62 protein-coding genes (2 of these 62 running past the window's edge) are annotated in these 54,251 nt (G+C 68.8%); 47 read left to right on the plus strand and 15 right to left on the minus strand.

Going from position 1 to position 54,251, the window contains the following annotated elements:
• The 13 genes from R0232_RS02605 to R0232_RS02665 form a co-directional block, all read left to right on the plus strand.
• A protein-coding gene (locus R0232_RS02605) for a hypothetical protein (protein WP_431511153.1) crosses the window boundary here: on the plus strand, positions 1-1,000 show its 3' portion. Its footprint begins 566 nt before the window's first position; the window shows 1,000 of its 1,566 coding nt (coding positions 567-1,566); the start codon falls outside the window, past its left edge; it ends in the stop codon at positions 998-1,000.
• Between the two features lie 14 nt (positions 1,001-1,014).
• Positions 1,015-1,548, plus strand: coding sequence for a hypothetical protein (locus R0232_RS02610; protein WP_431511154.1), 534 nt, complete (start codon positions 1,015-1,017; stop codon positions 1,546-1,548).
• Between the two features lie 246 nt (positions 1,549-1,794).
• Positions 1,795-2,475, plus strand: a complete 681-nt coding sequence (rplC, locus tag R0232_RS02615) for a 50S ribosomal protein L3 (RefSeq protein ID WP_057596145.1) — start codon at positions 1,795-1,797, stop codon at positions 2,473-2,475.
• A complete protein-coding gene (gene rplD / locus R0232_RS02620) occupies positions 2,475-3,095 on the plus strand; it encodes a 50S ribosomal protein L4 (protein ID WP_093218836.1) in 621 nt (206 codons plus the stop codon). Before rplC ends, rplD begins: the two co-directional genes overlap by 1 nt.
• Positions 3,092-3,427 carry a 50S ribosomal protein L23 gene (gene rplW / locus R0232_RS02625; RefSeq protein WP_057596149.1) on the plus strand — a complete coding sequence of 112 codons (336 nt, stop codon included), beginning with the start codon at positions 3,092-3,094 and terminating at the stop codon, positions 3,425-3,427. The genes rplD and rplW overlap by 4 nt, the downstream gene beginning before the upstream one ends.
• A gap of 2 nt (positions 3,428-3,429) precedes the next feature.
• Complete coding sequence (rplB, locus tag R0232_RS02630; protein ID WP_057596151.1) at positions 3,430-4,254, plus strand: 50S ribosomal protein L2; 825 nt, start codon at positions 3,430-3,432, stop codon at positions 4,252-4,254.
• Positions 4,255-4,264: 10 nt separating this feature from the next.
• Positions 4,265-4,543: a 30S ribosomal protein S19 gene (gene rpsS / locus R0232_RS02635; protein ID WP_007838132.1), complete on the plus strand. Its 279-nt coding sequence runs from the start codon at positions 4,265-4,267 to the stop codon at positions 4,541-4,543.
• A gap of 9 nt (positions 4,544-4,552) precedes the next feature.
• Positions 4,553-4,885, plus strand: a complete 333-nt coding sequence (gene rplV / locus R0232_RS02640) for a 50S ribosomal protein L22 (protein ID WP_007838134.1) — start codon at positions 4,553-4,555, stop codon at positions 4,883-4,885.
• Between the two features lie 15 nt (positions 4,886-4,900).
• Positions 4,901-5,812 (plus strand): 30S ribosomal protein S3, encoded by a 912-nt coding sequence (rpsC, locus tag R0232_RS02645; RefSeq protein WP_057596153.1) that lies wholly within the window; start codon positions 4,901-4,903, stop codon positions 5,810-5,812.
• Between the two features lie 66 nt (positions 5,813-5,878).
• On the plus strand, positions 5,879-6,295 hold the full coding sequence (gene rplP, locus R0232_RS02650) for a 50S ribosomal protein L16 (protein ID WP_057596155.1): 417 nt from the start codon (positions 5,879-5,881) through the stop codon (positions 6,293-6,295).
• Between the two features lie 13 nt (positions 6,296-6,308).
• The gene (gene rpmC, locus R0232_RS02655) at positions 6,309-6,560 is read left to right on the plus strand and encodes a 50S ribosomal protein L29 (protein WP_371268850.1); all 252 of its coding nucleotides are present in this window, start codon (positions 6,309-6,311) and stop codon (positions 6,558-6,560) included.
• Between the two features lie 9 nt (positions 6,561-6,569).
• Positions 6,570-6,839: a 30S ribosomal protein S17 gene (gene rpsQ / locus R0232_RS02660; protein WP_015867662.1), complete on the plus strand. Its 270-nt coding sequence runs from the start codon at positions 6,570-6,572 to the stop codon at positions 6,837-6,839.
• A gap of 97 nt (positions 6,840-6,936) precedes the next feature.
• A complete protein-coding gene (locus R0232_RS02665) occupies positions 6,937-7,443 on the plus strand; it encodes a peroxiredoxin (RefSeq protein ID WP_431511155.1) in 507 nt (168 codons plus the stop codon).
• Positions 7,444-7,489: 46 nt separating this feature from the next.
• Here R0232_RS02665 and R0232_RS02670 read toward each other — a convergent pair whose 3' ends face one another.
• Positions 7,490-8,077 carry a GNAT family N-acetyltransferase gene (locus R0232_RS02670; protein WP_208510580.1) on the minus strand — a complete coding sequence of 196 codons (588 nt, stop codon included), beginning with the start codon at positions 8,075-8,077 and terminating at the stop codon, positions 7,490-7,492.
• On the minus strand, positions 8,074-8,781 hold the full coding sequence (locus R0232_RS02675; RefSeq protein ID WP_208510581.1) for a cytochrome b/b6 domain-containing protein: 708 nt from the start codon (positions 8,779-8,781) through the stop codon (positions 8,074-8,076). The genes R0232_RS02670 and R0232_RS02675 overlap by 4 nt, the downstream gene beginning before the upstream one ends.
• A gap of 168 nt (positions 8,782-8,949) precedes the next feature.
• Here R0232_RS02675 and R0232_RS02680 point away from each other — a divergent pair, with 168 nt between their 5' ends.
• Entirely contained in the window at positions 8,950-9,396 is a 447-nt protein-coding gene (locus tag R0232_RS02680) for a c-type cytochrome (RefSeq protein ID WP_208510582.1), read from the plus strand.
• Positions 9,397-9,471: 75 nt separating this feature from the next.
• Here the strand turns inward: R0232_RS02680 and R0232_RS02685 are convergent, their stop codons facing one another.
• The gene (locus tag R0232_RS02685) at positions 9,472-9,969 is read right to left on the minus strand and encodes a TlpA family protein disulfide reductase (protein WP_208510583.1); all 498 of its coding nucleotides are present in this window, start codon (positions 9,967-9,969) and stop codon (positions 9,472-9,474) included.
• A gap of 103 nt (positions 9,970-10,072) precedes the next feature.
• On the opposite strand from R0232_RS02685, the gene R0232_RS02690 reads away from it, so the two are divergent.
• From R0232_RS02690 to R0232_RS02770, 17 genes are all read left to right on the plus strand, one after another.
• Positions 10,073-10,636, plus strand: a complete 564-nt coding sequence (locus tag R0232_RS02690) for a hypothetical protein (RefSeq protein WP_208510584.1) — start codon at positions 10,073-10,075, stop codon at positions 10,634-10,636.
• A gap of 43 nt (positions 10,637-10,679) precedes the next feature.
• Positions 10,680-11,933 (plus strand): MFS transporter, encoded by a 1,254-nt coding sequence (locus R0232_RS02695; protein ID WP_208510585.1) that lies wholly within the window; start codon positions 10,680-10,682, stop codon positions 11,931-11,933.
• Positions 11,930-12,385, plus strand: coding sequence for a PTS sugar transporter subunit IIA (locus tag R0232_RS02700; protein ID WP_203203928.1), 456 nt, complete (start codon positions 11,930-11,932; stop codon positions 12,383-12,385). Before R0232_RS02695 ends, R0232_RS02700 begins: the two co-directional genes overlap by 4 nt.
• Positions 12,354-12,623: an HPr family phosphocarrier protein gene (locus R0232_RS02705; RefSeq protein WP_057596164.1), complete on the plus strand. Its 270-nt coding sequence runs from the start codon at positions 12,354-12,356 to the stop codon at positions 12,621-12,623. Before R0232_RS02700 ends, R0232_RS02705 begins: the two co-directional genes overlap by 32 nt.
• Before the next feature lie 103 nt (positions 12,624-12,726).
• Positions 12,727-14,523 carry a phosphoenolpyruvate--protein phosphotransferase gene (gene ptsP / locus R0232_RS02710; protein ID WP_208510586.1) on the plus strand — a complete coding sequence of 599 codons (1,797 nt, stop codon included), beginning with the start codon at positions 12,727-12,729 and terminating at the stop codon, positions 14,521-14,523.
• Positions 14,524-14,648: 125 nt separating this feature from the next.
• Positions 14,649-15,017: a DUF4148 domain-containing protein gene (locus tag R0232_RS02715; RefSeq protein ID WP_431511156.1), complete on the plus strand. Its 369-nt coding sequence runs from the start codon at positions 14,649-14,651 to the stop codon at positions 15,015-15,017.
• 177 nt (positions 15,018-15,194) lie between these two features.
• Positions 15,195-15,659, plus strand: a complete 465-nt coding sequence (locus R0232_RS02720; RefSeq protein ID WP_208510588.1) for a Spy/CpxP family protein refolding chaperone — start codon at positions 15,195-15,197, stop codon at positions 15,657-15,659.
• Between the two features lie 83 nt (positions 15,660-15,742).
• Positions 15,743-16,216: a DUF4260 domain-containing protein gene (locus tag R0232_RS02725; protein WP_431511157.1), complete on the plus strand. Its 474-nt coding sequence runs from the start codon at positions 15,743-15,745 to the stop codon at positions 16,214-16,216.
• Positions 16,210-16,608 carry a hypothetical protein gene (locus R0232_RS02730; protein WP_093350242.1) on the plus strand — a complete coding sequence of 133 codons (399 nt, stop codon included), beginning with the start codon at positions 16,210-16,212 and terminating at the stop codon, positions 16,606-16,608. The genes R0232_RS02725 and R0232_RS02730 overlap by 7 nt, the downstream gene beginning before the upstream one ends.
• 38 nt (positions 16,609-16,646) lie before the next feature.
• Positions 16,647-17,342 (plus strand): response regulator transcription factor, encoded by a 696-nt coding sequence (locus R0232_RS02735; protein ID WP_208510590.1) that lies wholly within the window; start codon positions 16,647-16,649, stop codon positions 17,340-17,342.
• Positions 17,339-18,745, plus strand: a complete 1,407-nt coding sequence (locus R0232_RS02740) for a HAMP domain-containing sensor histidine kinase (RefSeq protein ID WP_431511158.1) — start codon at positions 17,339-17,341, stop codon at positions 18,743-18,745. Before R0232_RS02735 ends, R0232_RS02740 begins: the two co-directional genes overlap by 4 nt.
• A 119-nt stretch (positions 18,746-18,864) precedes the next feature.
• On the plus strand, positions 18,865-19,914 hold the full coding sequence (locus R0232_RS02745) for an NADP-dependent oxidoreductase (RefSeq protein WP_431511159.1): 1,050 nt from the start codon (positions 18,865-18,867) through the stop codon (positions 19,912-19,914).
• Positions 19,915-20,113: 199 nt separating this feature from the next.
• Complete coding sequence (locus R0232_RS02750) at positions 20,114-20,650, plus strand: fimbrial protein (RefSeq protein ID WP_208510593.1); 537 nt, start codon at positions 20,114-20,116, stop codon at positions 20,648-20,650.
• A 207-nt stretch (positions 20,651-20,857) separates the two neighbouring features.
• Positions 20,858-21,628: a fimbrial biogenesis chaperone gene (locus R0232_RS02755; protein ID WP_431511160.1), complete on the plus strand. Its 771-nt coding sequence runs from the start codon at positions 20,858-20,860 to the stop codon at positions 21,626-21,628.
• A gap of 19 nt (positions 21,629-21,647) precedes the next feature.
• Entirely contained in the window at positions 21,648-24,446 is a 2,799-nt protein-coding gene (locus R0232_RS02760) for a fimbria/pilus outer membrane usher protein (RefSeq protein ID WP_431511161.1), read from the plus strand.
• Positions 24,443-25,501, plus strand: a complete 1,059-nt coding sequence (locus tag R0232_RS02765; RefSeq protein WP_431511162.1) for a fimbrial protein — start codon at positions 24,443-24,445, stop codon at positions 25,499-25,501. Before R0232_RS02760 ends, R0232_RS02765 begins: the two co-directional genes overlap by 4 nt.
• A 91-nt stretch (positions 25,502-25,592) precedes the next feature.
• Positions 25,593-26,867: a hypothetical protein gene (locus R0232_RS02770; protein WP_431511163.1), complete on the plus strand. Its 1,275-nt coding sequence runs from the start codon at positions 25,593-25,595 to the stop codon at positions 26,865-26,867.
• Positions 26,868-26,915: 48 nt separating this feature from the next.
• Here R0232_RS02770 and R0232_RS02775 read toward each other — a convergent pair whose 3' ends face one another.
• The 12 genes from R0232_RS02775 to R0232_RS02830 form a co-directional block, all read right to left on the minus strand.
• A complete protein-coding gene (locus tag R0232_RS02775) occupies positions 26,916-27,239 on the minus strand; it encodes a hypothetical protein (protein ID WP_093350265.1) in 324 nt (107 codons plus the stop codon).
• Between the two features lie 117 nt (positions 27,240-27,356).
• Complete coding sequence (locus R0232_RS02780) at positions 27,357-28,508, minus strand: SLC13 family permease (protein ID WP_431511164.1); 1,152 nt, start codon at positions 28,506-28,508, stop codon at positions 27,357-27,359.
• Positions 28,505-29,746 (minus strand): MFS transporter, encoded by a 1,242-nt coding sequence (locus tag R0232_RS02785; RefSeq protein WP_431511165.1) that lies wholly within the window; start codon positions 29,744-29,746, stop codon positions 28,505-28,507. Before R0232_RS02785 ends, R0232_RS02780 begins: the two co-directional genes overlap by 4 nt.
• 19 nt (positions 29,747-29,765) lie before the next feature.
• Complete coding sequence (locus R0232_RS02790) at positions 29,766-30,509, minus strand: hypothetical protein (protein WP_431511166.1); 744 nt, start codon at positions 30,507-30,509, stop codon at positions 29,766-29,768.
• A 147-nt stretch (positions 30,510-30,656) separates the two neighbouring features.
• Entirely contained in the window at positions 30,657-32,015 is a 1,359-nt protein-coding gene (locus R0232_RS02795) for a sigma-54-dependent transcriptional regulator (RefSeq protein WP_431511167.1), read from the minus strand.
• Entirely contained in the window at positions 32,000-33,460 is a 1,461-nt protein-coding gene (locus R0232_RS02800; protein ID WP_431511168.1) for a sensor histidine kinase, read from the minus strand. The genes R0232_RS02795 and R0232_RS02800 overlap by 16 nt, the downstream gene beginning before the upstream one ends.
• Positions 33,461-33,497: 37 nt before the next feature.
• Positions 33,498-35,030 carry a class I adenylate-forming enzyme family protein gene (locus R0232_RS02805; protein WP_431511169.1) on the minus strand — a complete coding sequence of 511 codons (1,533 nt, stop codon included), beginning with the start codon at positions 35,028-35,030 and terminating at the stop codon, positions 33,498-33,500.
• 180 nt (positions 35,031-35,210) lie between these two features.
• Complete coding sequence (gene lipA / locus R0232_RS02810) at positions 35,211-36,194, minus strand: lipoyl synthase (RefSeq protein ID WP_093350284.1); 984 nt, start codon at positions 36,192-36,194, stop codon at positions 35,211-35,213.
• Between the two features lie 11 nt (positions 36,195-36,205).
• Positions 36,206-36,901 (minus strand): lipoyl(octanoyl) transferase LipB, encoded by a 696-nt coding sequence (gene lipB / locus R0232_RS02815; protein WP_431511170.1) that lies wholly within the window; start codon positions 36,899-36,901, stop codon positions 36,206-36,208.
• On the minus strand, positions 36,898-38,130 hold the full coding sequence (locus tag R0232_RS02820) for an MBL fold metallo-hydrolase (RefSeq protein ID WP_431511171.1): 1,233 nt from the start codon (positions 38,128-38,130) through the stop codon (positions 36,898-36,900). Before R0232_RS02820 ends, lipB begins: the two co-directional genes overlap by 4 nt.
• Positions 38,131-38,143: 13 nt before the next feature.
• Positions 38,144-38,470: a YbeD family protein gene (locus R0232_RS02825; RefSeq protein WP_093350292.1), complete on the minus strand. Its 327-nt coding sequence runs from the start codon at positions 38,468-38,470 to the stop codon at positions 38,144-38,146.
• On the minus strand, positions 38,467-39,363 hold the full coding sequence (locus R0232_RS02830; RefSeq protein ID WP_431511172.1) for a D-amino acid aminotransferase: 897 nt from the start codon (positions 39,361-39,363) through the stop codon (positions 38,467-38,469). Before R0232_RS02830 ends, R0232_RS02825 begins: the two co-directional genes overlap by 4 nt.
• Positions 39,364-39,489: 126 nt before the next feature.
• On the opposite strand from R0232_RS02830, the gene R0232_RS02835 reads away from it, so the two are divergent.
• From R0232_RS02835 to R0232_RS02910, 16 genes are all read left to right on the plus strand, one after another.
• On the plus strand, positions 39,490-39,963 hold the full coding sequence (locus tag R0232_RS02835; RefSeq protein ID WP_208507695.1) for an ATP synthase subunit I: 474 nt from the start codon (positions 39,490-39,492) through the stop codon (positions 39,961-39,963).
• A 23-nt stretch (positions 39,964-39,986) separates the two neighbouring features.
• On the plus strand, positions 39,987-40,883 hold the full coding sequence (gene atpB / locus R0232_RS02840; RefSeq protein ID WP_431511173.1) for a F0F1 ATP synthase subunit A: 897 nt from the start codon (positions 39,987-39,989) through the stop codon (positions 40,881-40,883).
• A gap of 61 nt (positions 40,884-40,944) precedes the next feature.
• Positions 40,945-41,208 carry a F0F1 ATP synthase subunit C gene (atpE, locus tag R0232_RS02845; RefSeq protein WP_057593982.1) on the plus strand — a complete coding sequence of 88 codons (264 nt, stop codon included), beginning with the start codon at positions 40,945-40,947 and terminating at the stop codon, positions 41,206-41,208.
• A 34-nt stretch (positions 41,209-41,242) separates the two neighbouring features.
• Complete coding sequence (locus R0232_RS02850) at positions 41,243-41,713, plus strand: F0F1 ATP synthase subunit B (protein WP_093350307.1); 471 nt, start codon at positions 41,243-41,245, stop codon at positions 41,711-41,713.
• A gap of 7 nt (positions 41,714-41,720) precedes the next feature.
• Positions 41,721-42,251 carry a F0F1 ATP synthase subunit delta gene (locus R0232_RS02855; protein WP_431511174.1) on the plus strand — a complete coding sequence of 177 codons (531 nt, stop codon included), beginning with the start codon at positions 41,721-41,723 and terminating at the stop codon, positions 42,249-42,251.
• 50 nt (positions 42,252-42,301) lie between these two features.
• Positions 42,302-43,855, plus strand: coding sequence for a F0F1 ATP synthase subunit alpha (gene atpA / locus R0232_RS02860; RefSeq protein ID WP_093350313.1), 1,554 nt, complete (start codon positions 42,302-42,304; stop codon positions 43,853-43,855).
• A 21-nt stretch (positions 43,856-43,876) separates the two neighbouring features.
• A complete protein-coding gene (gene atpG, locus R0232_RS02865) occupies positions 43,877-44,752 on the plus strand; it encodes a F0F1 ATP synthase subunit gamma (protein WP_057593978.1) in 876 nt (291 codons plus the stop codon).
• An 89-nt stretch (positions 44,753-44,841) separates the two neighbouring features.
• On the plus strand, positions 44,842-45,249 hold the full coding sequence (locus R0232_RS02870) for a hypothetical protein (RefSeq protein ID WP_093350315.1): 408 nt from the start codon (positions 44,842-44,844) through the stop codon (positions 45,247-45,249).
• Between the two features lie 153 nt (positions 45,250-45,402).
• Positions 45,403-46,803, plus strand: coding sequence for a F0F1 ATP synthase subunit beta (gene atpD, locus R0232_RS02875; protein WP_093350318.1), 1,401 nt, complete (start codon positions 45,403-45,405; stop codon positions 46,801-46,803).
• A gap of 12 nt (positions 46,804-46,815) precedes the next feature.
• Complete coding sequence (locus tag R0232_RS02880) at positions 46,816-47,235, plus strand: F0F1 ATP synthase subunit epsilon (RefSeq protein ID WP_057593975.1); 420 nt, start codon at positions 46,816-46,818, stop codon at positions 47,233-47,235.
• Positions 47,236-47,488: 253 nt separating this feature from the next.
• Positions 47,489-48,658 carry an ROK family protein gene (locus R0232_RS02885; RefSeq protein WP_057593974.1) on the plus strand — a complete coding sequence of 390 codons (1,170 nt, stop codon included), beginning with the start codon at positions 47,489-47,491 and terminating at the stop codon, positions 48,656-48,658.
• Positions 48,655-50,172: a sugar ABC transporter ATP-binding protein gene (locus R0232_RS02890; protein WP_209546171.1), complete on the plus strand. Its 1,518-nt coding sequence runs from the start codon at positions 48,655-48,657 to the stop codon at positions 50,170-50,172. The genes R0232_RS02885 and R0232_RS02890 overlap by 4 nt, the downstream gene beginning before the upstream one ends.
• A 23-nt stretch (positions 50,173-50,195) precedes the next feature.
• Positions 50,196-51,206, plus strand: a complete 1,011-nt coding sequence (locus R0232_RS02895; RefSeq protein WP_057593972.1) for an ABC transporter permease — start codon at positions 50,196-50,198, stop codon at positions 51,204-51,206.
• A gap of 67 nt (positions 51,207-51,273) precedes the next feature.
• Positions 51,274-52,236: a substrate-binding domain-containing protein gene (locus tag R0232_RS02900; RefSeq protein WP_057593971.1), complete on the plus strand. Its 963-nt coding sequence runs from the start codon at positions 51,274-51,276 to the stop codon at positions 52,234-52,236.
• An 83-nt stretch (positions 52,237-52,319) separates the two neighbouring features.
• Positions 52,320-53,483: a Gfo/Idh/MocA family protein gene (locus R0232_RS02905; protein ID WP_431511175.1), complete on the plus strand. Its 1,164-nt coding sequence runs from the start codon at positions 52,320-52,322 to the stop codon at positions 53,481-53,483.
• A 138-nt stretch (positions 53,484-53,621) separates the two neighbouring features.
• Positions 53,622-54,251, plus strand: partial view of a hypothetical protein gene (locus tag R0232_RS02910; RefSeq protein WP_431511176.1) — the 5' portion only. The gene runs 111 nt beyond the window's last position; the window shows 630 of its 741 coding nt (coding positions 1-630); the start codon lies at positions 53,622-53,624; its stop codon lies off the right edge, out of view.

A 54,251-nucleotide genomic window follows, 5' to 3' on the forward strand; every position in this document is an offset into this window, starting at 1 on the left:
GTCGGTGGCGCCGGCGACGGCCTTTCCACCGCTGAAGGTGTTCTGGAGCCCGAACAACGTGCCGAGCGCCGGCAGCCTCGCGCTCGGGCAGATCGGTAACACCTTCTTCGCCAACCGCAGCACCGGCCGCGAAATCTACGTGCTCGGCAAGGAGAACGTGGACACGGACGAGTTCGATGCGCCGGTGATCGCGCACGAGTGGGGGCACTACTACCAGTCCTCGTTCAGCCGGGACGATTCGGTCGGCGGGGCGCATGACCTGAGCGACCGTCTCGATCGCCGCGTGGCCTTCTCCGAAGGCTGGGGCAATGGCTGGTCGGGCATCGCGCTCGGCCGCAGCAACTACGTCGATTCCCGCGGCGAAGGGCAGGTCGCTTCCGACGTCAGCGTGTCGGTCAACCTGACCGTGGGGCCGTCCAGCAATCCAGGCTGGTTCCGCGAGCGCTCGATCCACTCGATCTTCTGGAATCTCAACCAGCAGGTGGGCTTCAAGCCGATCCACGATGCGATGACCAGCGCGCAGTTCAGGGGCGGTGCCGCCGTGACCTCGATCCATCCGTTCGCCGCGGCCTTCAATGCCGTGGCGCCCGGCAGTGCCTCGGCCCTGGCGGGCCTGCTGAGCGCGCAGAACATCAGCGCCGGCAGCAACGATCCCTTCGGCGAAGCCGAAACCAACAACGGCAATGTGCCGGCGGCGCTGCCCATGTACGGCAGCGCGACGGTGGGGGTGCTCACCACCGCGTGCGTCACGAACGCCGCGGGTGGCGGCAACAAGCTGGGCAACTATGCCTACCTGCGCTTCGTGGCGCCCACGACGCGTGAGTACCAGGTATCGGTGGCATCGGGTGCGCCGACGGTGAACCCCGACTTCGCCGTGTTCCGCGCCGGGCAGATCCCCCGCTCGGGCAGCAAGGTCAGCCTCCTGGCCGGCGAGTACGTGCTGGCCGTCACCGATCTCAACAGTTCGGGCGCGAACTGCATCAGCGTCGCGATCCAGTAAGGGGAATGATGGCCATGACGATTCGCTCGAACACACGGACCGCCGTCGCGGCGCTCTCGCTGATGGCGTTGACGACCTGGGCGATGGCCGACGGCGTGCCGGACTCGCGCGTGCCCAAGCGCGCGCAGCACAAGGCGGCGCCGGCGCCCATGACCACGGCCGTGCAGAAATCCAACGATTCGGGTGTCGTGGTGCAGTACCGCGTCGATGGCACCTCGCAGGCGGGCCGCGCCACGTCGGTCGTGCTGCAGTTCGACGCGGTCACCGATCCGCAGGGCGCGTCGGTGCGCTTCACCGCGGATCCCGGCCTGACGCTGCGAAACGGCAATCCGCTGACGCTGCCCGCCGGCCAGCGCTCCACCGCGACCGTCTCGGTCATCGGCGAGTCGGACGGGCTGCGCTACCTGAACGTGTTCGTGAGCCAGGGCGGCGCGAGCAGCGCCATCTCGATCCCGATCCAGACCGGGACGGCGCCCCTGATGAAGTCGCAGGGCGACGTCCAGACCACCAAGGAAGGCGACAGCATCATCACGATGCCCGCCAAATAGGCAGAAAACGGCCCCGCGGGCCGTTGCAACCGCCCCGAAAGGGGCCCTTTTCCAGCGCTTGCGCCCCGCCCATACCGCGGGCTATAATCGCTGGCTCTGCCCTTGTTGCGTCCGGAAGGTACGTGCAGGTCGGAGATTTATCAACCTTCCCCCGTTGCCGCGAGTCGGTCATACGACTTCGGTCAAACGCTGTCGCCAATTGAAGTGGCAGCGGCGGGAGAAGCTTCCATTTTTTGGAGAAAACACATGAGTCTGAGCAACTCCCTCGGGTTGCTGGGCCGCAAGGTGGGGATGATGCGTCTCTTCACCGATGACGGGGATGCAGTTCCTGTCACGGTGGTGGATGTGTCGAACAACCGCGTGACCCAGATCAAGTCGCAAGAGACCGATGGCTACGTCGCACTGCAAGTGACGTTCGGTTCGCGCAAAGCATCGCGCGTGACCAAGCCGGAAGCCGGCCACCTCGCCAAGGCGGGTGTCGAAGCTGGCGAAATCATCCAGGAATTCCGCGTCACCGCAGATACCGCAGGTCAGCACCAGGCTGGCGGCGTGATCGCGGCCGGCAGCGTGTTCTCCGTGGGCCAGAAGGTGGACGTGCAAGGCACCTCCATCGGCAAGGGCTACGCCGGCACGATCAAGCGCCACAACATGAGCTCGCAGCGCGCGTCGCACGGTAACAGCCGTTCGCACAACGTGCCCGGCTCGATCGGCATGGCACAAGACCCCGGTCGCGTGTTCCCCGGCAAGCGCATGACGGGCCACCTCGGCGACGTCACCCGCACGACGCAGAACCTCTCGGTGTTCCGCATCGACGAAGCGCGTCAGCTGTTGCTCATCAAGGGCGCGATCCCGGGTTCGAAGGGTGGCTTCGTCACCGTGCGTCCCGCCGTCAAGGCCAAGCCGCAAGCGGCTGAAGGAGCGAAGTAATGGAACTCGAACTCCTGAACGAGCAAGGTCAGGCCGCGTCGAAGTACGACGCCCCCGAAACCGTGTTCGGCCGTGACTACAACGAAGACCTGGTGCACCAGATCGTCGTCGCATTCCAGGCCAACGCCCGCCAAGGCACGCGCGCCCAGAAGGACCGCGAACAGGTCAAGCACTCGACCAAGAAGCCTTTCAAGCAAAAGGGAACGGGCCGCGCCCGTGCCGGTATGACGTCCTCGCCGCTGTGGCGCGGGGGTGGCCGGATCTTCCCGAACATGCCTGACGAAAACTTCTCGCAGAAGATCAACAAGAAGATGTACCGCGCCGGCATGGCCGCCATCTTCTCGCAGCTCGCTCGCGAAGGCCGTCTGGCCGTGGTGGATTCGCTGACCGTGGATTCGCCCAAGACGAAGCCGCTGGCAGCCCGTTTCAAGGCAATGAATCTCGAGTCCGTGCTCGTGATCGCCGAAGAAGTCGACGAAAACCTGTACCTTGCCTCGCGCAATCTGGTCAACATCCTCGTGGTCGAACCCCGTTACGCCGATCCGGTGTCGCTGGTTCACTACAAGAAGGTGCTGGTCACCAAGGGTGCCGTCGACAAGCTCAAGGAGATGTTCGCATGAGCCGCGTGAACCCCACCCCTGCTCAACGTCAGTTCGACGAAGGCCGTCTCATGAACGTGCTGGTCGCCCCGATCGTGTCCGAAAAGGCCACGATGGTCGGCGAGAAGTCGAACGCTGTCACTTTCAAGGTGTTGCAAGACGCCACCAAGCCCGAGATCAAGGCCGCCGTCGAACTGATGTTCAAGGTCGAAGTCAAGGGCGTGTCGGTTGCCAACATCAAGGGCAAGACCAAGCGCTTCGGCAAGTCCGTCGGCCGCCGCGACCACGTTCGCAAGGCCTACGTCACGCTGAAGGCCGGTCAAGAGCTCAACCTCGTCGGGGAAGGCGCTTAATCATGGCCGTCATCAAGATGAAACCCACTTCGCCGGGCCAACGCGGCGCGGTGAAGATTTCGCGTGACCACCTGTACAAGGGTGCTCCGCTCGCATCCCTGCTGGAACCCCAGTTCCAGAAGGCCGGCCGCAACAACAACGGCCACATCACGACCCGTCACAAGGGCGGCGGTCACAAGCACCACTACCGCGTGGTGGACTTCCGTCGCAACAAGGACGGCATCCCGGCGAAGGTCGAGCGCATCGAGTACGACCCGAACCGCACCGCCCACATCGCGCTGGTCTGCTACGCCGACGGCGAGCGCCGCTACATCATCGCCCCGCGCGGTCTGGAAGCCGGTGCAACGCTGCTGTCGGGTTCGGAAGCTCCGATCCGCGCCGGCAACACGCTGCCGATCCGCAACATTCCGGTGGGTTCGACGATCCACTGCATCGAACTGCAGCCCGGCAAGGGCGCGCAGATCGCCCGCTCGGCCGGTACCTCGGCCACGCTGCTGGCCCGTGAAGGCGTCTACGCCCAGGTCCGCATGCGTTCGGGCGAAGTCCGCCGCATTCACATCGAATGCCGCGCGACCATCGGTGAAGTGGCCAACGAAGAACACAGCCTGCGCCAGCTCGGCAAGGCCGGTGTGAAGCGTTGGATGGGTATCCGCCCGACCGTTCGCGGCGTGGTGATGAACCCGGTCGACCACCCGCACGGTGGTGGCGAAGGCAAGACCGGCGAAGGCCGTCACCCTGTCGACCCGTGGGGCAACCTGACCAAGGGTTACCGTACCCGTAACAACAAGCGCACGCAGGTCTTCATCGTGTCGCGCCGCAAGAAGTAAGGGATAGCAAATGACTCGCTCTCTCAAAAAGGGTCCGTTTGTTGACCATCACCTCGTTGCCAAGGCCGACAAGGCCGTGACGACGAAGGACAAGAAGCCGATCAAGACCTGGTCGCGCCGCTCGATGGTCCTGCCCGAGTTCATCGGCCTGACCATTGCCGTGCACAACGGCAAGCAGCACGTGCCTGTCTACATCACCGACCAGATGGTCGGCCACAAGCTCGGCGAATTTGCGCTCACGCGCACGTTCAAGGGGCACCCCGCGGACAAGAAAGTCCAGAAGAAGTAAGGAACGACCATGTCTGAAACACGTGCAGTCCTCCGCGGTGTCCGCCTCTCGGTCGACAAGGGCCGTCTGGTCGCCGACCTGATCCGCGGCAAGAAGGTCGATCAAGCGCTCAACGTTCTGCAATTCACGCAGAAGAAGGCCGCTGTGATCATCAAGAAGGTGCTCGAGTCGGCCATCGCCAACGCGGAGCACAACGACGGTGCCGACATCGACGAGCTGAAGGTCAAGACCATCTACGTCGAACAGGGCGCCACGCTCAAGCGCTTCACGGCGCGCGCCAAGGGTCGCGGCAATCGCATCAGCAAGCCCACGTGCCATGTGTACGTGACGGTTGGCAACTAAGAGCCTGGAAGAAATATGGGACAGAAAATCCATCCGACCGGCTTCCGTCTGGCGGTTACCCGTAACTGGTCCAGCCGCTGGTATGCCAGCGACCGCGATTTCGCGGGCATGCTGGCCGAAGACATCAAGGTTCGCGAATACCTGAAGAAGAAGCTGAAGAACGCTTCGGTGTCGCGCGTCCTGATCGAGCGTCCCGCCAAGAACGCCCGCATCACGATCTACTCGGCTCGTCCGGGCGTCGTGATCGGCAAGAAGGGCGAAGACATCGAGAACCTCAAGCGCGAACTGGGCCGCCAGCTCGGCGTGCCGGTGGCAGTGAACATCGAAGAAGTGCGCAAGCCCGAAATCGATGCCCAGCTGATCGCCGACAGCATCACGCAGCAGCTCGAAAAGCGGATCATGTTCCGCCGCGCCATGAAGCGCGCCATGCAGAACGCCATGCGTCTGGGTGCCCAAGGCATCAAGATCATGTCGGCTGGCCGCCTGAACGGCATCGAAATCGCTCGTACCGAGTGGTACCGCGAAGGTCGCGTGCCGCTTCACACGCTGCGCGCCGACATCGACTACGGCACCTCGGAAGCCAAGACCACCTACGGCGTCATCGGCGTCAAGGTGTGGGTCTACAAGGGCGACACCCTGGGCCGCAACGACCTGCCCGCCGTCGAGACCCCGCGTCCCGAGGAAGAGCGTCGTCCGCGTGGTCCGCGCCGTGATGGCCGCCCTGGTGGCGACCGTCCGGGTGGTGACCGCCGCGGCGGCCCGCGTGCCGGTGCCCGTGGCCCGATCGGTGGCAACACCGCTCCCGCCGACGGCAGCGACAAGCCCGCAGAAGCAACCGGCGGTGCCGGTGCAGACTCGAAACCCGCCGTTAAGCGCGTCCGCAAAGCCGCGCCCGCTGCAGCAGCGGACGGTGCCAAGACCGAGTAATCGGTCTCAGCCCCGGGTGTGCATTCGCACAGGAAGCCCGGGGCAGTCCTCACGGAGTAACAAGACATGCTGCAACCTGCACGCAGAAAGTTCCGCAAGGAACAAAAGGGCCGCAACACCGGCGTCGCCACCCGGGGCAACTCGGTGGCCTTCGGTGACTTCGGTCTGAAATGCACCGACCGCGGCCGCCTCACGGCGCGCCAGATCGAAGCCGCTCGCCGCGCGATTTCGCGTCACGTGAAGCGCGGTGGCCGTATCTGGATCCGCGTGTTCCCCGACAAGCCGATCTCGACCAAGCCCGCAGAAGTGCGGATGGGTAACGGCAAGGGCAACCCCGAGTACTACGTCGCCGAGATCCAGCCCGGCAAGATCGTGTTCGAGATCGTCGGCGTGCCCGAAGAACTCGCCCGCGAAGCCTTCCGCCTGGCCGCTGCCAAGCTGCCGCTGCGCACGACGTTCGTCTCGCGCCAGCTCGGCGCCTGAGAGGAGAACATCCATGGCAACACGTAAGAAGAAAGAAGCCGCGGCTCCGGCCAAGGTGAGCAAGGCAACAGCACTGCGCGAGAAGGACGTCGCCGGTCTGCAAGCCGAAATCAAGGATCTGCAGAAGGCCCATTTCGGCCTGCGCATGCAGAAAGCCACGCAGCAGCTGTCGAACACCTCGACGTTGCGCGTGACGCGTCGCGACATCGCGCGCGCCAAGACCGTTCTTGCTCAAAAGCAGCAAGAAACCCAAGCCGCCAAGTAAGGAGTGAACATGACGGAAGCTAAAAAATCCCTCAAGCGCACCTTGATCGGCAAGGTGGTCAGCGACAAGCGTGCCAAGACCGTGACCGTGCTGGTCGAGCGCCGTGTGAAGCACGAGCTCTACGGCAAGATCGTGGCGAAGACGAGCAAGTACCACGCCCATGACGAAAAGGGCGAGTACAAGCTGGGCGACACCATCGAGATCACGGAAAGCCGTCCGATCTCGAAGACCAAGAACTGGGTCGTGACCCGTCTGGTCGAGAAGGCCGTCCTGGTCTGATCCCCCTCGGGTCCGCCGGCTCCGCAAGGCAGCCGGCAGTCCATCGCGAAACGGCCCACAATGTGGGCCGTTTTTCTTTTTCCAGGAGCACTTTCAAATGATCAAAGTCGGCGACACCCTTCCCTCGGCCACCCTGCAGGAGTACTCGGAAGTCGAGGGCGAAGGCTGCAGCATCGGCCCGAATCCCGTCGACGTGACCAAGGCAACGGCTGGCAAGACCATTGCGCTGTTCGCGCTGCCGGGCGCCTTCACGCCCACCTGCTCGGCCAAGCACGTGCCGGGCTACGTGCAGCACTTCGACGACTTCAAGGCCGCGGGCGTGGACGAGATCTGGTGCGTGAGCGTGAACGACGCCTTCGTGATGGGCGCCTGGGCGCGCGACCAGAAGACCGGCGCCAAGGTGCGCATGCTGGCCGACGGCAGCGCCGATTTCGCCAAGGCCACGGGCCTCACGCTGGACCTCACGGGCCGCGGCATGGGCCTGCGCAGCAACCGCTACTCGATGCTCGTGAAGGACGGCAAGGTCGCGACGCTCAACGTCGAGGCACCGGGCAAGTTCGAAGTCAGCAACGCCGAAACGCTGCTGGCGCAAGCCAAGGGCTGAGCGGCAGGTCCAACGAGAACGGTCCGCCTCGCGGACCGTTCCTCGCCTACAGGTCCACCTTCAGGTAGTGCGCCCCCGCGATGGGGTTGTGATAGAAGGGCGGCACCTCGGCGAAGCCCAGGTCCTCGTAGAGGGCACGCGCCGACTCCATCTCGTCGAGCGTGTCGAGCAGCACGCAGCCGTAGCCCGCGCCACGCGCCGCGTCGAGGATCGCCTCGGCGAGCTGGCGGCCCAGCCCCAGGCCGCGAAAGCCCGGGCGCACGTACAGGCGCTTCATCTCCGCCGCATTCACGTAGTCCGCGCTGTCGAGCGGCCGCAGCGCGCAGCAGCCGGCCACGTGCGCGATCCGCCCATCGGCGCGCACCAGCGTGGGCGTGGCGCGGCCAGCCTCGTCCTTGACGTGCGCCGGATCGACCAGCGCCAGCAGCAGCGTGCCGCGCGGCTCGACGTATTCGCCCGGCAGCGCGGCCAGTTCCTGGTCGAAATTCTGGAAGTCGAGATCGATGCCCAGCGAGGCGGCGTAGTCGCGAAAGATGAGGCGCGCGGCCTCGAGTTCGTGGGCCTCGTCGGGCGTGAGCAGCACGACGGCCGGCGTGTCCGACAGCGGCAGGGGGCGTGAGACGGATGAGCTCATGCGCGCAACGACGAAACCCAGTACGCGACGCCCGCGCACAGCAGCGCGAGCACCAGCGCGAGGCCGCGCGACGCGGCGTCGTCGCGGCTGCCGGCGACGGGCGCGGCACGGTCGGCGGCGGCGATGTCCTTGTCGCCCGAGAGCATCGGAGCGACCAGCCGGTGGCGCTTCACCAGCACGTAGAACAGCACCGCGAGCACGTGCAGGCTCGCGAGCGCGATCACGATCCACTTGCCCTGCGTGCTGTGCCAGCCCGTGGCCAGGCTCACGAGATCGCCCGAGACGAAGCGCGTGAGCGGCCCCGCGGCCGAGATCTCGTCGTCGGCCACGAGGCCGGTCGCCACCTGCAGCGCCAGGATCGCGAGCACCGCGAACACCGACAGCGCGCCCAGCGGCGTGTGGCCGATCAGGTGATCGGGATGGGCGCGGCCGCGCAGGTAGGCGAAGAGCGAGCCCGGCGCATAGACGAAGGCCGCGAAGCGCGACCAGCGCCCGCCGACGAAGCCCCAGAGCAGCCGGAACAGCAGCAGCGCGAGCACCGTGTAGCCGAGGCGGAAATGCCATTCCATGACGCCGCCGAGGCCGGTGGCGATCAGCCCGATCACGGCGGCGGCCAGGGCCCAGTGGAACAGCCGGGTCGGCAGGTCCCAGACGCGTGTTCGGGTGGCCTGGCGGGACGCCGCGGCCGCGGGGGAGTCGGTCATCGAAGGTGGGGGGAGCGCATGGCTGCGGAAGGCGCAGATTAGCAAAGTCCGAGCCGCCCGTTCCATCGGGTTGTTGCTATGCGCGCCGACCGGCCTGCCCCTACACTGCCGCGCAGGTGCCGCGCCCGACGGCATCACCCACGATTCCCACATGTCAGAAGGACCACGATGATCCGACTCGCCACCTTCGCGCTGGCCGCCGCCTGCGCCGCCACCACCCTGCCGGCCGCGGCCCAGTTCGCGAAGCCTGAAGACGCCATCAAGTACCGCCAGAGCGCGCTGTTCGTCATGTCGCAGCACTTCGGCCGCCTGGGCGCCATGGCCAATGGCCGCGCGCCCTACGACGCGGCCGCCGCCGCGGCCAACGCCGAGGTGGTGGCCGACATGGCGAAGCTGCCCTGGGCCGGCTTCGGCGCCGGCACCGAGGGCGGCAAGGCCAAGCCCGAGGTCTGGAAGGAAGCGCCCAAGTTCAAGGAACACCAGGACAAGCTGATCGCCGAGACCGGCAAGCTGCTGGTGGCCGCCAAGGCCGGCAACATCGATGCGCTCAAGGCCCAGTTCGGCCCGACCGCCGCGAGCTGCAAGGCCTGCCACGACACCTTCCGCGACCGCTGATCCGCCATTGCTTGCCCCAACAAAAAAGGCGCTGTCCGGTCACGGGCAGCGCCTTTTTGATGGGTGGGGGAGGGCTCAGGCCTCGGCCAGCAGCTTCTCGATCAGCTTGTGCAGCTCGGCGAAATCGGGCTCGCCCACGTAGCGCTTGACGATCTGGCCCTGCTTGTTCACGAGGTAGGTGGTCGGCGTGAGCTTCACGTCGCCCCAGGCCTGCGCCACGCTGCCGGTGTTGTCGATCGCCACCTTGAACGGCAGCTTGCGGGTTTCGGCGAAATTGACGACGTAGCTCGGCGGGTCGTAGCTCATGGCCACCGCCAGCGTGTCGTAGCCGCGCGCCTTGTACTTGTCGTAGGTGGCGATCACCTTGGGCATCTCGCCGACGCAGGTCACGCAGCTCGTGGCCCAGAAGTTGACCAGCGTGACCTTGCCCTTGAGGTCCTCGGTGCTCTTCCTGGTGCCGTCGAGCAGCACGAAGGTCGAGGCGGGCGCCGCGGTGGTGCCCGAGCCGAGGTACACCCCCACGCCGGTGGCCAGGGCGACGGCAACGGCGGCTGCGATAACGTACTTTTTCATGGCTGCTGACTGAGTGGGGCGGCGCGATTCTAGTTCCGCACGTTCGAACGTGCTGGCGCGCGCGACAGTCCCCGTGGAACGGCGGATCGATAATCCGGTCCCCATGCCGCAGCCCACCTCCCGTCTTCGCCGTCGCGCGCGCGCCTCCTGCGCCGCCGCCGCGGTCCTCGTCCTCGCGGCCTGCAGCCCGACCTTCAACTGGCGCGAAGTCCCGGTGGCCGAGGCCGGCCTGGTCGCGCTGCTGCCCTGCAAGGCCGACCGCGCCACCCGCGCGCAGCCGCTGGGCGCCGAATCGGTGCAGGTCGACATGGCCGGTTGCGAGGCCGGCGGCGCCACCTTCGCGATCGCGCATGCCACCGCCGCCGACGCCGCCCAGGCCGAGAGCTGGCTGCGTGCCTGGCAGCTCGCCACGCGCGAGCAGCTGCAGGGCGCGGCCACCACCGAGGCGCCGGCCACGGTGCCGCGTGCCGCCGCCACGCCCGCGCCGCTGCGGCTCGATGCGCCGGCCACGCCCACGGGCCAGCCGCTGCAGGTGCTGTGGTTCGCCCAGACCGAGACCCGCTCGACGCCGCCCGGCGCCGTGTCGCTCTACCAGGCGATGGTGCTGGGCCGGCCATCGTCGGACGAAGCCGCCAAGACCTTCTTCGAAGGCCTGCGGCTGCCATGAGCCGCGCCCGCGACCTCGGCGCGGCGCTTCCGGCGGCCGCGCGATGAGCGAGGGCACGCTCGGCGGCCGGCGCCGCGTCGCCGGCGTCTTCCTGGCCTTCGCCTTCGCTTACTTCCTCTCGACCCTGGTGCGCGCGATCACGGCCACCCTGTCGCCCACGCTCACCGACGAGTTCGACCTCGAGTCGCGCGACCTCGGCCTGCTCGCGGGCGGCTACTTCCTCGGCTTCGCGTTCACGCAGCTGCCGATGGGCGCCTGGCTCGACCGCCATGGTCCCAAGCGCGTGGTGGTGGCGTTCCTCGGCGTGGCGGTGGCCGGCTGCCTGCTGTTCTCGGTCGCCACGCATTTCTCGCTCCTGCTGGCCGCGCGCGTGCTCACGGGCGTGGGCGTCAGCGCCTGCCTGATGGCGCCGCTCACCGGCTACCGGCGCTGGCTCTCGCCGGCGATGCAGCTGCGCAGCAACTCGTGGATGCTGATGGTCGGGTCGTTCGGGCTGGTCGGCGCGACGCTGCCGGTGCAATGGCTGGTGCCGCTGGTCGGCTGGCGCGCGCTGTTCTGGCTGCTGGGCGCGGGCGTGATCGTCTCGATGCTGCTGATCGCCTGGGTCGCGCCGTCGTGGCGTCGAGCCTCACCCGCTGCGACGGTGGCGGCTCCCGACGACGGCGGCAGCTACGCCGCCGTCTGGCGCGATCCCTTCTTCCGCAAGCTCGCGCCGATCGGCTTCTTCCACTACGGCGGCTTCATCGCGATGCAGTCGCTGTGGGCCGTGCCCTGGCTCACGCGGGTGTCGGGCTACACGCCGCTGCGCGCGGCCGAGGCGCTGTTCGTCATCAGCCTGGTGCTGCTCGCCACCTACTGGCTCTGGGGCGTGGCCAATCCCAGGCTCGCGCAGCGCGGCATTGCGGCGGATCGGCTCATGGCCTGGGGCCTGCCGCTCTCGCTGCTGTTCATGGCTATTGTTTTGATAGCGGGGCCGCGTGCGGGCACGGGAACGTGGGCGGTTTTCCTGTGCCTCTGCACGGTGGTCACGCTGGCCCAGCCGGCCGTGGCGATGGCGCTGCCGCCGGCGCTCGCGGGCCGCGCGCTGTCGGCCTACAACCTCGTGATCTTCGTCGGCGTGTTCGTGGTGCAGTGGGGCGTGGGCCTGCTGATCGACCTGTTCGTGCGCGCCGGCCTCGACACCGTGGACGCTTTCCGTGGCGCAATGGCCATCCTGCTGGGGTGCTGCGTTATGTCGTATATCTACTTCCTCCGGGCGCCCCCGCATAATCGACGCGCCGTCCCCCGAGCCGCATGAACAGCATCCTCATCATTGCCCATTCGCCTTTCGCACAAGCGTTGCGAAAGTGCGCGCTGCATGTGTTTCCCGACAGCGAGAACGCCATCGTCGCGCTCGACGTGCTGCCCAACGTGCCGCCCGAGGAAACCCTGGCGGCCGCGCGCATCACGCTCGCGCAGCAGCTCAACGGGCCGCGCGTGCAGGTGCTGGTGCTGGCCGACGTGTTCGGCGCAACGCCTTGCAACGTGGCGCAGAAGCTGGTGGACGGCGTTCGCTCGCGGCTCGTGGCGGGCGTCAATCTTCCGATGCTGCTGCGTGCCGTGACCTACCGGCACGAGCCGCTCGACGTGCTCGTGCAGCGCGCCATCGCCGGCGGCACCGCGGGCGTGATGCAAGTGGCGGTGGCGGCACCGCAGAACCAGGCCAAGAGAAAGCACAGTGATCAAGAAATCCGTGACCATCAGCAATAAGCTGGGACTGCATGCACGCGCATCGGCCAAGCTGACCAAGCTCGCAGGCAGCTTTCCCTGCGAGGTGTGGCTCTCGCGCGGCGACCGCCGTATCAACGCCAAGAGCATCATGGGCGTGATGATGCTGGCCGCCGGGCTCGGCTCGACCGTCGAGCTCGAGACCAACGGCCCGCAGGAAGAAGAAGCGATGAACGCCATCGTCCAGCTCATGGACGACAAGTTCGGCGAAGGCGAATGACTGTGGCCCCCACGCTCCGCACTGCGTGTCGTCGCTGCCCCCCGAGGGGGCTCGGCCGCCTTGGGGCGGCCCGGCGGCGGCCGATGACCTACGGTCCCCGCGCATGACCTTCGCAGTCCACGGCCTTCCCGTCGCCCGTGGCATCGCCATCGGCCGCGCGGTGCTGGTGGTGTCGAGCCGCATCGACGTGGCCCACTACTTCATCAAGCCCGAGGAGATCGAGACCGAGATCGATCGCGTGCGCACCGCGCGCAACGCCGTGGCCGAGGAGCTGGCCAAGCTGCAGACCAACGTCGCGCAGATGGGCCCGAACGACGCGCCGCACGAACTCGCGGCGCTGCTCGAGGTGCACCAGATGCTGCTGCAGGACGAGGCCCTGAGCGGCGGCGTCAAGCACTGGATCAGCGAGCGGCTCTACAACGCCGAATGGGCGCTGACCACGCAGCTCGAGGTCATCGCGCGCCAGTTCGACGAGATGGAGGACGAGTACCTGCGCGAGCGCAAGGCCGACCTCGAGCAGGTGGTGGAGCGGCTGCTGCATCGCATGAAGGGCACGGCCGCGGTGCTGGCGCCGAGCCCGCCGCGGCGCAAGCGCGCCTCGTCCGACGAGGACGACGACCTCACCGCGGGCGACGGCATCGACGTGCCGCTGGTGCTGATCGCGCACGATCTCTCGCCGGCCGACATGCTGCAGTTCAAGAAGAGCGTGTTCGCCGGCTTCGTCACCGACGTCGGCGGGCGCACCTCGCACACCGCGATCGTGGCGCGCAGCATGGACGTGCCGGCGGTGGTCGGCGCGCGCACCGCGAGCCAGTTGGTGCGGCAGGACGACTGGGTCATCATCGACGGCGATGCCGGCGTGATGATCATCGATCCCTCGCCGATCATCCTGGCCGAGTACGGCTTCAAGCAGCGCCAGGGCGACCTCGAGCGCGGGCGCCTCGCGCGGCTGCGCCACAAGCCGGCCGTCACGCTCGACGGCCAGCGCGTCGAACTGCTCGCCAACATCGAGATGCCCGAGGACACGGTGGGCGCGATGAAGGCCGGCGCGGTCGGCGTGGGCCTGTTCCGCAGCGAGTTCCTGTTCATGGGCCGCGAGTCGTCGGCGCGCCAGACGCGGCTGCCCAACGAGGAGGAGCAGTACCAGGCCTACAAGCGCGCGGTCGAGGGCATGCAAGGCATGCCGGTCACCATCCGCACCATCGACGTGGGTGCCGACAAGCCGCTGGACAACAAGTCCGCCAACAAGCAGGAGCACCTGAATCCCGCGCTCGGCCTGCGCGCCATCCGCTGGAGCCTGGCCGATCCCGCGATGTTCCTCACGCAGCTGCGCGCCATCCTGCGCGCGGCCGCGCACGGCGAGATCCACCTGCTGATCCCGATGCTCGCGCACGCGAGCGAGATTCGCCAGACGCTGGCGCTGATCGCGCTCGCGCGCACCGAGCTCGACAACCGCGGCGCGGTGCACGGCCACGTGAAGCTCGGCGCCATGATCGAGATCCCGGCCGCGGCGCTCACGCTGCGCACCTTCCTGAAGCACTTCGACTTCCTCTCGATCGGCACCAACGACCTGATCCAGTACACGCTGGCGATCGACCGCGCCGACGAGTCGGTGGCGCACCTCTACGACCCGGCCCATCCGGCGGTGCTGAAGCTGGTGGCCGACACCATCGCCGAGTGCCGCCGCCAGGGCAAGCAGGTGGCGGTGTGCGGCGAGATGGCAGGCGACGTGGCCTTCACGCGGCTGCTGCTGGGCCTGGGGCTGCGCAGCTTCTCGATGCATCCCTCGCGCATCCTCGCGGTCAAGCAGGAGGTGCTGCGCGCCGACACGAGCAAGCTCGAGGCCTGGGCGCGCTCGGTGGTCGACTCGGACGATCCCGCCGCCATGCTCGCGGGCTGAGCGCCGCGCGCGCTTCAAGCCCGCCGCAATAAAACGAAACACGCCGAAACCGCGGCGAAAGGACTTGCCGCGCGCCGGCAAGCACGATCAGGCCTTCTCTTCACCAACCCTGAAAGGCCCGATCCATGAAGCTCTCCCTGACCCAGGCTGTCGCCGTCGCCTCCTTCGCCATGCTCGCCGCCGCGGGCGCCAAGGCCGAAAGCTATGACGGCGTGCACCAGGCCGTGTCGGCCAAGACCCGCGCCGAGATCCACGAGGAGGCCGTGCGCACCGCCGCGGCACCGAACCAGAACGTGACGCGCGGCTCGCGCGGTCCCGAGACCGTGGCGCGCTCGACCGACCGTGCCAGCGTGGCCGCCGAGGCCGTGCGCACTGCGGCTGCGCCCGACCAGAACGTGAGCTCGGGTTCGCGCGTCAACAGCAAGGTGATCTCGACGCTGCAGAACCCGGTGGACGCACGCGCCACCGCCTCGCGCGACGCCAGCAAGCTCTGAGCGAAGCGGCCCTGCGCGCCCCCGGAAACAAGCGACGCATCGGCGTCGCTTTTTCGTTTCGGCCCTCCGGCCTCGCGTCGCAATAAAACGAAACACGCCGATACCGCGGTGAAAGGACGCGAAGGCGGCCCGAAAGCACCATCGAGCTTCCTCCTCCAACAACACACAGGACCCGTCATGAAACACTGGATCAAACGCACGCTCTTCGGTTTTGCCGGGCTCGCCGTGGTGGCCGGCAGCGTCGCCGGCTGCGCCGGCCATCGCCACGGCTGGAACGGCGACAGCGCCGAGTTCCGCGCCAAGATGGTCGAGCGCGTGGGCAGCAAGCTCGACCTCGATGCGTCGCAGAAGCAGAAGCTCACCGTGCTGGCCGAGAAGCTGCAGGCGCAGCGCCAGGCCCTGCGCGGCGCCGACGGCTCGGGCGATCCGCGCTCGCAGTTCCGCGCCCTGTTCGCGGGCAACAAGCTCGACCAGGCCGGCGCCACCCGCCTGGTCGACGAGAAGACCGCGGCGCTGCGCAGCGGCAGCCCCGAGATCATCGCCGCGGCGGCCGACTTCTTCGATCACCTGAACCCCGCGCAGCAGCAGAAGGTGCGCGAGTTCATGGAGCGCGGCGGACGCCGCTGGAGCCGCCAAGGCTGATGCACCGGCGGCCCCGACCTTCCGTCGGGGCCGCCTTCCGTTCCTTTCGGGGCCCGGCGCCCTCCACCTGATGCGAGCACACCATGAAGACCATCGAACCGAACCTGGGCGACCTGATCGCGCTGCGGCGCCAGGCCGCGCGCCGCGCGAGCGATGCCGCGACCGAGACACAGGAAGGCGCCGCGACCGGCGGCGTGCGCACCACGCTGCGGCTCGAGGCGCTGGCCGTGCTGGCGGGCGCGCTGATCGCCTACGACCGCACCGGCAGCGGCTGGGGCCTGTTCGCGCTGCTGTTCCTGCTGCCCGACCTGTCGATGCTCGGCTACCTGGCAGGGCCGCGCATCGGCGCGCGGGTCTACAACGTCGCGCACTCGTACCTGGTGCCGCTGGGCATCGGCGCGCTGGGCCTGCTGGTGGCGCTGCCCTTCGCGCTGCCGCTGGCGCTGATCTGGGCCGCGCACATCGCGTTCGACCGCGCGCTGGGCTTCGGCCTCAAGTACGAGGCGGGCTTCGGCTTCACGCACCTGGGCCGCGTCGGAAGGCAGGACCCATGGTGAGCGCGCGTCCCGACGATGTCGTGCGGCCCGTGCTGCGCCCCGCCGTGGCGCGCACCTGGCTGCTGGCCGAGGCGCTCGCGCTCGGCACCGCCTCGGCCGTGCACGCGGGCCGGCTGATCCCCGGCTTCGCGCATGCGCAGGCACGCACGGCCGAGGCCGTGATCGCGCTGGTGCTGGTGGGCGCGGCGGTCGCGAGCTGGCTGCGCCCGGCCTGGACGCGCTGGTTCGCGATCCGCGCCCAGGGCTTCGCGCTGCTCGGCACGCTGGTCGGCCTGTTCACCATCGCGATCGGCATCGGGCCGCAGACCGTGCCCGACGTCGCGTATCACCTGGTCCTGCTCGCCGCGCTCGCGGCCGGCCTCGTCGTGGCGGTGCGATGCCGGGCGGGTTGATCATCAGCCAGCTCCTGGCCAGAAGGCACAATCCGCCCATGCCGCGCATCCTGCTGATCGACGACGACGAACACCTCGGCGCGCCGCTGGCGAGCTACTTCGCGCGCTTCGGCTGCACGCTCGAGAGCGCGGTGCGGCCCAGCGAAGGCCTGGCGCGGCTGCGCGCCGAGAGCTTCGACGCCGCCATCCTCGACGTCATGCTGCCCGAGATGGACGGCTTCGCGCTGTGCCGCGAGATCCGCAAGGAGAGCGACATCCCGATCGTGATGCTGACCGCGCGCGGCGAGGTGATGGACCGCGTGGTCGGCCTCGAGCTCGGCGCCGACGACTACGTGCCCAAGCCCTTCGAGCCGCGCGAACTCGTGGCGCGCGTGCAGACCATCCTGCGGCGCCAGCGCGTCGCGCCGCCCGCGGCCGCGTCCACGCAGCAGCGCGTGTTCGATGGCCTGGCGATCGACCTCGACCGGCGCCTGGTGCTGCGCCAGGGCGAGCGCGTCGACCTCACCGGCACCGAGTTCGAGCTGCTGGCGCTGCTGGCGGCCGAGCCCGGCAAGGTGTTCAGCCGCGACGACATCCTCAACCGGCTGCGCGGCCACGAGGCCGAGCTCTACACGCGTGCGGTCGACATCGTGGTGAGCCGCCTGCGCAAGAAGCTCGAACCGCTGGACTGCATCAAGACGCTGCGCAACGCGGGCTACGCGCTGGCCGTGGCACGCGGCGAGCCTTCTTCATGAACTTCCGCCGCAGGGAACGCCGCGATCGCGAGGGCGCGTGGCATGCCTTCGCCTGCCGCCGCGACGAGCTGCACCGGCAGTGGCATGCGCAGTGGCACGAGAAGGTGCAGGGCAAGCGCCGCTGGCGCCGCTCGCTGCGCATCCGGCTGGTGATGATGTTCGTGCTGCTCGCGGTGGTCATGACCGGCGTGTTCCTCATGGGCATGAAGAAGTCCTTCTCCACCGGTTGGGCCGAGGCCGCGCAGCCGATGCTGGTCGACTACGCCGACCGGCTGGTGACCGAGCTCGGCACGCCGCCCGACGTGTCGCGCGCGCAGGCGCTGGTCGACCGCCTGCCGATCACCATCCGCATCGTCGGGCCGACGGTCAACTGGGACTCGAACCCCGGCGAGCACGGCACGCGCGGCGGCTGGATGCGCGACCACGACGAATCGATGTGGAACGACAAGTGGTTCATCCGGCCCACGGCCGACGGCCACCGCGTGATCTTCGGCTGGGCGCCGCGGCTGTGGCAGATCGCGCCGCGCGCGGCCGGCTGGGCCACGCTGAGCCTGCTGCTGCTGCTCGTGGTGCTGGGCTATGCCTACGTGAGCCGGCTGCTGCGGCCGCTGATCGACATCCGCGATGGCGCGCAGCGCTTCGGCCGCGGCGACTTCGAGCGGCCGATCCCGGTGCGGCGCAACGACGACATCGGCGATCTCGCCGAGCACATCAACACCATGGCCCAGGACATCCAGGCCATGCTCGATGCCAAGCGCGGGCTGCTGCTGGCGCTGAGCCACGAGCTGCGCTCGCCGCTCACGCGCGCACGGCTCAATGCCGAACTGCTGCCGGCCACGGCCGAGGGCCGGGCCGAGCGCGAGGCGCTGCTGCGCGACCTCAACGAGATGCGCGACCTGATCAGCGACCTGCTCGAGAGCGAACGGCTCGCGAGCCCGCACGCGGCGCTGCAGCGCGAGCGCATCGATCTCGCGGCGCTGGTGCGCGAGACCGTGGCCGAGATGCCGGCCGCGCGCGAGGTCCACCTCGACCTCGCCGAGGGCCTGCCGGCGCACTCGGTCGACCGCATGCGCATCCGCCTGCTGGTGCGCAACCTGCTGGACAACGCGCTGCGCTACAGCACCGAGGCGCCGCGTCCGCCCAGCGTGTCGGTGCGCGCGGTGCTCGAGGGCCAGGCGCAGGGCGTGGAGATCGAGGTGCGCGACTTCGGTCCGGGCGTGGACGAGGCGCAGCTCGAGCGCCTGACCGAGGCCTTCTACCGCACCGACGGCGCGCGCCAGCGCGCCACCGGCGGCGTCGGCCTGGGCATGTACCTGTGCCGGCTGATCGCCGAGGCGCATGGCGGCAGCCTGCGCGTGCGCAACGCGTCGCCGGGCCTGCAGATCGTGGTGCGGCTGGGCTGACGAGGTCTGGGCGGGGAGGGCGGGCTGTCGCCTGCGCTACGCGCGGCCCCGCGCCGCGCGGCTAGCATGCGCCGCTCAGCCACACCCCGGGGCGCGGCCCCATCTCCAGGAGACGCTTCATGACCGACACCACCGCACTCGTCAACCACCAGGTCCGCCTCGCCAAGCGTCCCGAGGCCGCCGCCACGCGCGAGCACTGGAGCTTCGGCAGCGAGCCCGTGGCCGAGCCGGCCGAGGGCGGCGTGCTGGTCAAGACGCTGTCGCTGTCGCTCGACCCGGCCATGCGCGGCTGGCTCAACGATGCCAAGAGCTACATCCCGCCGGTCGAGATCGGCGCCGTGATGCGCGCCGGCGGCATCGGCCGCGTCATCGCCTCGAAGAACCCGCAGTTCTCGGTCGGCGACACCGTCTACGGCACGCTCAACGTGCAGGAATACATGCTGATCCCGCAGGAGGAGATCAAGCGCAACGGCCTGGTGAAGATCGACCTGCGCGTGGGCAGCATCACCCAGTGGCTCAACGTGCTGGGCATGCCCGGCATGACCGGCTACTTCGGCCTGATGGACGTGGGCCAGCCCAAGGCCGGCGAGACCGTCGTGATCTCGGGCGCCGCCGGCGCGGTCGGCCAGACCGTGGGCCAGCTCGCGAAGATCAAGGGCTGCCGCGTGGTCGGCATCGCGGGCGGCGAGGCCAAGTGCGACTGGGTGGTCAAGGAGCTGGGCTTCGACGCCTGCATCGACTACAAGGCCGGCGCCGCCGCGGTGCGCGACGGCCTCAAGCAGCACTGCCCCAAGGGCGTGGACATCTACTTCGACAACGTCGGCGGCGAGATCCTCGACCTCGTGCTCGCGCGCATCGCGCGCAAGGCCCGCATCATCATCTGCGGCGCCATCAGCCAGTACAACAACGCCAACAGCATGCCGGCGGCCGGCCCCCGCAACTACCTGAGCCTGCTGGTGAACCGGGCGCGCATGGAGGGCATCGTGGTGTTCGACTACGCCGACCGCTATCCCGTGGCCATCGCCGAACTGGCGGGTTACCTGAAGGACGGGCGCATGAAGAGCAAGGAAGACATCGTGCAGGGCCTCGACACCTTCCCCGAGGCCCTGAACCGGCTCTTCAGCGGCGCCAACTTCGGCAAACTGGTGCTGCAGGTGGCGACCGAGTGATGACAGCTCGGTAGTATTTGGCAAAACTTTCGTATCGAAAAGTTTGCAAATGGGTTTAGTTCACAAACATTCAATTAACAATGTCAACCACTGTCAACTGAGCCTAAAGACGCTTCTTCTCCCTGGAAATGGTTAATAGACTGCGCTCTGCCTTGTCAAGGCAAGTAGTCTTTTTGTTAACAATCCCCAGGGAATTCAGATGCGTACATTTTTCAAGCTGGCGGCTCTGGCCGCTGTCGCCGGTGCTCTGTCGCAAGGCGCGATGGCTGCCGACGGCACCATCAACTTCACGGGCGAAATCGTCGATGCACCTTGCTCGATCTCGCCGAACAGCCAGAACATGACCGTGCCGCTGGGCAAGGTCGCTCGCACGGTGCTCGACGGCGGCAAGGGCAAGAAGGCCACGCCGTCGAAGTTCACCATCGACCTGCTCGGCTGCGGCGCCACCGCCAAGGGCGCGACCGTGTCGTTCACCGGCACGCCCGACCTCGACGACGCCACCAACCTGCGCCTGGCGAATGCCGGCCAGGTCGGCGTGACCACCGCTTCGGGCGTGGCCATCGAGCTGGGTGATTCCGCCGCCACCAAGATTCCGCTCGGCTCGGAATCGGCGCAATACGTTCTGGGCCAGGGCGACAACGCCCTGAAGTTCCAGGCCGTGTACGTGTCGACCAAGGACACCGTGACGGTCGGTCCGGCCAACTCGACGGCCCAGTTCACGGTCAACTACAAGTAAGCCGCCTTCGCGGAATCCGGCCCCTGTCCATTGCGGCAGGCGCCCGCTGGATTCCGCACCGGACCGACGCGGCGCGGCGACCTCGCGTGGGCGCGCCGCATCGGCCGGTTTTCCATCACCCGTCTTTTTTCCGCCGGTGCGCCGCGTGCGCCGCCGTGCTGGGGTACGCCTGGACGCCAGCGTCCGCCGTACCGAGGAACCCGTCGTATGTGCAGCAAGAATCGAATTCGTTGGACCCTGGGCATCGTGGCGGTGCTCTGCCTTCAATGGCCGGCCGCGGCGGGCGTGATGCTCGGCGGCACGCGCGTCATCCTGGGCGAGAAGGACCGCGAAGCCTCGATTCCGGTGAAGAACACCGGCACCTCGCCCTACGTGGTCCAGGCCTGGATCGACGCCGGCGAAGGCAAGAACAAGACCCCGATGCTGGTCACGCCGCCGCTGTCGCGGCTCGACCCCGGCATGGAGAACATCCTGCGCATCATGCGCGTGGCGGGCGAGCTGCCCGCCGACCGCGAAACGGTGTTCTGGCTCAACGTGAAGGAGATCCCCGAGCGCTCGAAGGACGAGAACGTGCTGCAGATCGCGGTGCGCAGCCGCATCAAGCTGTTCTACCGGCCCGCCAGCCTGGGCGGCAAGTCCGAGGAGGCCCGCAGCCAGCTGCAGTGGGCGGTGGCCGGCGGCGCGCAGGGCGCGGTGCTCAGGATCGGCAACCCGACGCCGTACCACGTGACCTTCACGGGTCTGAAGATCAACGGCGGCCAGCAGGACATCAACGCCGACATGGTGCCGCCCTTCGGCGAGTCGGTGTACCCGCTGACCGCGGTGAAGGCGCCGCAGGCGATCCAGGTCAACTTCACCACGCTCAACGACTACGGCGGCGAAACGCCCGAGGAACTGGTGCGCGTGCCCGCGGGCGATGCGCCGGTGGCCGTGAAGGCCGAGCTCGCTCCTGTCGCAGCCGACGGCGCGAAGCGCTGAGGCGCGAGGGCGAAAAGCCATGCGCCGCCGCATCCCGTCCCTTTCAGCGACCCGGCGCGCGCCGGTGGCCGGCGGCGCCCTGCGCGCGCCGTTCCGCCTGAGCCTGTGCGCTGCGGTGCTCGCGGCCCTCGGCACGCACGGTGCGCAGGGCGCGCCGGTGCAGGAGCAGGCGCCCGCGCCCCAGAAGCCGCCGGTCGCGCAGAAGCAGCAGCTGGCCGCCTCGACCTTCAACGAGGAGTTCCTCGGCATCGGCGGCGACCAGCCCAATGCCGACCTCTCGCTGTTCTCGTTCGGCAACCGCGTGCTCGCGGGCAAGTACACCGTCGACGTCTCGCTCAACGAGCGCGGCGTGGGCCAGAGCGAGGTCCGCTTCGAGGACAGGGAAGGCACGAACGACGCGGTGGCCTGCCTCACGCGCGGCCTGCTCGACACCTGGGGCGTGAACGTCGCCGTGTTCCCGTCGATCGCCGCTGCGGCCGACGAGGCCTGCATCGACCTCGTCAACGCCATCCCCGAGTCGAAGCTCAGCTACGACGCCGGGCGCCAGCGCCTGTTCCTGAGCATTCCGCAGGCCGCGCTCAAGCGCAGCGCACGCGGCGCCGTGGGCCCCGAGAAGTGGGACAAGGGCATCACCGCCTTCATGCTGGACTACCAGCTCAACTACTCGCGCTTCAGCGGCAGCAACTACCGCAACGACACCCCGCTGACCAACCCGCAGCTCAACGTCTTCGACGCCGCCGATCCGTTCAACCGCAACCGCAACACGCTCCAGCGCAACACCTTCTTCGCGGGCGTGCGCGCGGGTTTCAACATGGGCGACTGGCGCTTTCGCCACTACTCGACCTACAACCGCGGCCTCGATGGCCGAAGCCGCTGGCAGGGCGTCACCAGCTATGCGCAGCGCGACCTGGCCTCGATCAACGGCCAGCTGCTGATCGGCGACGGCAACACGCCCGGCAACTTCTTCGACAGCCTGCCGTTTCGCGGCGTGCAGGTGTCCTCCGACGACGCGATGCTGCCCGACAGCCTGCAGGGCTATGCGCCCACGATCCGCGGCATCGCCCAGACCAATGCGCGCGTCACCGTGCGGCAGAACGGCTACATCGTCTACAGCACCTTCGTGGCGCCCGGGCCCTTCGTGCTCGACGACCTGTATCCCACCGCCTCGAGCGGCGACCTCGAGGTCACGATCACCGAGGCCGACGGCCGCCAGACCAAGTACACCCAGGCCTTCTCGGCCGTGCCCACCTTGCTGCGCGAGGGCACCTGGCGCTACTCGGCCACCGTGGGCAAGTACCGCAACGGCTACGACAACGTGAACACCAACCCGCTGCTGCCGAGCCAGGTGCCGGCCGAGCCGGTGTTCCTGCAGGCCACCCTGGCGCGCGGCCTGCCCGACGAGTACTCGGTGTACGGCGGCCTGATCGCCGCGCGCAAGTACCAGTCGGGCCTGGTGGGCCTGGGCAAGAACATGCGCGCCTTCGGCGCCGTCTCGTTCGACCTCTCGGCCGCGCGCACCGTCGACCGCTTCGACAAGACCTACAACGGCCAGTCGCTGCGCTTCCTCTATTCGAAGGCCTTCGTCGATTCGGGCACCAACTTCCGCGTGGCCGGCTACCGCTACTCGACCAGCGGCTACCGCACCTTCCAGGAAGCGGCGCAGATGCAGGGCCTGCTGCTGCCCGACAACTTCAACAGCCGCCGCAACGAGCTGCGCTTCGAACTCTCGCAGCAGATCGGCAGCTGGGGCTCGGTGTTCGCCTCGGCGCGCCAGCAGACCTACTGGGGCACGCCCGCCAAGGACCGGCTGGTGCAGATCGGCTACTCGGGCAGCTACAAGCAGTTCGGCTACAGCGTCTTCTACAACTACAGCACCAACAACGGCGGCATCAACAGCTTCAGCACCGGCTCGATCCGTCCGGTCAGCCGGCAGCTCATGGTGATGGTCAGCATCCCGCTGGGCGACACGCGCGCCAGCGCGCAGTACACGGTGAGCCGCGACAACGACGGGCGCCTCAACCAGCAGGCCAGCGTCTACGGCAGCGCCTTCGAGGACAGCCGGCTCAACTACAACCTGACCGCGGGCCACTCGAACGCGGACGGCCAGGGCTCGAGCGGCAGCGCCAGCGCGAGCTACCTGTCGCCCGTGGGGCGCTTCGATGTCGGCCACTCGCAGGGCAAGGGCTACGGCCAGACCACCTTCGGCATGTCGGGCGGCCTGCTGGCGCATGGCGGCGGCGTCACCCTGTCGCAGCCGCTGGGCGAGACCATCGCGCTGGTGCAGGCGCCCAAGGCCGGTGGCGTGGGCTTCGAATCGCAGCCGGGCGTGGCGACCGACAGCGCGGGCAATGCGGTCATCCCGAACCTGAGCCCGTACCGGCTCAACCGCCTCGCGCTGCGCACCGGCGACCTCGGCGACACCGTCGAGGTGAAGAACGCGGCGATGGAAGTGGTGCCCACGCGCGGCGCCGTGGTGGTCGCGAAGTTCGAGACCTCGGTGGGCTTCCGCCTGCTGATGACGCTGAGCGACGCGAAGGGCCGCGTGCTGCCGCTGGGTTCGAAGATCGAGAACGAGGCCGGCCAGGAGGTCGGCATCGTCGGCCCCGATGGCCAGGCCTTCGTGACCGGCGCGGCCCAGAGCGGCAGCCTCACGGTGCGCTGGGGGCAGGGCGCGAACGACCAGTGCACGGTGGCCTACAGCCTGCCCGAGGACGCCAATCCGCCGCCGATCCGCGAATTCACGGGGCAGTGCATCGGCAGCGCGGTCGACAGTGCGGCGCTGTTCGCGCCGCGAGCAAAGAAGAAGGGAGCGGAATGAACCGCAGCAATCCGTCGGGCGCGATGAAGGCGTTCTTCTCCTCCCCGCTGCGCCGCGGCGCTCCGCTGATCGCCGGGCTCGTGCTGCTGGTGGCCGGGCAGGAGGCGAGTGCCTATTGCGAACTCAACACCGCCGGGGGCTACATCCCGAAGAACATCAACATGGTGATGGGCCGCATCGTCGTCAGCCCGGACCTGCCCGTGGGCAGCCTGATCACCCCGGCCAAGAGCTTTCCCATCTATCAGGCGGGGGCGACCAACACCCCCTTCACCTGCACCAGCGGCGGCGGCACCCTGTACGGCGTCATCAATTCCGCGGCGGTCGGTGCGGAGTGGTCGGGGAAGGAAAAGGTCTTTGCCACCAGCGTGCCCGGCATCGGTATCCGGCTCCTGCGCATCGGCTCCGGCGACTCCCGCCCCGAAGTACCTTATCCGCACACGTTGCCCACCAGCACCACCTTCGGGCCGTTCTCGACCAACTCGAGCTTCGTGGTCGAGCTCTACAAGATCGCCCCCATCACCGGCAGCGGCCGGTTGATCAACGGCATCTACACCACCTACTCCGGCGATCGCGGCGGCTCCGCGGTGACGACCCGCGTCGACGGCGACGCCATCACCATCGTCACCCCGAGCTGCCTCGTGGACACGGGCTCGAAGAACATTCCGGTGGTGTTCGGCAAGGTGCCGCAGAGCGACTTCAAGGGCCGCGGCACCACTGCCGCCGAGCGCAACTTCAACATCCGGCTCAAGTGCAACGCCGGGGTCGGCACGCAGAACACCGTCTACCTGCGCATGGACGCCACGCCCGATCCGGCCGGCGACGCCGGCGTGCTGCGCATCAGCCAGGCCAGCGGCTCGGCCACCGCCACCGGCGTGGGCATCCAGATCATCGACGGCCAGAAGGTGCCGGTGAAGTACGGCGACGACGCGCTCGTGGGACCGTCGAAGGACGGCGACTACGTGCTGCCCTACACCGCGCGCTACTTCCAGACCGGCAACACCGTGACGCCGGGTCAAGCCAACGGCATGGCGACCTTCACGCTCGACTACAAGTAGCGGCCGTCCCGGCTGCACGACCTCGCTGCCGAGAGCGGCAGGCCACCGAACCGATGAATCTGTGTCTGCATCTTTTCAACGGGAGGAAGTCATGAGTTCGATCACGGGGTGGAAGAGACTGAACGCGGCGTGGCTCGCCGCCGCGGCGCTGCTGCTGGCTGCATGTGGCGGGGGTGGCGGGAGCGGAAACATCGGGGTGGGCTCCGGGCTCGGCGATGGCGGAGGGGCAGCCACTTCGCCGCTGGCAAGCGCCGAGGTTCAGAAAGCGGCGTCGCCGCAGGCCGAGGAGGAGTTGCCTCTGTCCGAGCATGCCGACGGCACGGGCCCAGCGGCGCGGTTCGTCGAACCGGGCGCCATGGCGATCGACCGATTCGGCAACCAGTTCGTGATCGACAGGATGCCCGATCAGGACACGGTCATCCGGAAGATCACGCCCGAAGGCGTCGTCTCGACACTGACGACGACGGCAAGTGGCGGGCCGGACAACCTGCTGCGCTGGAGCGGGGCCCCGCTCGGCGGCATCGCCGTGGACGCGCAGGGCACGCTCTACGTCTCGAACTACTGGAATGCGGTCATCGAGAAGATCGACGCGGCCGGCGTGGTCAGCGTGCTGGCCGGAAAACGCGGAGAGCAAGGCCTTCGCGACGGCATCGGGGACGAGGTGCGGCTCGACATGCCGATGGCGATTGCGGCCGCCGCCGACGGGACGGTCTATTTCGTCGAGTACTACCAGAACAAGGTGCGAAAGATCGCACCGGACGGTGCAGTCGGCACGATCGCGGGCGGCGGGGGATGGGGGCCCGGCGACAACGGCGGCGATGGCGTGGGCGCGGATGCCCGGTTCAACTATCCCTCGGCGCTCGCCGTCGATGGGCAGAAGAATCTCTATGTCTTCGACGACCGGCGCGTTCGCAAGATCACGGCGCAGGGCAGCGTGACGACCCTTGCGGGTTCCAACAACGCGCTCAGGCCCTACTACGTGGATGGGGAGGGAGTCGCTGCCGGCTTCGGCTACCAGCCGGGGGCCTTGTCGGTCGATTCGAGTGGGGCCATCTACCTGGCGGATACGGGAAACAACGTGATCCGCAAGGTGCAGCCGGACGGAACGGTCTCGACCTTCGCTGGCGCACAGTATCCGAGCGTGGTGCTCGACAGCGACGGCTACAACACGCCAGCGGCACCGCTCTATCAGGACGGCGGCGCCCAGGTCGCTCGCTTCGGGAGTCTGCGCGGCCTCGCGATCTCGACCCAGGGCATCGTCTACGCGGTGGATGCCGGCAATTTCCTGATCCGGAAAGTGGAGGCCGGCAACGTGAGCACGCTGGCCGGCAGGCGCAGCCGGCCCAGCCTTTCGATGAATCCTTGACCCACCAAGGCGCGCGGGCAGCCCGCGCGCCGTGTGCGGCCTACCTGTTCAGTCCACGTCCGGCCGCATCGGGATGTCGCCCATCGCGTCATCCTCGCGCAGCCCGCGCGCGGCCTTCAGCAGCTCGATCGACAGTCCGTCGCCGTGGCCCGCGAAGCCTTGTGCGATGCCCTCCAGCGCGGTCGAGAGGCCGAGCTCCCCGTCGGCGCGCGCATCCATGCTGATGTTGAGCACGCGCGCCGCCATCTGGCGGTAGGTGACGGCGCCCGCGCCCTCCAGCGCCGCGACCAGGTCGAGGTACAGCGCCAGGTTCATGTCGAACACGAGCTTGGGGGTGATCTCGAAATCCTCGCTGTTGTTCTTCTTGTCCATGCCATGACTCCTTTCTTCGGGAGTCTCCACTCTAGCCACAAAAAGCGCGCGCGCTCGTCGGACACGGGCGATGTTGCTCAACGCGCACGCGTTCGAGGCCGCGCGCCTCCGCCGCCGTCACCCGAGCCGCAGCAGCAGCGCCGAGGCCGCGCACACCAGCAGGAAGGGCACGCTCAGGCGGTGGAACTCGCGCAGCCCGTTCGGCAATTTGGCGAGCCGCAGCGCGATCAGGTTGGCGAGCGAGCCCAGCACGCAGCCGAAGCCGCCCACGCTCACGCCGGCGGCCAGCGCCGGCAGGTCGTGCACGTAGCGGTCGAGCAGGATGGTGGCCGGCACGTTGCTGATGAACTGCGAGCTCACGATCGCCGCCAGGTAGGCGCGCCAGCCCTCGGCGATCGGCCATTGCGTCATCAGCGCGGCGATGAAGGGCAGCTCGGCGAGCTGGCGCAGGTCGACGAACATCAGCGCGATGATCGCGAGCAGCGCCCAGTCGACGTCGCGCAGCACGCGGCGCTGGAACAGCAGGTAGGCGCCGAACACCACCGCCAGGCCCGCGGCCAGCCAGTGCCGGTCGAGCGCGACCACGAAGCCCACGAACAGCAGGCCCGACAGCGCCAGCAGCCGCGGCTGCACCGGCGCGCTGTCGGCCGCGGGCTTGAGCGCGATCGCGGTGCGCGGCACCAGCAGCCAGACGGCGGCGAACAGCCAGAACAGCATCACGCCCACGGTCGGCGCCATCATGCCCATGAAGCCCGCGAAGCTCTCGCCGCTGCGGTGCCACAGGTAGAGGTTCTGCGGATTGCCGATCGGCGTGAGCGCCGAGCCCGCGTTGACCGCCAGCGCCTCCAGCACCACCAGCCGCGCCAGCGGCAGGTGCGCCTGGGTGGCGAGCACGCGCGTGAGCGGCACCAGCAGGAACAGGCTGACGTCGTTGGTGACCAGCGCCGACAGCACGGCGGCGCTGGCCACGAGCAGCAGCGCGAGCTGGCGCAGGTCGGTGGTGCGCGCCAGCAGGCGCTGCGCGGCCGACTGCAGCACGCCGCTCTTCTCCACGCCCTGCGTGATCGCGAGCAGGCCCGCGAGCGCGCCCACGGTCTGCCAGTCGATCAGCTTCAGCCAGTCGAGCGGCGCGCGCGGCCGCACGAAGGCGAACAACACGGCCACCGCCACCAGCACCCAGAGCAGGCCGTTGCCGCCGCCCTCGTGGGGCGATGCGGTGTCCGCGGCGGCGGTGGCGGGGGGCAGGGCGGACGCGGTGTCTTTGGTCATGGAGCGGCGGTGGTCAGGGCGGCGGGAGCGTGCGCGGCACGCGCTTCCCGCCCCCGAGTTTCGGGCATGGCGAGCGCGAACAGCGCGAGCGCCGCCGCGGCGATGGCCGCGAGCACGACGAAGGCGGTGCCGTAGCCGGCCGCATGCGCGATGCTGCCCGCCAGCAGGTTGCTGAGCGCCGCGCCCAGCCCGACGCAGGCCGCGCCCAGGCCGAGCGCGAAGTTGAAGCGGCCGCTGCCGCGCGTGAGGTCGCCGATCATCAGGGTCAGCATCACCCCGAAGATGCCCGCGCCGATGCCGTCGAGCACCTGCAGCGCGAGCAGCGCGGCGGGGCTGTCGGCCAGCAGGTAGAGCAGCCCGCGCACCGGCAGCACCGCGAAGCCGACCAAAAACACCGGCTTGCGCGCGAGCCGCGGCGCCCAGCGTCCGACCGCCATCGCGATCGGGATGGTCACCAGCTGCGTGACGATCACGCCGGCCGAGAGCCACAGCGTGGCGGCGGCGCCGGTGCGCGAGCCGACCTTCTGCGCCACCAGCGTCAGCATCGCGGCATTGGCCAGGTGGAACAGGAAGGCGCAGGCCAGCAGCACGACGAGGCGGCGGTCGTGCCAGCGGACGGTGCCTTGGGCGGCATCGGGCGGCGCGTCAGCGCCGCGCGCCAGCCGCGGGTCGACGTCGCGGTCGCGGATCAGCAGTGCCGCCGCGATGGTCGGCAGCGCCATCGCCACCGCATAGAAGAACATCGCGCGCGGGCCGAAGACATGGCCGACCCAGCCGGTGCCCAGCGCCCACAGCACCGTGCCGGCCGCGGTGATCGCGGCGTTGCGACCGATGCGCGCGTCGAGGCCGGCGCGGCCCACCATGCCGAGACTGGTGGCCGCGAGGGCGGGCGCGACCAGCGTGCCTGCGGCGCCGATCAGCGACTGGCCCGCGAGGATGGTGCCGTAGAGCGGCCACTGGGCCATCGCCACCAGGCTGAGCGCGATCAGCGCGACCGCGCCCGCGATCCAGCGCGGCTTGCGGCGCACGCTGTCGATCAGCGCGCCGGCCGGTGCCTGCACCGCCAGCCCGACCAGCGCCGAGACGAACATCACGCTGCCGATGCGCTGCGGATCCCAGGCCAAGGTGCCGGCCATGAAGACCACCAGGAAGGGGCCGACGCCGCCCTGGATGTCGGGCGCGAAGAAGGCCAGCGCATCGAGGGCGCGCAGGCTGCGGCGGGTGGGCGCGGTCGTCATGGCGGGACGAGGCCGGAGCTCAGGAAGCCGGGCCGCGCGGAGCGGGGCGCGGACCCGGGCCCGCGTCAGGACCCGCGCCTGGGCGCGGACCGCGCAGCACCTCGGCCACCGTGTCCGCCGTCGGGCCCAGGCCGGTGGCCTCGAGCACAGTGCCCTGCGCGCCGCGCGTGCCCCAGCCGCGCGCATGGAGTTCGGCGCCCGGCTTCAGCTGGTCGCGGTACATCGCGCCCACGTGCGGCGGGAAGCGCACGATGGTCTGGTCGGCCAGCAGCACGCCGCGCACGTCGCCGCGGTCGGTGTAGAGCAGGCGTTCGATGCGGCCCTGCGCGCTCAGCGCATCGAGCGCGCCCGGTTCGCGCGGCGGCCGCGGCGGCGCCATGCCGGGCGCGGGCGGGGTGTCGACCAGGCTGCGGCCGTTGGCCTCGAGCGAGCGCATGCGCAGCACCGGCACGCCGGGCGCGCGCCAGCCGCCGACCTGCACCGTGTCGCCGGGCTGCAGCAGTTGCATGGCGTCGGCCGACAGGTGCGGCGGGAACGCGACCTGGGTGCCGTCGGCCAGCAGCAGGCCGTCGGCCTCGCCGCCGGGGTTGAGCAGGAAGCGCTGCACGCGGCCGGTGACGACCGTGCCGGCCTCGGGCGCGGCGGCCGCGGCGGCGGGGCTCGGGGGCAGCGGGACGCCGGGCGGCGGAGGCGGCAACTGGGCGAAGGCCGTGCCGCCCGCGAGCAGGATGGCGGCGGCGATGAAGGGGGTGCGGACTGTCATGGGAGGCTCCTTGCGGGTGGATGTCTCCAGGACATCTCACGCAACGTGCCAGCACCGAAATCCTTTGAAATCAACGACTTGTGGCCGTCGCCGCGGCGGCGCCCGGATGATCCGGAGACAGTGGGCGTCCGCTTTCCGGACACCGCTTCATTCGAGGCCGTATTGCGTCAGCTTGCGATAGAGCAGTTGGCGATGGATGCCGAGCCGCCGCGCCGCCTCGGCCCGGTTGCCCTGCGTCTGCGCGAGCGCATGCGCGATCAGCAGCCGCTCCAGCCTTTCGACGGCCACCGGCAGCTCGCCCTCGAGCCAGTCCGCGGGCAGCGCCGGCGCGGCATCGGCGGCCGGCGCAGCGCCCAGCGCGGCGGCCAGGTCGGCCTCGCCGATCACGCGGTGCCGCACCAGCGCCTGGCAGCGTTCCATCGCATTGCGCAGCTCGCGCACGTTGCCGGGCCAGGGGTGGCCGAGCAGGCGCCGGGCCGCCTCGGCCGACAGCGACTTCGGCGGCTCGGTCGCATCGCGCGGGACCGCGCGGCGCAGGAAGTGCTCGGCCAGCGGGATGATGTCGGCCAGCCGCTCGCGCAGCGGCGGCAGCCGGATCGACAGCACGTCGAGCCGGTACAGCAGGTCCTCGCGAAAGCGCCCCTCGCGCACGGCCGCGCGCAGGTCGCGGTGGGTCGCGGCGACCACGCGCACGTCGACCTTCACCGTGCGGTGCCCGCCCAGCGGCGTCACCTCGCCCTCCTGCAGCGCGCGCAGCATCTTGGCCTGCACGTCGAGCGCCATGTCGCCGATCTCGTCGAGCAGCAGCACCCCGCCGTCGGCCGCGCGGAAGCAGCCGAGCCGCTCGCCGGTGGCGCCCGTGAAGGCGCCGCGCACATGACCGAACAGCTCGCTCTCGAGCAGTTCCTTCGGGATGGCCGAGCAGTTGATGGCCATGAAGGGCCCGCCGGCGCGCGCCGAATGGCGGTGCAGCGCGCGCGCCACCATTTCCTTGCCGGTGCCCGTCTCGCCGAGCACCAGCACCGGCATCGCGCTGGCGGCCGCCAGGCCGATGCGCTTGTGCACCTCGCGCATGGCCTCGCTCGGCCCGATCAGCTCGGCGTCGCCCACGTCGTCGGGAGCGCTGGCGGGCGCGGCCGCCGTGCGCTGTTGCAGCGCGCGCTCGAGCACCTCGCGCACCGCCTCGCGGCCGATCGGCTTGGCCAGGTGGTCGAAGGCGCCCAGGCGCATCGCCTCGATGGTGTTGCCCGCGCTCGAGAACGCGGTCAGCACGATCACCGGCGGCAGCCGGCCCGCGCGGGCGCGCAGCGCCGAGAGCGTCTGCAGGCCGTCCATGCCGGGCATGCGGTGGTCGAGGAACACGGCGTCGAAGCGCGTGTGCGCGAGCGCCTCGAGGGCCTCGGCGCCGCCGGCCACGGCCGTCACGCCGTGGCCCAGGCCCTCGAGGGTTTCGGCCAGCGTGTCGCGGAAAGCGTCGTCGTCGTCGACGATCAGGAGGTGCGCCATGGAAGCTCCAGTTCGAAACGGGTGCCCGGCGCCAGCGGCAGGTGGCGCAGCTCGCCGCCATGCGCCAGCGCCACCTCGCGCGCCAGCGCCAGGCCCAGGCCGGTGCCGTCGGCGCGGCCGGTGGCGAAGGGCTCGAACAGGCTGGCCTGCAGCGACTCGGGCACGCCCGCGCCGTCGTCGTCGACGCGCAGCGCCAGCGTGCGCGCATCGGGCTGCACCGCAGCGAGCACGACCTCGCCGCCGCGCGGCGCATGGCGCACGGCGTTGTCGAGCAGGTTGTCGATGGCGCGCGCCAGGTGCACGGGGTCGAACACGGCGCTGTCGGGCGCCTCGTGCCGCAGCACGAGCCGCACGCCCGCGGCCTCGGCCTTCGGCGCCACGGCCGCCAGCCGCTCCTCGAGCCAGCGCGCGAGCGGCACCGGCACCGGGGCCAGCGTCACGGGCTGCACCAGCGCGAGCAGGCTCTGCACCAGTCCGTCGAGCCGGTCGATCTGGCCGACGATGGCCTGCAGCGCCGGGCCTTGCCGTTCGGGCGAGGCGGCCAGCGCGTTCTCGGCCTTCAGCCGCATGGTGGCGATGGGGTTGCGGATCTCGTGCGCGATGCCGCCCGTCATGCGGCCCAGCGCGGCCAGCCGCTGGTCGCGGCTGCGCTGCTGCGCGGCCGCGCGCAGGTGAGCGCGCGCCTCCTCGAAGCGCAGCCGGTAGCGGTTGAAGCCGTCGACGATGCGGTCGAGCTCGCGCACGCCGGTGCGCGGCAGCTCGGGCATGGCGTCGCCGTCGGCATCGGCCTGCGCCAGCCGGCTCTCGAGGCGTTGCACATGGCGCAGCCCGCGCAGCAGGATCGAGCCCAGCCACAGGCCCGAGGCCAGCACCAGCAACAGCAGCACGCCGAGCCCGGTGCGCAGGCTGTCCTGGGCCGCGAGCGCGCCGCCGCTGGTGCGCGTCATGGTCCAGGCGGCGAGGTCGTCGGCCGGCGCGGGCAGCGGGCAGGCCGAGACGATCAGCGCCTCGCGGCTGCCGCGCACCACGTCGGTCTGCGGCTGGCGGGTGCGCGCCGCGAGCTGCGCCAGCTGGGCGATCAGCGGCTGCTCGGCCGCGGGCACGTCGCGCTTGACGCCGCTGCCCTCGTAGGTCGGGTAGGCGTAGGCCAGCGGGCCGTCGACCGCGTGCCAGACGCCGCCCTCGACCTGCGGCGCCTCGATCAGCACCAGTTGCAGCAGCACGCGCAGCAGGTCGACCTCGGGCCGTGGCGGCGCGGGCGTGGCGATCGACTTGGCGTAGCGCGCCGCGATCGCGCGGCAGGACTGCTCGGTGGCGGCGCGGCCGGCCGCCACCTGGGCGCCCGCGCTGCTGCGGTAGAGCGTGAACATCACGACCGCGAGCGCGGCGCACATGCCGAGCAGCAGCACCCAGAAGAAGACCAGTTGACCGCGCAGGGATTTCATCTGCCGCGATCCTGCCCGGTCTTCGGGGCGCGGCGCGTCAGCCGCGGACGCGTTCTCGCAGCTCGCGCTTGAGCACCTTGCCGATCGCGCTGCGCGGCAGCTCGTCGATCAGCGCCAGGCCCGCGAGCCGCTGCGTCTTGCCGACCTGGGCATTGGCCCACTGCAGCAGCGCCTCGGCAGCGGTGGCATCGCCCTCGCGGCGCACCACGAAGGCCATCGGCGTCTCGCCCCATTGCTCGGACGGCACGCCGACCACCGCCACGTCGGCCACGGCCGCATGGCAGCGCAGCACCGCTTCGAGGTCGCTCGGGTAGATGTTGAAGCCGCCGCTGATGATCATGTCCTTCTTGCGGTCGAACAGCGTGAGGAAGCCGTCGGCGTCGAAGCGGCCCACGTCGCCGGTGCGGATGAAGCGCTTGCCCGTCGCGTCGAACCACTCGGCCTCGCGCGTCTTCTCGGGCTGGCGGTGGTAGCCGGTCATCATGCCGGCCGAGTGGCCGACCACCTCGCCGGCCACCTCGGTGTCGCCGGCCGGCAGTTCGCGGCCTTCCTCGTCGATCAGCCGGATGTCGCTGCCCGGCGCCGGCTGGCCCACGGTGTGCAGCTTGGTCGGATGCAGGTGGGCCTCGAGGATGCAGGTGCCGCCGCCCTCGGTCATGCCGTAGAACTCGATCAGCCCGCCGGGCCAGCGCGCGAGCACGTCGGCCTTGAGCGCGGCATTGAAGGGCGCGCTGGTGCTGAACTTGAAGCGGTAGGCCGAGAGGTCGTGCGCGTCGAAGCGCGGATGCGCCATCAGCCGCTGGTACTGCACCGGCACCAGCATGGTGTGGGTCACGCGGTGCCGTTCGGCCAGCTGCAGGTAGCCGAGCGCGTCGAACTTCGGCATCAGCACCACGCAGCCGCCGAAGGCCAGCGTGGGGAAGAACACGACCAGCGTGGTGTTGGAATAGAGCGGCGTCGACAGCAGCGTGACGGTGTGGCTGTCGTACTCGTACTTGGCGCCGCGCTGCACGTGGGCCCAGCGCATGCCGTGGCCCTGCACGATGCCCTTGGGCTCGCCGGTGGTGCCCGAGGAATAGATGATGTTGAAGGCCGTGCCGGGCTGCACGTCGGCGGGCTCGGGCGTGGCGCCCTCGGGCGCGAGCCAGTCGGCCAGCGACCGGCCGATGGCCGAGCCGTCGAGCGCCACGCGCGCGATGCCGCCGGGCTGCGCCGGGCCGATGACCTCGGCCGCGCCCGCGTCGGCGAAGAGGATGCGCGCATCGGCGTCCGAGATCATGCGCGCCAGGCTGGCCGGCGTGGAGCCCGGGGCCAGCGGTGCCACCGCCACGCCCGCGCGCAGCGCGCCGAGGAACACGGCCGCGTAGTTCACCGACGAGGCGGCGCAGACCGCGATCGCGTCGCCGGTCCGCAGGCCGTCGCGCTGCAGGCTGGCGGCGATGCGGTCCATCAGCGCATCGAGCGCACGGTAGTCGAGCTGCTGCGCGGCGTCGGCGAGCGCGGGCCGATCGGGGGTGTTCTGCGCATGGAAGCGGATCAGGTCGGCGATCACGCCGAAATCGCGTTCCATCAGGGCCTGAAAGGAAGCGTCGGAAGAAGCGGAAGCGGGTTGCTGCAAGGTCGGATCCTCGGTCGTTGCCGGTCGTGCAGGATAGCGAAGATGCCCGGCGCCCGGTGAGCCCGAGGCGACGGGCCGCGCCATGAAAAAAGCGGCCCGAAGGCCGCTCGTTGCAGGGGGCTCACGCGCGGCTCAGACGCCGGCCGCGTGCGCCTGCTGGTCCGCGTGGTAGCTCGAGCGCACCATCGCGCCCACGGCCGCGTGCGAGAAGCCCATCTTGTAGGCCTCTTCCTCGAACATCTTGAAGGTGTCGGGATGCACGTAGCGGCGCACCGGCAGGTGCGAGCCCGACGGCGACAGGTACTGGCCGATGGTCAGCATGTCGATGTCGTGCGCGCGCATGTCGCGCATGACCTGCAGGATCTCCTCGTCGGTCTCGCCGAGGCCGACCATGATGCCGCTCTTGGTCGGCACCTCGGGGTGCAGCGCCTTGAACTTCTTCAGCAGGTTGAGGCTGAACTGGTAGTCGCTGCCCGGACGCGCTTCCTTGTACAGGCGCGGCGCGGTCTCGAGGTTGTGGTTCATCACGTCGGGCGGCGCGGCCTTGAGGATCTCGAGCGCGCGGTCGTCGCGGCCGCGGAAATCGGGCACCAGGATCTCGATCTGCGTCATCGGCGAGAGCTCGCGGATGTTCCTGATGCAGTCGACGAAGTGCTGGCTGCCGCCGTCGCGCAGGTCGTCGCGGTCGACGCTGGTGATCACCACGTACTTCAGGCGCAGCTTGGCGATGGTCTTCGCGAGGTTGAGCGGCTCGTCCTTGTCGAGCGGATCGGGGCGGCCATGGCCCACGTCGCAGAAGGGGCAGCGCCGCGTGCACTTGTCGCCCATGATCATGAAGGTGGCGGTGCCGTTGCCGAAGCATTCGCCGATGTTGGGGCACGAGGCCTCTTCGCAGACCGTGTGCAGGTTGCTCTCGCGCAGGATCTGCTTGATCTCGTAGAAGCGCGTGGTCGGGCTGCCGGCCTTGACGCGGATCCACTCGGGCTTCTTGAGCACCTCGCCCTGCTGGATCACCTTGACGGGGATGCGCGAGAGCTTGGCCGCGGCCTTCTGCTTGGCCAGCGGGTTGTAGGTTTCGGCGCTCTGGGCGTCGCGGACGACTTCGGTGGTGCTCATTGGAGTTCTCGTCAAGGCGCCAGGAAAGTACCGAGCTTGCGGCCCAGCACGGCGGCGGCTTCTTCCCATGTGGATTGGACGCCGATTGTAGAAAGGTCGACCGTTTGCAGCCCGGCGTAGCCGCAAGGGTTGATTCGCGAGAAGGGTTCGAGGTCCATGTCGACGTTGAGCGCCACGCCGTGGTAGGTGGCGTGGCGGCTGACCTTGATGCCCAGCGCGGCGATCTTGCCGAGGCCGCGGAACGGGTCGTGCTCGGGCCGCGGGCCGGTGAGGGTGGCGTGCGAGAACGGGTCGTCCAGGCGCACGTAGATGCCGGGCGCGCCCGCCACGCGATGGCCGGTGACGCCGAAATGCGACAGCGTGCGCAGCACCGCTTCCTCGAGCCGGTAGACGTATTCCTTGACGAAGTAGCCCGCGCGGCGCAGGTCGATCAGCGGATAGGCCACCACCTGGCCCGGGCCGTGGAAGGTGACCTGGCCGCCGCGGTCGGTCTGCACCACGGGGATCTCGCCGGGGTTGAGGATGTGGTCCTGGCGGCCCGCGATGCCCTGCGTGAAGACCGGCGCGTGCTCGCAAATCCATAGCGCGTCGGGCGTATCCGGCGTGCGTTCCAGCGTGAACTGCTTCATCGCGGCGAAGGTGGCGGCGTAGTCGACGCGGCCTTGCCGGTCGAGGGCGATGGGGGGCGCTGCGGTGTCGGTGCTCATCGTGGGGGCTGCCGCTCGGGCAGGGTGCGGGTCTCGCCGATGGCGAGCGTGAAGAAATCGTCGGCGGCCACGCCCTGGGCCTGGCGCGCGGCGGCGAGGTCGCGCGGCGGCTGGTCGAGCGCCTCGTCGGTCAGCGCGAAGGTGCCCCAGTGCACGCCCAGGCTGCGCTTGGCGCCGAGTTCGCGGTGGATGCGCACGCTCTCCTCGGGATTCACGTGCTGGTCCTTCATGAACCAGCGCGGCTCGTAGGCGCCCACGGGCAGCAGCGCGAGGTCGAAGCCACCGCCCTGGGCCGGACCCTGGCGCGGCGCGAAGCGGGCCTGGATGTCGGCGAAGTCGCGCGAATAGCCGGTGTCGCCCGAATAGAAGAGCTGCAGCTTCGGCGACAGCACGGCGAAGCCGCCCCACAGCGTCTTCAGCCGGTCGCCGAGGCCGCGCGCGCTCCAGTGCTGGGCGGGCGTGAGGAAGACCTGGGTGGCGTCCGTCGTGGCCGCGAGGCCCGCGCCGTTGCGCTGGATGCGCACCTGCGAAGCCTGCGGCGGGGCGCTGCCGGCGCCCGTGCCGGCCGGCAGCTCGAGGCTGTCCCACCAGTCGAGCTCGACCGCGTTGACGATGCCGCGCTCGGCCAGCCAGGGCGCGATGCCCAGCGGCACCACGAACAGCGGCGATCCGCCGGCCTGCGCCGCGAGCGCCTTCACGCTGGCCTCGTCGAGGTGGTCGTAGTGGTTGTGGCTGATCAGCACCAGGTCGATGCGCGGCAGTTCGGCCAGCGCCAGGCCCGGTGGCTGGAAGCGCTTCGGGCCCGCGAAGGACACCGGCGAGGCGCGCTCGCCGAACACCGGGTCGGTCAACAGGTGGAGGCCGCCGGTCGCGGTCGGCAACTGCACCAGCACGGTGGCATGGCCGATGAAGGTGGCGGTGGGGCGCATCGGCTGCGCCGTGGCGTTGGCGCGCAGCAGCGCGAGGTCGGGCTTCACCACCGGCGGCGGCGCCTCGGGCGCCTTCGGCAGGCCCTTGAACCAGGACGGGATCTGCCAGCGCACCAGCACGTCGATGAAGAAGTTCTTGGGCTGGAACTCGACGTAGTTGTCCTGGAAGCCGTCAGGCCGGTGGTGCGGGCGGCTCGCGTCGTAGTAGGGATTGGGGGCGGTGGAGCAGGCCACCGCCAGGCCGCCCGCGCACAGCGCGGCCGCGAGGTGCCGCCAGCGTTTCAGCGCACAACGCGGCATCGCTCGCCCGTGCTCAGAGCACGACCTTGACCATCGGGTGCGAGGACAGGGCGCGGTAGATGTCGTCGAGCTGCTCGCGGCTGGTGGCGGTCACGGTGATCGTCACGCCGAGGTAGTTGCCGGCCTTGCTGTCGCGCAGCTCGACGGTGGTGGCGTCGAAGCTCGGGTCGAAGCGCTCGGCGATCTGCGTGATCGCGTGCACGAAGCCGTCGACCTTCGCGCCCATCACCTTGATCGGGAACTGCGAGGGGTATTCGATCAGCGAATCCTTGCGCGGATCGGTGACGGCGTCGGCCGCGTCGGCGGCCGGCGCGGGCGTGTCGGGACGTTCGGTGCTCATGCGGATACTCCTCGTGGCGGCTGCTGCGCCTGTGCGTTGCGTCGCTTGGCCTCCTGGTAGGCCGCGTACAAGCTCTGGTAGATGGGGCCGGGTCGGCCATTGCCAATGGGCCGGTCGTCGAGCTGCGTCACGGGCAGCACCTCCTTGGTGGCCGAGGAGATCATCAGCTCGTCGGCCGCGAACACCTCGTCGCGCGCGATGCGCCGCAGCGCGAACGGGATGCCGTGCTCGGCGCACAGGCGCTCGAGCAGGCCGTAGCGGATGCCGGTCAGCACCAGGTTGTCGCGCGGCGGGCCGAACACGGTGCCGTCCTTGACCACCCAGACGTTGCTCGAGGCGGCCTCGCTGAGCCAGTCGTCGCGGAACATCACGGTCTCGGTCGCGCCCGCGTCGACGCCGATCTGGCGCGCGATCACCGCGCCCAGCAGGCTGGTGCTCTTGATGTGCGCCTTGGCCCAGCGGAACTCGTCGGCCGTCACGCATCGCACCCCGTCCGTGCGCGCCGCCTCGCCGGGCAGGGTGAGGGTGTTGACCATCGCGAAGACGGTGGGCACGATGCCCTGGACCATCGCGTGGTCGCGCGGCGCCACCCCGCGCGTGACCTGGATGTAGACCGAAACGCTTGCTTCGCCGGCCGCCGAGGCCACCAGCCGCCCGGCCAGCGCGCGCCAGCCCTCGCGCGTGTGCGGGTTCGGGATGCGGACCTCGGCGAGCGAGCGCTCGAGCCGGGCCAGGTGTTCGTCGAGGCAGAACAGGTGGCCGTCGTAGGCCGGGATCACTTCGTAGATGCCGTCGCCGAAGATGAAGCCGCGGTCCAGGACGCTGATCTTCGCGTCGCGCAGCGGAAGGTATTCGCCATCGAGATGGCACAGGGTGGCGGGCAGGGATTGCATGGCGCAAATTATGAGCGCCGGGCCGAAGGTGTCGCTTGTGCGCCCAAGATGTCAGGATCGGCGCGGGTTTGTCCTTATAATCAGAGGCTTTGTAGAATTCTCGGTAGGCAAGGGGTCGCATTCCAAATGACAACCAAGACCCCTGAAGCCGAACCTGAGGTCGAAATCTCTGATTTCGAGCCGCTCACGCCCGAAGAGGCGCAGCGGCTGCGCGAGCAAAATCCCGAACTGTCGCCCTGGTGGGTGATCGGGGCCCAAGTGGCCTTGGGAGTGATCGTGGCGGGAGTTGCATGGGTGTGGACTGGACTGTCGTCCGCCGCCGTGTCGGCGCTCTACGGAGCGATGGCGGTGGCTGTGCCGGCGGCGCTGTTCGTTCGAGGCGTACGGCGCGGAACGGGAGCAGTGTCACAGTCCGCTGCCATGCTGAGGTTTTTTGTGTGGGAGTCGATCAAGATCGTGCTGACCGTGGCCATGCTGGTCGCGGCACCGTGGCTGGTCGGAGGGCTGAACTGGCTGGCGCTGGTCGCTGGCGTGATCGCCGCCCTGAAGACGTACTGGATCGCGCTCGTGGTGCGGCCCAGGTTGTTGAACCGGATTTGACTGTTTAAAAAGAGACGCTGAAGATGGCCGCCGAAGGACACGCACCGACTGCGAGTGAGTACATCGTTCATCACCTCCAGCATTGGCAGGTCGACTGGAGTCTCAATCCCGTGGTGCAGAAGTCGATCGTCGACTTCAACATCATCAATCTCGACTCCGTCCTGTATGCGCTGGTCATCGGTGCGCTGGGCTGCTTCGTGCTGTGGCTGGCCGCGCGCAAGGCCTCGTCGGGCGTGCCGGGCCGCTTTCAGGCCGCGGTCGAGATCCTGGTCGAGATGGTCGACAACCAAGCCAAGGCCAACATCCACAACGCCAAGAGCCGCAAGTTCATTGCGCCGCTCGCCCTCACGGTGTTCGTCTGGATCTTCCTGCTCAACGCGATGGACATGCTGCCGGTGGATCTGCTGCCGGCCATCTGGGCGAAGCTGCATGAAGTTGCCGGCCACGATCCGCACCACGCCTACATGCGCGTCGTGCCCACGGCCGACCTGTCCACCACGCTGGGCCTGTCGACCTCCGTGCTGCTGCTGTGCCTGCTCTACAGCATCAAGATCAAGGGCGCCGGCGGCTGGGCGCACGAACTGGTGACCGCGCCGTTCGGCACCAGCAAGAACCCCGTGTTTGCCGTGATCCTCGGCATCATCAACCTGCTCATGCAGATCATCGAGTACGTGGCCAAGACCGTGTCGCATGGCATGCGGCTGTTCGGCAACATGTACGCGGGCGAACTCGTTTTCATGCTGATCGCGCTCATGGGCGGCGCGATGGCTGCGTCGTTCTCGGGAGTGCTGTTGCCAGTGGGCCACGTCATTGCCGGTACTGTCTGGGCGATCTTCCACATTCTGGTGATCACGCTCCAGGCATTCATTTTCATGATGCTGACGCTCATTTATCTGGGCCAGGCTCATGAGGCCCACTGAGGCTCGGTTCCCTTTCGTTCTTTTTCTTTTGCATTCATCCAGTTAAATCTAAGGAGTCATCATGGAAGCATCCAACGTTCTCGGTCTCGTTGCTCTCGCCTGTGGTCTGATCGTCGGTCTCGGCGCTATCGGTGCATCGATCGGTATCGCCCTGATGGGTGGCAAGTTTCTGGAATCGTCGGCCCGTCAGCCCGAACTGATGAACGACCTGCAGACCAAGATGTTCATCTTGGCCGGTCTGATCGACGCGGCCTTCCTGATCGGCGTGGCCATCGCCCTGCTGTTCGCGTTCGCCAACCCCTTCCTGTCCGCCCTGCCGAAGTAATCCGGTTTCAACGCCACTCTAGAAAGGTGTTGCCGTGAGTATCAACGCGACCCTGTTCGTTCAGGCCATCGTCTTCCTGTTGCTCGTGCTGTTCACGATGAGATTCGTGTGGCCGCCGATCGCGAAGGCTTTGGATGACCGGGCACAAAAGATCGCCGCGGGCCTGGCGGCCGCCGACAAGGCCAAGGCCGAACTGCAGTCCGCCAACCAGCGCGTCGAACAGGAACTGTCGGCTTCTCGCACCGAGACCGCCAGCCGTCTGGCCGACGCCGAGCGCCGCGCCCAGCAGATCATCGAAGAAGCCAAGGGCCGTGCGAACGAAGAGGCCAACAAGATCGTCGCGGCTGCCCGCGACGAGGCCGAGCAGCAGACCGTGCGCGCCCGCGAAGCGCTGCGCGAGCAGGTTGCCGCGCTGGCCGTCAAGGGTGCCGAGCAGATTCTCCGCAAGGAAGTCGATGCCGGCGTCCATGCCGACCTGCTCCAGCGCCTGAAGACCGAGCTCTGAGGACGACATGGCCGAACTCGCGACCATTGCCCGTCCCTACGCTGAAGCGCTGTTCCAGGCCAGTGCCGGCAACCTCGATGCCACCGCCGGCTGGATCGACCAGCTGGCCGCCATCGTCGGGAGTCCGCAGCTGCTGCAGTTCGCGGCCAATCCCAAGGTCGCGCCCGAGCAGGTCGTCGGCCTGGTCGCCGGCCTGCTGTCCCAGCCGCTGCCGGACCTCGGCACGAACTTCCTTCGCACCGTCCTCGACAACGGCCGCCTCGCGGCCGTTCCCGAGGTGGCGGTCCAGTTCCGTGCCCTCAAGAACGCCAGCAGCGGTTCGTCCGATGCGGTGATCTACAGCGCCTTCCCGATCGAAGGCGCCGCGCTGCAGGACATCGAGGCGGCGCTCGTGCGCCGCTTCGGTCGCAAGCTCAAGACGAGCGTCGCGATCGACCCCGAACTGATCGGCGGCATCCGTGCCGTGGTCGGCGACGAGGTGCTCGACATGTCCGTGAAGGCCCGGCTCGAACAAATGAAAGCTGCGCTCACCGCCTGAGGCGGTCTGTCGCCGCGGTAAGCCCTATTTATTGAAAGAAGGAAAGAGTCATGCAACTCAATCCCGCAGAAATTTCCGAGCTGATCAAGAGCCGCATCGAAGGGCTTGGCGTCAGCGCAGACATCCGTAACCAGGGCACCGTGGTGTCGGTGACCGACGGCATCGTGCGCGTGCACGGCCTGTCGGACGCGATGCAGGGCGAAATGCTCGAGTTCCCGCCCACGGCCGACGGCGTCCCGTCGTACGGCCTGGCGCTGAACCTCGAGCGCGATTCCGTCGGCGCCGTGATTCTGGGTGAGTACGAGCACATCTCCGAAGGCGACACCGTCAAGTGCACGGGCCGCATCCTGGAAGTGCCGGTGGGCCCCGAGCTCATCGGCCGCGTGGTCAACGCGCTGGGCCAGCCGATCGACGGCAAGGGTCCGATCAACGCCAAGATGACCGACGTGATCGAGAAGGTCGCACCGGGCGTGATCGCACGGAAGTCCGTCGACCAGCCGATGCAGACCGGCCTCAAGTCGATCGACTCGATGGTGCCCGTCGGCCGTGGCCAGCGCGAGCTGATCATCGGCGACCGCCAGACCGGCAAGACCGCCGTGGCGATCGACGCGATCATCAACCAGAAGGGTCAGAACATGACCTGCGTCTACGTCGCGATCGGCCAGAAGGCTTCGTCGATCAAGAACGTGGTGCGCTCCCTCGAACAAGCCGGCGCGATGGACTACACCATCGTGGTGGCCGCATCGGCGTCGGAATCGGCCGCCATGCAGTACGTGTCGGCCTACTCGGGCTGCACGATGGGCGAATACTTCCGCGACCGCGGCCAGGACGCCCTGATCGTCTATGACGACCTGTCGAAGCAGGCCGTGGCCTACCGTCAGGTGTCGCTGCTGCTGCGCCGCCCGCCGGGCCGCGAAGCCTACCCCGGCGACGTGTTCTATCTCCACAGCCGTCTGCTCGAGCGCGCGGCCCGCGTGAACGCCGACTACGTCGAGGCCTTCACCAAGGGTGAAGTCAAGGGCAAGACCGGTTCGCTGACCGCGCTGCCGATCATCGAAACGCAGGCCGGCGACGTGTCCGCCTTCGTGCCGACCAACGTGATCTCGATCACCGACGGCCAGATCTTCCTGGAAACCAGCCTGTTCAACGCCGGCATCCGCCCCGCCATCAACGCCGGTATCTCGGTGTCGCGCGTGGGTTCGTCGGCACAGACCAAGGCGATCAAGGGCCTGTCGGGCGGTATCCGTACCGACCTCGCGCAGTACCGTGAACTGGCTGCGTTCGCGCAGTTCGCTTCCGACCTCGACGAAGCCACCCGCAAGCAGCTCGACCGCGGTGCCCGCGTGACCGAACTGCTGAAGCAGGCCCAGTACAGCCCGCTGTCCATCTCGCTGATGAGCGCGTCGCTGTTCGCGGTCAACAAGGGCTTCATGGACGATCTCGACGTCAAGAAGGTCCTGGCCTTCGAGCACGGCCTGCACCAGTTCCTCAAGACCAGCCACGCGGCCCTGCTCGACAAGATCGAACAGGCCAAGGCGATCGACAAGGACTCGGAAGCCGAACTGCACGCGGCGATCACCTCGTTCAAGAAGTCGTTCGCCTGATCGACCCCCAAAGGAATCCTCATGGCAGCTGGTAAGGAAATCCGCGGCAAGATCAAATCGGTGGAGAACACCAAGAAGATCACCAAGGCCATGGAAATGGTGGCCGCGTCGAAGATGCGCAAGGCGCAGGAACGCATGCGCGCCGCCCGCCCCTACAGCGAGAAGATCCGCAACATCGCGGCCAACCTCGGCCAGGCGAATCCGGAGTACACGCACGCGTTCATGAAGGAGAACGAGGCCAAGGCCGCGGGCTTCATCGTCGTCACGACCGACAAGGGTCTGTGCGGCGGCATGAACACCAACGTGCTGCGCGCCGTCACCGCCAAGCTGCGCGAGCAGCAGTCGGCCGGCAACGCGGTCGAGGCGGTCGCCATCGGCAACAAGGGTCTGGGCTTCCTCAACCGGATCGGCGCCCGCGTGGTGTCGCATGTCACCCAGCTGGGCGACACGCCGCACCTCGACAAGCTGATCGGCCCGGTCAAGGTCCTGCTCGACGCGTACGCCGAGGGCAAGCTGAGCGCCGTGTACCTGTGCTACACGAAGTTCATCAACACGATGCGCCAGGAATCGGTGGTCGAGCAGCTGCTGCCGCTCGCTTCCGAGACGCTGCAGGTCGAGAGCGGCCAGCACGCCTGGGACTACATCTACGAGCCCGATGCGCAGAGCGTCATCGACGAGCTGCTGGTGCGCTACGTGGAATCGCTGGTCTACCAGGCCGTGGCCGAGAACATGGCGTCCGAGCAATCGGCACGCATGGTCGCGATGAAGGCCGCCACCGACAACGCGGGCAACGTGATCAGCGAGCTGAAGCTGGTCTACAACAAGACCCGCCAGGCCGGCATCACGAAGGAGCTTTCGGAAATCGTGTCGGGCGCGGCCGCAGCGGCGGGCGTCTGATCGAGGCAATGCACCGGGCCACATTGCCCACGGGTCCGCACGCGGACCGGTGACAACGGCCCAGCTCAGAAAAAAGGGGACCCGATTCAATGAAGAAATTTCTCGCTCTGGTGGCCGTGGCTGCCGCTCTGACCGCCTGTTCCAAGAAGGAAGAGGCCCCGGCACCCGCGCCCGCTCCGGCGGCCGCACCGGCTCCGGCGCCTGCTCCCGCTGCATCGGCTCCCGCCGCGGCACCGGCAGCGCCTGCCTCGGCACCGGCTGCAGCAGCACCGACGGCTTCGGCCGCCGACCTGCCGCAAGAGTGCAACGACTACCTGACGAAGGTCAGCGCTTGCGTCAGCTCGCAAAGCGGTGCCGCCGCCGACGCGATGAAGGCCAGCCTCGATCAGACCAAGGCGACCTGGGCTTCGATGGGTGCCGATAAGGCCGCCCTGGGCCAGGCCTGCAAGGCTGCGTCGGACGCCTTCGCCGCGCAAGCCACGGCGATGAAGTGCTGAGCACGACGAGCGCAGAGATCCGAACGCATCGTCATTGACTTCGAGGATGCCGGCCCGGCCGGCATTCTTGCAAAAGCGGCCCGCATTGGCACCAGGACGCTTCTGCAAGAACCTGTCGCAAATTTATTGAGAATCCATCCAGAAGGAAACGCCATGGCTGAAGGAAAAATTGTCCAATGTATCGGCGCCGTGGTCGACGTGGAGTTCCCGCGTGACCAGATGCCCAAGGTGTACGACGCCTTGAAGTTCGAAGGCAGCGCGCTGACCCTCGAAGTGCAACAACAGCTCGGTGATGGCGTGGTGCGCACGATTGCGCTGGGCTCGTCGGACGGCCTGCGCCGCGGCCTCATCGTGACCAACACCGGCGCACCCATCACGGTGCCGGTCGGCAAGGCCACCCTCGGCCGCATCATGGACGTGCTGGGCGCGCCCATCGACGAGCGCGGTCCCGTCAGCCAGGAGCTGACCGCTCCCATCCACCGCAAGGCCCCCGCGTACGACGAACTGTCGCCCTCGCAGGACCTGCTGGAAACCGGCATCAAGGTGATCGACCTGGTGTGCCCGTTCGCCAAGGGCGGCAAGGTGGGCCTGTTCGGCGGCGCCGGCGTGGGCAAGACCGTGAACATGATGGAACTCATCAACAACATCGCCAAGGCCCACTCGGGTCTGTCGGTGTTCGCCGGCGTGGGTGAACGTACCCGCGAAGGCAACGACTTCTATCACGAAATGTCGGACGCCAAGGTGGTGGACCTCGACGACCTGCCGAACTCGAAGGTGTCGATGGTCTACGGCCAGATGAACGAACCGCCGGGCAACCGTCTGCGCGTGGCGCTGACCGGCCTGACCATCGCCGAGTCGTTCCGCGACGAAGGCCGCGACGTTCTGTTCTTCGTCGACAACATCTACCGCTACACGCTGGCCGGTACCGAAGTGTCGGCACTGCTGGGCCGCATGCCTTCCGCCGTGGGCTACCAGCCGACGCTGGCCGAGGAAATGGGCCGCCTGCAAGAGCGGATCACCTCGACCAAGGTCGGCTCGATCACCTCGATCCAGGCCGTGTACGTGCCCGCCGACGACTTGACCGACCCGTCGCCCGCCACCACCTTCGCCCACCTGGACTCGACCGTGGTGCTGTCGCGCGACATCGCTTCGCTCGGTATCTACCCCGCCGTGGACCCGCTGGATTCGACCTCGCGCCAGCTCGACCCGAACGTGGTCGGCGAAGAGCACTACAACGTGGCCCGTTCGGTGCAAGGCACGCTGCAGCGCTACAAGGAACTGCGCGACATCATCGCGATCCTGGGCATGGACGAACTGGCGCCCGACGACAAGCTCGCCGTGGCCCGCGCCCGCAAGATCCAGCGTTTCCTGTCGCAGCCGTTCCACGTGGCCGAAGTGTTCACGGGCTCGCCCGGCAAGTACGTGCCGCTGTCGGAAACCATCCGCGGCTTCAAGATGATCGTGAACGGCGAAGCCGACCACCTGCCGGAACAAGCGTTCTACATGGTGGGCGGCATCGACGAAGCGTTCGAGAAGGCCAAGAAGGTCGCTTAAGAAGGAATCACCATGGCAGGCACCATTCATGTGGACGTGGTCAGCGCGGAAGAGTCGATCTTCTCGGGCGAAGCCAGGTTCGTCGCGCTGCCCGGTGAAGCCGGTGAGCTCGGCATCTATCCGCGCCACACCCCGCTGATCACGCGCATCCGCCCCGGCGCCGTGCGCATCGAAACGGCCGACGGCAACGAGGAATTCGTCTTCGTCGCCGGCGGCATCCTCGAAGTGCAGCCGAACGCCGTGACCGTGCTGTCGGACACCGCGATCCGCGGCAAGGACCTCGACGACGAGAAGGCCAACCAGGCCAAGGCCGCCGCCGAGGAAGCGCTGAAGAACGCCAAGAGCGACATCGACATCGCGATGGCGCAATCGGAACTGGCCGTGATGGCCGCGCAGATCGCAGCGCTGCGCAAGTACCGCCAGAAGAAGTAAGCCCGCGCGGCTTGCTGCTTCCGAAGGCCGCCCACCGAGGCGGCTTTTTTTCGTCCCGGCTCGGTGCGAGGCCTGGTCTTCAAGGCCGAATCCAGCCGTCTTCGATCTGAATATGGTCGAAGTTCAGCCTTGTCTGGCTGAAGACCTGCTCCTAGTATTCGCCTTCGCCCGCCGGCCTCGATGCCGCCGGGTCACCACAAAGAACCGGAGACAAGCGCGCGTGGCACCCTGGAGCGGCATCACTGCGGACGAAATGCGTTTGCTGGAGACCACCTTCTGGTCGGCCGGCGGTTCGCGCCATGCCATGGCCGAGGAGCTCGGCTTCTCCAAGAGCAAGGCCAATGCGCTGATCGCCGGGCTGCTCGAGCAGGGCCTGCTGGCCGAAGCGGGCCTGCAGCGTTCCTCGGGCGGACGCCGCCCCGAAAACCTCCAGCTCCATGCCGACCTCGGCGTGCTCGTGGGCGTCGACATCGGCGCCACCAGCCTCGGCGTCGCCGTGCTGCAGCCCGACCTCACGGTACTCGCGCAGCACGAGGAAGCGGCCGACGTGCGCGATGGCCCCGCGGTCGTGCTGGCGCGCGTGCGCGCGCTGATGCGCGAACTGCTGGGCCGCTGCGGCCGCACGGCGCGCGACGTGTTCGGCATCGGCATCGGCGTGCCCGGGCCGGTCAACTTCGAGATCGGCCAGCTCGTCAATCCGCCGCTGATGCCGGCCTGGGACAGCTTCTCGATCCGCGACTACCTGCGCGAGGACTATGCCGCGCCGGTGTTCGTCGACAACGACGTCAACCTGATGGCGCTCGGCGAGCTCTGGCGCCTCAAGCGCTCGCTCTCGAACTTCCTCGTCATCAAGATCGGCACCGGCATCGGCTGCGGCATCGTCTGCCACGGCGAGGTCTACCGCGGCGCCGCCGGTTCGGCTGGCGACGTGGGCCACATCTGCGTCGACCAGGAAGGGCCGCGCTGCCACTGCGGCAACCTGGGCTGCGTCGAGGCGATGGCGGCCGGCCCCGCCATCACGCGCATGGCGGTGCAGGCGGCCGAGGCCGGCGAGAGCGCCGTGCTCGCCGAGGTGCTGCGCAGCCAGGGCCGCATCGAGGCCCTCGACGTGGGCCAGGCCAGCCGCGCCGGCGATCCCGCGGCCAATGCCATCGTGCAGCGCGCGGGCAACCTCATCGGCCAGATGCTGGCTTCGGTCGTCAACTTCTTCAATCCGTCGCATGTGTTCATCGGCGGCGGCATCACGCGCATCGGCCCGCTGTTCCTCGCGGCGGTGCGGCAAAGCGTCTACCAGCGCTCGCTCGCGCTGTCGACGCGCCACCTCGAGATCCAGTACACGCCGCTGGCCGCGCAGGGCGGCCTGATCGGCGCCGGCGTGCTCGCGATGCAGCAGAGCCTCAAGGCGAGGGGGATCGCGCCATGAGCGAAACGCAGAACAAAGCCAGCGTCGCGGTCGAATTCGACGACGTGCGGAAGTCCTTCGGCCCGGTGCAGGTGCTGCACGGCGTGAGCTTCGCGCTCGCGCCCGGCAAGGTCTACGGCCTGCTCGGCGAGAACGGCGCGGGCAAGTCCACGCTGATGAAGATCCTCTCGGGCTACGAGGGCCTCACGGGCGGCGCGCTGCGCATCAACGGCCAGCCGCAGCAGTTCGCCGGCTCGCGCGATGCCGAGGCGCTGGGCATCGTGCTGATCCACCAGGAGTTCAACCTCGCCGAGGACCTGAGCATCGCGCAGAACATCTTCCTCGGCCACGAGAAGAAGAAGGGCCTGTTCCTCGACGACGTCGCGATGGAGCGCGAGGCCGCGGCCGCGCTGGCGGCCGTCGGCCTGCAGGCTGACCCGCGCACCAAGGTGCGCCGGCTCATCGTGGCCGAGAAGCAGCTGGTGGAGATCGCCAAGGCCATCGCGCGCCGCGCGCGCCTCCTGGTGATGGACGAGCCCACCGCCACGCTCACGCCCGGCGAGACCGAGCGCCTGTTCAAGCTGATCGCGCAGCTGCGCGCCGACGGCGTGACCATCGTCTACATCTCGCACAAGCTCGACGAGGTCGAGCGCGTGACCGACGAGGTGATCGTGATGCGCGACGGCCGCTTCGTCGCGCGCTCGCCCACGGCCGAGGTCACGCGCCAGCAGATGGCCAACCTGATGGTGGGCCGCGAGCTGGCCGACCTCTATCCGCCGCGCGACCCGGTGTCGGCCGCGCAGGCGCCCGCGATGCGCGTGCAGGGCTTCAGCGTGCCCGGCTGGGCACGGGACGCGAGCTTCGAGGTGCGCCCCGGCGAGATCCTCGGCTTCGCGGGCCTGGTCGGCGCCGGCCGCACCGAGCTGTTCGAAGGCCTGCTGGGCCTGCGGCCCGCGGCCGGCAGCGTCGAGATGCTCGGGCGCGCGGTGCCCCACGGCAAGGGCTGGCGCAGCCCGCGCGATGCCGCGAAACACGGCCTCACCTACCTGAGCGAGGACCGCAAGGGCAAGGGCCTGCACGTGCACTTCGGCCTGCGCCAGAACCTCACGCTGATGGCGCTCGAGCGCTACGCCACGCCCTGGCTCAAGCCCGAGGCCGAGCGCGGCGCGCTGGCCGAGGCGGTCAAGGACTACGGCATCCGCGCCGGCTCGCTCGAGGTCAGGGCCTCGTCGCTGTCGGGCGGCAACCAGCAGAAGCTCGCGCTCGCCAAGGTGCTGCAGCCGCGCCCGCGCGTGGTGGTGCTCGACGAGCCCACGCGCGGCGTCGACGTGGGCGCCAAGCGCGACATCTATTTCCTGGTTCAGCGCCTGGCGCGCGAGGGCCTGGCCGTGATCGTCATCTCGTCCGAGCTCATGGAACTGATCGGCCTGTGCCACCGCGTCGCGGTGATGCGCGCGGGCCGGCTGGTCGCCACGCTCGACGCCGACCACCTGAGCGAAGAAGCGCTCATCGCCCACGCCACCGGCGCGCACTGAGCCACGACCCACACCCGGCCCCCATGAACAACAGCCCCGAACCCACCGCCGACACCCACCGCGCCCAGCCCAAGGCGCGCTGGACCGAGCACCTGCACGGCCTCGGCCCCGTCATCGGCCTGGTGCTGCTGTGCATCGCCGGCACCCTGCTCAACGGCGACTTCGCCACCGTCGACAACGCGATGAACGTGCTCACGCGCACCGCCTTCATCGGCATCATCGCGGTCGGCATGTGCTTCGTGATCATCTCGGGTGGCATCGACCTGTCGGTGGGCTCGATGGCCGCGCTGATCGCGGGCAGCGTGATCATGTTCATCAACTGGGCCGGCCCGGCCACCGGCTCGCCGCTGATGGCGGTGATGCTCGGCGCCGTGCTCGCGGTGGTGCTGGGCGCGCTGTTCGGCCTCGCGCACGGCCTGCTGATCACCAAGGGCCGCATCGAGCCCTTCATCGTCACGCTGGGCACGCTCGGCATCTTCCGCGCCTACCTCACCTACTTCGCCGACGGCGGCGCGCTCACGCTCGACAACGAGCTGTCGGACCTCTACGCGCCGGTCTACTACGCGAGCCTCGCGGGCATCCCGGTGCCGGTGTGGGTGTTCGTCATCGTCGCCATCGTCGGCGGCGTGATCCTCAACCGCACCGCCTACGGCCGCTACGTGCAGGCCATCGGCTCCAACGAGCAGGTCGCGCGCTACGCCGCGGTCGACGTCGACCGCGTGAAGATACTGACCTACGTGCTGCTCGGCGTCTGCGTGGGCATCGCCACGCTGCTGTACGTGCCGCGCCTGGGCTCGGCCTCGCCGACCACGGGCCTGCTGTGGGAGCTCGAGGCGATCGCCGCGGTGATCGTCGGCGGCACCGCGCTCAAGGGCGGCGCGGGCAGCATCACCGGCACCGTGGTGGGCGCGATCCTGCTCTCGGTCATCAGCAACATCCTGAACCTCACCAGCATCATCAGCGTGTACCTGAATGCCGCGGTGCAGGGCTTCGTGATCATCATCGTGGCCTTCCTCCAGCGAGGAAAGCGATGACGCCGTTGGGCGTGGCCACACCTGGTTCCTTCCCGTTCCGTTCCATCCACCAAGAGGAGACATCAGCATGACCCGTTTCACCCGACGCATCGCGCTCACGGCCGTGGCCGCCGCGGCATTCGCCAGCCTGCCCGCGCTCGCCGCGGACAAGGTCAACCTCGGCGTTTCGATCCCCGCCGCCACCCACAGCTTCATGGGCGGCATCAACTACTGGGCCAACCAGGCGAAGAAGGATCTCGAGAAGGAACACAAGGACCTGAAGATCACGATCAAGACCGCCGCCAACGCGCCCGAGCAGGCCAACCAGCTGCAGGACCTGTCGACGGTCACCAAGATCAACGCGCTGGTCGTGTTCCCGTTCGAATCGGCCGCGCTGACCAAGCCGGTCGCGCAGGTCAAGGCCAAGGGTGCCTACGTCACCGTGGTCGACCGCGGCCTGACCGACACCAGCGCGCAGGACGCCTACGTGGCTGGCGACAACACCGCCTTCGGCCGCATCCCGGCCGAGTACATCGTCAAGCAGCTCGGCGGCAAGGGCAACGTGGTGGCATTGCGCGGCATCGCGACCACGCTCGACAACGAGCGCATGGACGCCTTCAACGCGGTGCTCAAGAACAGCCCCGACGTGAAGCTGCTCGACGCCAAGTACGCCAACTGGAACCGCGACGACGCCTTCAAGGTCACGCAGGACTACCTCACGCGCTTCAAGCAGATCGACGCCATCTGGGCCGCCGACGACGACATGGCCGTGGGCGTGCTCAAGGCCATCGAGCAGGCCAAGCGCGACGACATCAGAATCGTGTTCGGCGGCGCCGGCGCCAAGGGCATGGTCAAGACCATCATGGACGGCAAGGACAAGCGCATCACGGCCGACGTGAGCTACTCGCCCAAGTTCATCTACGACGCCATCAAGCTCACGGCCGAGGCGCGCCTGAAGGGCGAGAAGCTGCCCGCGACCACGATCATCCCGTCGGTGCTGATCACCAAGGACAACGCCAAGGACTTCTACCACCCGAACTCGCCGTTCTGAACGGGATCGGCCGGCCGGCCGATCGCTTCGCTCCCTCTCCCCGCGGGGAGGGGGACCCCGTCTCTGGAACCTCAAGGAGTTGGATGACCGACACCCCCCATCGCAAGCTGCGCTACGCCATGGTCGGCGGCGGCCGCGATGCCTTCATCGGCGGCGTGCACCGCAAGGCGATCGCGCTCGACGCCCAGATCGAGCTCGTGGCCGGCGCGCTGTCCTCCGATCCCGCCAAGGCGCGCGCCTCGGGCGCCGACCTCGGCCTGGCCGACGCGCGCAACCATGGCGACTGGCAGGCCCTGCTGGCCGATGAACTGAAGCGGCCCGCCGGCGAGCGCATCGACTTCGTCTCGATCGTCACGCCCAACCACGTGCACTACCCGGTGGCGCGGGCCTTCGTCGAGGCCGGCTTCCACGTGGTGTGCGACAAGCCGCTGGTCCACACGCGCGAGCAGGCCGATGCGCTGGTCGCCAGCGTGGCGGCGCAGGGCACGGTCTTCGGCGTCACCTACAACTACACCGGCTACCCCATGGTGCGGCAGGCCCGCGCGATGATCCGCGCGGGCGAGCTCGGCACGCTGCGCAAGGTGGTCGTGGAATACAACCAGGGCTGGCTCGCGAGCGAGCTCGAGGGCACCGGCAACAAGCAGGCCGACTGGCGCACCGACCCCGCGCGCAGCGGCGCGGCCGGCGCGATCGGCGACATCGGCTCGCATGCCGAGAACCTCGTCGCCACGCTGACCGGCCTCGAGATCGAGAGCCTGTGCGCCGACCTCACGGCGCACGTGGCCGGCCGCCAGCTCGACGACGACGGCAGCCTGCTGCTGCGCTACCAGGGCGGCGCGCGCGGCGTGCTCATCGCCTCGCAGATCAGCACCGGCCTCGAGAACGACCTGCGCGTGCGCATCGCCGGCACCCTGGGCACGCTCGAGTGGCACCAGGAACAGCCGAGCCGGCTGCTGCACCTGCCGCACGACGGGCCGCTGCGCGTGCTCACGCGCGGCGCCCCCTGGCTGCACGAATCGGCGCGCCGCGCGAGCCGCCTGCCCGCGGGCCACCCCGAGGGCTTCATCGAGGCCTTCGCCAACGTCTACGCGGGCGTCGCCGCCGACATCCGCGCGCGCCTCGAAGGCCGGCGCGCCGATCCGCTCGAGGCCGACTACCCGCGCGTGGAGGATGGGGCGCGCGGCGTGCGCTTCATCGAACGCACGGTGGCCTCGGCACGCAGCGACCTGAAATGGACGCCCTGGTGAGCTGAGGCGCCGCGGGATTCGCAAGACGCTCACACAATGTCACAATTCCGGCCGGGGAGGCGGCCGGATTCCATGAAGTCCGTCTCCTCGGCTGCGGGGCTACACCCGGGGTCAACAACAAAACCGAGGAGAAGAAACATGAGATGGCGTCTGTTCGCCGCTGTGGCGGCGCTTGGCATTTTTCTGAGTGGATGCGCGATCAAGCCGCAGCAACCCGTGCCCCTGGGCAAGGACGCGCTGACTTCGAGCAGCGCGAAAAGCGCGAAGGTCGGCGTGGCGATGTCCGAGCTGCCGAAGGTCGACACCTTCTTTCCCGGCGCGGACTGCCTGCTGTGCTACGCCTTCGCCAGCGCTTCCAATTCCGCGCTGACCAAGCACACCGAGACCCTGGCGCGCGATGACCTCGCCTCCCTGAAGGAGGACGTGGCGGCCGCGCTGCGCAAGAAGAACGTCGAGGTCACGGTCATCAAGGAGGCCATCGACCTCAAGTCGCTGCCCGACATCCGCACCGAGGTGCCGACCGCCGCGCGCAAGGACTTCGCCTCGCTGCGCGCCAAGCACGCAGTCGACAAACTGCTCGTGATCGACATGCCGCAGGTGGGCTATGTGCGCACCTATGCGTCGTACGTGCCGACCAGCGATCCCAAGGCCGTGGTCACCGGGGCCGCGTACCTGGTCGACCTGAAGACCAACACCTACAGCTGGTACCTGCCGATCAACATCAACCGCGCCGCCGGTGCCAAGTGGGACGAGCCGCCCAAGTTCCCG

The organism is Variovorax sp. DAIF25, from assembly GCF_050711835.1.
Taxonomy (GTDB): domain Bacteria; phylum Pseudomonadota; class Gammaproteobacteria; order Burkholderiales; family Burkholderiaceae_C; genus Variovorax.

Bases quoted from the DNA above. Each gene is read 5' to 3' on its own strand.
- R0232_RS02770 (WP_431511163.1), top strand. From the start codon at position 25,593: ATGAGTTCGATCACGGGGTGGAAGAGACTGAACGCGGCGTGGCTCGCC.
- atpB (WP_431511173.1), top strand. From the start codon at position 39,987: ATGGCCGCCGAAGGACACGCACCGACTGCGAGTGAGTACATCGTTCAT.
- rplC (WP_057596145.1), top strand. From the start codon at position 1,795: ATGAGTCTGAGCAACTCCCTCGGGTTGCTGGGCCGCAAGGTGGGGATG.
- R0232_RS02820 (WP_431511171.1), bottom strand. From the start codon at position 38,130: ATGCCGCGTTGTGCGCTGAAACGCTGGCGGCACCTCGCGGCCGCGCTG.
- R0232_RS02880 (WP_057593975.1), top strand. From the start codon at position 46,816: ATGGCAGGCACCATTCATGTGGACGTGGTCAGCGCGGAAGAGTCGATC.
- R0232_RS02785 (WP_431511165.1), bottom strand. From the start codon at position 29,746: ATGACGACCGCGCCCACCCGCCGCAGCCTGCGCGCCCTCGATGCGCTG.
- rpsQ (WP_015867662.1), top strand. From the start codon at position 6,570: ATGACGGAAGCTAAAAAATCCCTCAAGCGCACCTTGATCGGCAAGGTG.
- R0232_RS02760 (WP_431511161.1), top strand. From the start codon at position 21,648: ATGCGCCGCCGCATCCCGTCCCTTTCAGCGACCCGGCGCGCGCCGGTG.
- R0232_RS02890 (WP_209546171.1), top strand. From the start codon at position 48,655: ATGAGCGAAACGCAGAACAAAGCCAGCGTCGCGGTCGAATTCGACGAC.
- atpA (WP_093350313.1), top strand. From the start codon at position 42,302: ATGCAACTCAATCCCGCAGAAATTTCCGAGCTGATCAAGAGCCGCATC.
- R0232_RS02755 (WP_431511160.1), top strand. From the start codon at position 20,858: ATGTGCAGCAAGAATCGAATTCGTTGGACCCTGGGCATCGTGGCGGTG.
- R0232_RS02680 (WP_208510582.1), top strand. From the start codon at position 8,950: ATGATCCGACTCGCCACCTTCGCGCTGGCCGCCGCCTGCGCCGCCACC.
- R0232_RS02900 (WP_057593971.1), top strand. From the start codon at position 51,274: ATGACCCGTTTCACCCGACGCATCGCGCTCACGGCCGTGGCCGCCGCG.
- R0232_RS02750 (WP_208510593.1), top strand. From the start codon at position 20,114: ATGCGTACATTTTTCAAGCTGGCGGCTCTGGCCGCTGTCGCCGGTGCT.
- R0232_RS02905 (WP_431511175.1), top strand. From the start codon at position 52,320: ATGACCGACACCCCCCATCGCAAGCTGCGCTACGCCATGGTCGGCGGC.
- R0232_RS02715 (WP_431511156.1), top strand. From the start codon at position 14,649: ATGAAGCTCTCCCTGACCCAGGCTGTCGCCGTCGCCTCCTTCGCCATG.
- rplV (WP_007838134.1), top strand. From the start codon at position 4,553: ATGTCTGAAACACGTGCAGTCCTCCGCGGTGTCCGCCTCTCGGTCGAC.
- lipB (WP_431511170.1), bottom strand. From the start codon at position 36,901: ATGAGCACCGACACCGCAGCGCCCCCCATCGCCCTCGACCGGCAAGGC.
- rpsC (WP_057596153.1), top strand. From the start codon at position 4,901: ATGGGACAGAAAATCCATCCGACCGGCTTCCGTCTGGCGGTTACCCGT.
- R0232_RS02745 (WP_431511159.1), top strand. From the start codon at position 18,865: ATGACCGACACCACCGCACTCGTCAACCACCAGGTCCGCCTCGCCAAG.
- R0232_RS02610 (WP_431511154.1), top strand. From the start codon at position 1,015: ATGACGATTCGCTCGAACACACGGACCGCCGTCGCGGCGCTCTCGCTG.
- R0232_RS02780 (WP_431511164.1), bottom strand. From the start codon at position 28,508: ATGACCAAAGACACCGCGTCCGCCCTGCCCCCCGCCACCGCCGCCGCG.
- R0232_RS02790 (WP_431511166.1), bottom strand. From the start codon at position 30,509: ATGACAGTCCGCACCCCCTTCATCGCCGCCGCCATCCTGCTCGCGGGC.
- R0232_RS02795 (WP_431511167.1), bottom strand. From the start codon at position 32,015: ATGGCGCACCTCCTGATCGTCGACGACGACGACGCTTTCCGCGACACG.
- R0232_RS02765 (WP_431511162.1), top strand. From the start codon at position 24,443: ATGAACCGCAGCAATCCGTCGGGCGCGATGAAGGCGTTCTTCTCCTCC.
- ptsP (WP_208510586.1), top strand. From the start codon at position 12,727: ATGACCTTCGCAGTCCACGGCCTTCCCGTCGCCCGTGGCATCGCCATC.
- rplP (WP_057596155.1), top strand. From the start codon at position 5,879: ATGCTGCAACCTGCACGCAGAAAGTTCCGCAAGGAACAAAAGGGCCGC.
- rpmC (WP_371268850.1), top strand. From the start codon at position 6,309: ATGGCAACACGTAAGAAGAAAGAAGCCGCGGCTCCGGCCAAGGTGAGC.
- rpsS (WP_007838132.1), top strand. From the start codon at position 4,265: ATGACTCGCTCTCTCAAAAAGGGTCCGTTTGTTGACCATCACCTCGTT.
- atpE (WP_057593982.1), top strand. From the start codon at position 40,945: ATGGAAGCATCCAACGTTCTCGGTCTCGTTGCTCTCGCCTGTGGTCTG.
- rplB (WP_057596151.1), top strand. From the start codon at position 3,430: ATGGCCGTCATCAAGATGAAACCCACTTCGCCGGGCCAACGCGGCGCG.
- R0232_RS02885 (WP_057593974.1), top strand. From the start codon at position 47,489: ATGCGTTTGCTGGAGACCACCTTCTGGTCGGCCGGCGGTTCGCGCCAT.
- R0232_RS02805 (WP_431511169.1), bottom strand. From the start codon at position 35,030: ATGGAACGCGATTTCGGCGTGATCGCCGACCTGATCCGCTTCCATGCG.
- atpD (WP_093350318.1), top strand. From the start codon at position 45,403: ATGGCTGAAGGAAAAATTGTCCAATGTATCGGCGCCGTGGTCGACGTG.
- R0232_RS02740 (WP_431511158.1), top strand. From the start codon at position 17,339: ATGAACTTCCGCCGCAGGGAACGCCGCGATCGCGAGGGCGCGTGGCAT.
- R0232_RS02870 (WP_093350315.1), top strand. From the start codon at position 44,842: ATGAAGAAATTTCTCGCTCTGGTGGCCGTGGCTGCCGCTCTGACCGCC.
- R0232_RS02725 (WP_431511157.1), top strand. From the start codon at position 15,743: ATGAAGACCATCGAACCGAACCTGGGCGACCTGATCGCGCTGCGGCGC.
- R0232_RS02825 (WP_093350292.1), bottom strand. From the start codon at position 38,470: ATGAGCACCGAACGTCCCGACACGCCCGCGCCGGCCGCCGACGCGGCC.
- R0232_RS02665 (WP_431511155.1), top strand. From the start codon at position 6,937: ATGATCAAAGTCGGCGACACCCTTCCCTCGGCCACCCTGCAGGAGTAC.
- R0232_RS02690 (WP_208510584.1), top strand. From the start codon at position 10,073: ATGCCGCAGCCCACCTCCCGTCTTCGCCGTCGCGCGCGCGCCTCCTGC.
- rplD (WP_093218836.1), top strand. From the start codon at position 2,475: ATGGAACTCGAACTCCTGAACGAGCAAGGTCAGGCCGCGTCGAAGTAC.
- R0232_RS02735 (WP_208510590.1), top strand. From the start codon at position 16,647: ATGCCGCGCATCCTGCTGATCGACGACGACGAACACCTCGGCGCGCCG.
- R0232_RS02720 (WP_208510588.1), top strand. From the start codon at position 15,195: ATGAAACACTGGATCAAACGCACGCTCTTCGGTTTTGCCGGGCTCGCC.
- lipA (WP_093350284.1), bottom strand. From the start codon at position 36,194: ATGAGCACCACCGAAGTCGTCCGCGACGCCCAGAGCGCCGAAACCTAC.
- R0232_RS02700 (WP_203203928.1), top strand. From the start codon at position 11,930: ATGAACAGCATCCTCATCATTGCCCATTCGCCTTTCGCACAAGCGTTG.
- R0232_RS02730 (WP_093350242.1), top strand. From the start codon at position 16,210: ATGGTGAGCGCGCGTCCCGACGATGTCGTGCGGCCCGTGCTGCGCCCC.
- R0232_RS02800 (WP_431511168.1), bottom strand. From the start codon at position 33,460: ATGAAATCCCTGCGCGGTCAACTGGTCTTCTTCTGGGTGCTGCTGCTC.
- R0232_RS02675 (WP_208510581.1), bottom strand. From the start codon at position 8,781: ATGACCGACTCCCCCGCGGCCGCGGCGTCCCGCCAGGCCACCCGAACA.
- rplW (WP_057596149.1), top strand. From the start codon at position 3,092: ATGAGCCGCGTGAACCCCACCCCTGCTCAACGTCAGTTCGACGAAGGC.
- R0232_RS02895 (WP_057593972.1), top strand. From the start codon at position 50,196: ATGAACAACAGCCCCGAACCCACCGCCGACACCCACCGCGCCCAGCCC.
- R0232_RS02835 (WP_208507695.1), top strand. From the start codon at position 39,490: ATGACAACCAAGACCCCTGAAGCCGAACCTGAGGTCGAAATCTCTGAT.
- atpG (WP_057593978.1), top strand. From the start codon at position 43,877: ATGGCAGCTGGTAAGGAAATCCGCGGCAAGATCAAATCGGTGGAGAAC.
- R0232_RS02830 (WP_431511172.1), bottom strand. From the start codon at position 39,363: ATGCAATCCCTGCCCGCCACCCTGTGCCATCTCGATGGCGAATACCTT.
- R0232_RS02685 (WP_208510583.1), bottom strand. From the start codon at position 9,969: ATGAAAAAGTACGTTATCGCAGCCGCCGTTGCCGTCGCCCTGGCCACC.
- R0232_RS02775 (WP_093350265.1), bottom strand. From the start codon at position 27,239: ATGGACAAGAAGAACAACAGCGAGGATTTCGAGATCACCCCCAAGCTC.
- R0232_RS02855 (WP_431511174.1), top strand. From the start codon at position 41,721: ATGGCCGAACTCGCGACCATTGCCCGTCCCTACGCTGAAGCGCTGTTC.
- R0232_RS02695 (WP_208510585.1), top strand. From the start codon at position 10,680: ATGAGCGAGGGCACGCTCGGCGGCCGGCGCCGCGTCGCCGGCGTCTTC.
- R0232_RS02670 (WP_208510580.1), bottom strand. From the start codon at position 8,077: ATGAGCTCATCCGTCTCACGCCCCCTGCCGCTGTCGGACACGCCGGCC.